Annotated in this window: 51 protein-coding genes and 1 pseudogene (1 of these 52 only partly in view); 23 read left to right on the top strand and 29 right to left on the bottom strand. The window is 71.5% G+C overall.

Features of this window, described 5'->3' with window-relative positions:
- The 6 genes from IH80_RS0108475 to IH80_RS0108450 all read left to right on the top strand — a co-directional run.
- Positions 1–543, top strand: the 3' portion of a protein-coding gene (locus IH80_RS0108475) for a response regulator transcription factor (RefSeq protein ID WP_030653505.1). 117 nt of this gene lie to the left of the window's left edge; the window shows 543 of its 660 coding nt (coding positions 118–660); its start codon lies beyond the left edge, outside the window; the stop codon is at positions 541–543.
- Positions 544–694: 151 nt separating this feature from the next.
- Positions 695–2,638 (top strand): 2-oxoacid:acceptor oxidoreductase subunit alpha, encoded by a 1,944-nt coding sequence (locus IH80_RS0108470; RefSeq protein WP_030958955.1) that lies wholly within the window; start codon positions 695–697, stop codon positions 2,636–2,638.
- On the top strand, positions 2,631–3,710 hold the full coding sequence (locus tag IH80_RS0108465) for a 2-oxoacid:ferredoxin oxidoreductase subunit beta (protein WP_030958953.1): 1,080 nt from the start codon (positions 2,631–2,633) through the stop codon (positions 3,708–3,710). Before IH80_RS0108470 ends, IH80_RS0108465 begins: the two co-directional genes overlap by 8 nt.
- Positions 3,711–3,851: 141 nt before the next feature.
- Positions 3,852–4,706, top strand: coding sequence for an SDR family oxidoreductase (locus IH80_RS0108460; RefSeq protein WP_030958952.1), 855 nt, complete (start codon positions 3,852–3,854; stop codon positions 4,704–4,706).
- A 133-nt stretch (positions 4,707–4,839) separates the two neighbouring features.
- Positions 4,840–5,784 (top strand): EamA family transporter RarD, encoded by a 945-nt coding sequence (gene rarD, locus IH80_RS0108455; protein WP_030958951.1) that lies wholly within the window; start codon positions 4,840–4,842, stop codon positions 5,782–5,784.
- 227 nt (positions 5,785–6,011) lie between these two features.
- On the top strand, positions 6,012–7,328 hold the full coding sequence (locus tag IH80_RS0108450; RefSeq protein WP_030958950.1) for a M28 family metallopeptidase: 1,317 nt from the start codon (positions 6,012–6,014) through the stop codon (positions 7,326–7,328).
- 62 nt (positions 7,329–7,390) lie between these two features.
- Here the strand turns inward: IH80_RS0108450 and IH80_RS0108445 are convergent, their stop codons facing one another.
- The 4 genes from IH80_RS0108445 to IH80_RS0108430 all read right to left on the bottom strand — a co-directional run bounded on the left by IH80_RS0108445 (position 7,391) and on the right by IH80_RS0108430 (position 10,576).
- A complete protein-coding gene (locus IH80_RS0108445; protein ID WP_030958948.1) occupies positions 7,391–7,807 on the bottom strand; it encodes a hypothetical protein in 417 nt (138 codons plus the stop codon).
- A complete protein-coding gene (locus tag IH80_RS0108440; RefSeq protein ID WP_225884906.1) occupies positions 7,804–8,007 on the bottom strand; it encodes a ribbon-helix-helix domain-containing protein in 204 nt (67 codons plus the stop codon). The genes IH80_RS0108445 and IH80_RS0108440 overlap by 4 nt, the downstream gene beginning before the upstream one ends.
- Before the next feature lie 105 nt (positions 8,008–8,112).
- Positions 8,113–9,327 carry a LolA family protein gene (locus tag IH80_RS0108435; RefSeq protein ID WP_030958945.1) on the bottom strand — a complete coding sequence of 405 codons (1,215 nt, stop codon included), beginning with the start codon at positions 9,325–9,327 and terminating at the stop codon, positions 8,113–8,115.
- Positions 9,328–9,565: 238 nt separating this feature from the next.
- Positions 9,566–10,576, bottom strand: coding sequence for a polyprenyl synthetase family protein (locus IH80_RS0108430; protein WP_030831648.1), 1,011 nt, complete (start codon positions 10,574–10,576; stop codon positions 9,566–9,568).
- 636 nt (positions 10,577–11,212) lie between these two features.
- Here IH80_RS0108430 and IH80_RS0108420 point away from each other — a divergent pair.
- Complete coding sequence (locus IH80_RS0108420) at positions 11,213–13,219, top strand: CocE/NonD family hydrolase (protein WP_030958944.1); 2,007 nt, start codon at positions 11,213–11,215, stop codon at positions 13,217–13,219.
- Between the two features lie 63 nt (positions 13,220–13,282).
- Here the strand turns inward: IH80_RS0108420 and IH80_RS0108415 are convergent, their stop codons facing one another.
- Positions 13,283–14,101, bottom strand: a complete 819-nt coding sequence (locus tag IH80_RS0108415; protein WP_030958942.1) for an HAD family hydrolase — start codon at positions 14,099–14,101, stop codon at positions 13,283–13,285.
- Positions 14,102–14,242: 141 nt separating this feature from the next.
- Here IH80_RS0108415 and fahA point away from each other — a divergent pair, with 141 nt between their 5' ends.
- The 8 genes from fahA to IH80_RS0108375 all read left to right on the top strand — a co-directional run bounded on the left by fahA (position 14,243) and on the right by IH80_RS0108375 (position 23,180).
- Positions 14,243–15,466 carry a fumarylacetoacetase gene (gene fahA, locus IH80_RS0108410; RefSeq protein ID WP_030958940.1) on the top strand — a complete coding sequence of 408 codons (1,224 nt, stop codon included), beginning with the start codon at positions 14,243–14,245 and terminating at the stop codon, positions 15,464–15,466.
- A 140-nt stretch (positions 15,467–15,606) separates the two neighbouring features.
- Positions 15,607–16,362, top strand: coding sequence for a GntR family transcriptional regulator (locus tag IH80_RS0108405; protein WP_030958939.1), 756 nt, complete (start codon positions 15,607–15,609; stop codon positions 16,360–16,362).
- A gap of 43 nt (positions 16,363–16,405) precedes the next feature.
- Positions 16,406–16,633 carry a 4Fe-4S dicluster domain-containing protein gene (locus IH80_RS0108400; protein WP_030831630.1) on the top strand — a complete coding sequence of 76 codons (228 nt, stop codon included), beginning with the start codon at positions 16,406–16,408 and terminating at the stop codon, positions 16,631–16,633.
- Between the two features lie 14 nt (positions 16,634–16,647).
- Entirely contained in the window at positions 16,648–17,997 is a 1,350-nt protein-coding gene (locus IH80_RS0108395; protein WP_030958938.1) for an ABC transporter substrate-binding protein, read from the top strand.
- Positions 17,994–18,929, top strand: a complete 936-nt coding sequence (locus tag IH80_RS0108390) for an ABC transporter permease (RefSeq protein WP_051808962.1) — start codon at positions 17,994–17,996, stop codon at positions 18,927–18,929. Before IH80_RS0108395 ends, IH80_RS0108390 begins: the two co-directional genes overlap by 4 nt.
- Entirely contained in the window at positions 18,926–19,690 is a 765-nt protein-coding gene (locus IH80_RS0108385) for an ABC transporter ATP-binding protein (protein WP_030958935.1), read from the top strand. Before IH80_RS0108390 ends, IH80_RS0108385 begins: the two co-directional genes overlap by 4 nt.
- Before the next feature lie 11 nt (positions 19,691–19,701).
- On the top strand, positions 19,702–22,440 hold the full coding sequence (locus IH80_RS0108380; RefSeq protein WP_030958934.1) for a fumarate reductase/succinate dehydrogenase flavoprotein subunit: 2,739 nt from the start codon (positions 19,702–19,704) through the stop codon (positions 22,438–22,440).
- 128 nt (positions 22,441–22,568) lie between these two features.
- Positions 22,569–23,180 carry a hypothetical protein gene (locus IH80_RS0108375; RefSeq protein ID WP_030958932.1) on the top strand — a complete coding sequence of 204 codons (612 nt, stop codon included), beginning with the start codon at positions 22,569–22,571 and terminating at the stop codon, positions 23,178–23,180.
- A 94-nt stretch (positions 23,181–23,274) separates the two neighbouring features.
- On the opposite strand, the gene nuoN is transcribed toward IH80_RS0108375, so the two are convergent.
- Genes nuoN through IH80_RS0108305 form a run of 14 tightly spaced genes read right to left on the bottom strand, consistent with a single transcriptional unit; the run spans position 23,275 to position 39,086 of the window.
- Positions 23,275–24,921, bottom strand: a complete 1,647-nt coding sequence (nuoN, locus tag IH80_RS0108370; RefSeq protein WP_420708768.1) for an NADH-quinone oxidoreductase subunit NuoN — start codon at positions 24,919–24,921, stop codon at positions 23,275–23,277.
- Positions 24,922–24,926: 5 nt separating this feature from the next.
- Entirely contained in the window at positions 24,927–26,519 is a 1,593-nt protein-coding gene (locus IH80_RS0108365; RefSeq protein ID WP_030958929.1) for an NADH-quinone oxidoreductase subunit M, read from the bottom strand.
- Position 26,520: 1 nt separating this feature from the next.
- Positions 26,521–28,416 (bottom strand): NADH-quinone oxidoreductase subunit L, encoded by a 1,896-nt coding sequence (gene nuoL, locus IH80_RS0108360; RefSeq protein WP_030958928.1) that lies wholly within the window; start codon positions 28,414–28,416, stop codon positions 26,521–26,523.
- 9 nt (positions 28,417–28,425) lie between these two features.
- Positions 28,426–28,725, bottom strand: a complete 300-nt coding sequence (gene nuoK, locus IH80_RS0108355; RefSeq protein WP_030958925.1) for an NADH-quinone oxidoreductase subunit NuoK — start codon at positions 28,723–28,725, stop codon at positions 28,426–28,428.
- On the bottom strand, positions 28,722–29,528 hold the full coding sequence (locus tag IH80_RS0108350; RefSeq protein WP_030958923.1) for an NADH-quinone oxidoreductase subunit J: 807 nt from the start codon (positions 29,526–29,528) through the stop codon (positions 28,722–28,724). The genes nuoK and IH80_RS0108350 overlap by 4 nt, the downstream gene beginning before the upstream one ends.
- Positions 29,525–30,127: an NADH-quinone oxidoreductase subunit NuoI gene (nuoI, locus tag IH80_RS0108345; protein ID WP_030958922.1), complete on the bottom strand. Its 603-nt coding sequence runs from the start codon at positions 30,125–30,127 to the stop codon at positions 29,525–29,527. The genes IH80_RS0108350 and nuoI overlap by 4 nt, the downstream gene beginning before the upstream one ends.
- Positions 30,120–31,484 carry an NADH-quinone oxidoreductase subunit NuoH gene (gene nuoH / locus IH80_RS0108340; protein WP_030958921.1) on the bottom strand — a complete coding sequence of 455 codons (1,365 nt, stop codon included), beginning with the start codon at positions 31,482–31,484 and terminating at the stop codon, positions 30,120–30,122. Before nuoH ends, nuoI begins: the two co-directional genes overlap by 8 nt.
- Complete coding sequence (locus IH80_RS0108335) at positions 31,481–33,985, bottom strand: NADH-quinone oxidoreductase subunit G (protein WP_030958919.1); 2,505 nt, start codon at positions 33,983–33,985, stop codon at positions 31,481–31,483. Before IH80_RS0108335 ends, nuoH begins: the two co-directional genes overlap by 4 nt.
- A complete protein-coding gene (gene nuoF, locus IH80_RS0108330) occupies positions 33,982–35,331 on the bottom strand; it encodes an NADH-quinone oxidoreductase subunit NuoF (protein ID WP_030958918.1) in 1,350 nt (449 codons plus the stop codon). Before nuoF ends, IH80_RS0108335 begins: the two co-directional genes overlap by 4 nt.
- Positions 35,331–36,086 carry an NADH-quinone oxidoreductase subunit NuoE gene (gene nuoE / locus IH80_RS0108325; RefSeq protein ID WP_078906386.1) on the bottom strand — a complete coding sequence of 252 codons (756 nt, stop codon included), beginning with the start codon at positions 36,084–36,086 and terminating at the stop codon, positions 35,331–35,333. Before nuoE ends, nuoF begins: the two co-directional genes overlap by 1 nt.
- Complete coding sequence (locus IH80_RS0108320) at positions 36,083–37,423, bottom strand: NADH-quinone oxidoreductase subunit D (protein ID WP_030958914.1); 1,341 nt, start codon at positions 37,421–37,423, stop codon at positions 36,083–36,085. The genes nuoE and IH80_RS0108320 overlap by 4 nt, the downstream gene beginning before the upstream one ends.
- Complete coding sequence (locus IH80_RS0108315) at positions 37,423–38,106, bottom strand: NADH-quinone oxidoreductase subunit C (RefSeq protein WP_030958913.1); 684 nt, start codon at positions 38,104–38,106, stop codon at positions 37,423–37,425. The genes IH80_RS0108320 and IH80_RS0108315 overlap by 1 nt, the downstream gene beginning before the upstream one ends.
- A gap of 50 nt (positions 38,107–38,156) precedes the next feature.
- Complete coding sequence (locus IH80_RS0108310; RefSeq protein WP_030028258.1) at positions 38,157–38,711, bottom strand: NuoB/complex I 20 kDa subunit family protein; 555 nt, start codon at positions 38,709–38,711, stop codon at positions 38,157–38,159.
- Between the two features lie 15 nt (positions 38,712–38,726).
- Positions 38,727–39,086 (bottom strand): NADH-quinone oxidoreductase subunit A, encoded by a 360-nt coding sequence (locus IH80_RS0108305; RefSeq protein ID WP_030010013.1) that lies wholly within the window; start codon positions 39,084–39,086, stop codon positions 38,727–38,729.
- A 799-nt stretch (positions 39,087–39,885) separates the two neighbouring features.
- Between IH80_RS0108305 and IH80_RS0108300 the strand changes: the two genes are divergently transcribed.
- Together IH80_RS0108300 and IH80_RS0108295 are read left to right on the top strand one after the other, a co-directional pair.
- Positions 39,886–40,716 carry a C40 family peptidase gene (locus IH80_RS0108300; protein WP_030958912.1) on the top strand — a complete coding sequence of 277 codons (831 nt, stop codon included), beginning with the start codon at positions 39,886–39,888 and terminating at the stop codon, positions 40,714–40,716.
- Positions 40,717–40,898: 182 nt separating this feature from the next.
- On the top strand, positions 40,899–41,171 hold the full coding sequence (locus IH80_RS0108295; protein ID WP_030958910.1) for a hypothetical protein: 273 nt from the start codon (positions 40,899–40,901) through the stop codon (positions 41,169–41,171).
- 16 nt (positions 41,172–41,187) lie between these two features.
- Here the strand turns inward: IH80_RS0108295 and IH80_RS0108290 are convergent, their stop codons facing one another.
- Complete coding sequence (locus IH80_RS0108290; protein WP_030653424.1) at positions 41,188–42,471, bottom strand: geranylgeranyl reductase family protein; 1,284 nt, start codon at positions 42,469–42,471, stop codon at positions 41,188–41,190.
- A 97-nt stretch (positions 42,472–42,568) separates the two neighbouring features.
- On the opposite strand from IH80_RS0108290, the gene IH80_RS0108285 reads away from it, so the two are divergent.
- Positions 42,569–43,108, top strand: coding sequence for a GNAT family N-acetyltransferase (locus tag IH80_RS0108285; protein WP_030958908.1), 540 nt, complete (start codon positions 42,569–42,571; stop codon positions 43,106–43,108).
- Positions 43,109–43,144: 36 nt separating this feature from the next.
- On the opposite strand, the gene IH80_RS0108280 is transcribed toward IH80_RS0108285, so the two are convergent.
- Positions 43,145–44,062: a glutaminase gene (locus IH80_RS0108280; protein WP_030958906.1), complete on the bottom strand. Its 918-nt coding sequence runs from the start codon at positions 44,060–44,062 to the stop codon at positions 43,145–43,147.
- A 32-nt stretch (positions 44,063–44,094) separates the two neighbouring features.
- The gene (locus IH80_RS0108275; RefSeq protein ID WP_030958905.1) at positions 44,095–44,787 is read right to left on the bottom strand and encodes a demethylmenaquinone methyltransferase; all 693 of its coding nucleotides are present in this window, start codon (positions 44,785–44,787) and stop codon (positions 44,095–44,097) included.
- Between the two features lie 265 nt (positions 44,788–45,052).
- On the opposite strand from IH80_RS0108275, the gene IH80_RS0108270 reads away from it, so the two are divergent.
- Both IH80_RS0108270 and IH80_RS0108265 read left to right on the top strand, forming a co-directional pair.
- The gene (locus IH80_RS0108270) at positions 45,053–45,961 is read left to right on the top strand and encodes a DUF3152 domain-containing protein (RefSeq protein WP_030958904.1); all 909 of its coding nucleotides are present in this window, start codon (positions 45,053–45,055) and stop codon (positions 45,959–45,961) included.
- A gap of 51 nt (positions 45,962–46,012) precedes the next feature.
- Positions 46,013–46,423 (top strand): response regulator transcription factor, encoded by a 411-nt coding sequence (locus tag IH80_RS0108265; RefSeq protein WP_030958903.1) that lies wholly within the window; start codon positions 46,013–46,015, stop codon positions 46,421–46,423.
- Here IH80_RS0108265 and IH80_RS0108260 read toward each other — a convergent pair.
- From IH80_RS0108260 to IH80_RS0108245, 4 genes are all read right to left on the bottom strand, one after another.
- Positions 46,389–47,033, bottom strand: a complete 645-nt coding sequence (locus IH80_RS0108260; protein ID WP_030958901.1) for an imidazolonepropionase-like domain-containing protein — start codon at positions 47,031–47,033, stop codon at positions 46,389–46,391. The two genes, IH80_RS0108265 and IH80_RS0108260, sit on opposite strands and share 35 nt — an antisense overlap.
- A gap of 13 nt (positions 47,034–47,046) precedes the next feature.
- Positions 47,047–48,246: a cyclic dehypoxanthinyl futalosine synthase gene (mqnC, locus tag IH80_RS0108255; RefSeq protein WP_030958899.1), complete on the bottom strand. Its 1,200-nt coding sequence runs from the start codon at positions 48,244–48,246 to the stop codon at positions 47,047–47,049.
- A gap of 78 nt (positions 48,247–48,324) precedes the next feature.
- On the bottom strand, positions 48,325–50,136 hold the full coding sequence (locus IH80_RS0108250; RefSeq protein WP_030958897.1) for a serine/threonine-protein kinase: 1,812 nt from the start codon (positions 50,134–50,136) through the stop codon (positions 48,325–48,327).
- A 216-nt stretch (positions 50,137–50,352) separates the two neighbouring features.
- Positions 50,353–51,216, bottom strand: coding sequence for a menaquinone biosynthetic enzyme MqnA/MqnD family protein (locus tag IH80_RS0108245; RefSeq protein WP_030958895.1), 864 nt, complete (start codon positions 51,214–51,216; stop codon positions 50,353–50,355).
- A gap of 237 nt (positions 51,217–51,453) precedes the next feature.
- Between IH80_RS0108245 and IH80_RS0108240 the strand changes: the two genes are divergently transcribed.
- On the top strand, positions 51,454–51,657 hold the full coding sequence (locus IH80_RS0108240; RefSeq protein WP_030012116.1) for a cold-shock protein: 204 nt from the start codon (positions 51,454–51,456) through the stop codon (positions 51,655–51,657).
- Between the two features lie 183 nt (positions 51,658–51,840).
- Here IH80_RS0108240 and IH80_RS44600 read toward each other — a convergent pair whose 3' ends face one another.
- A complete protein-coding gene (locus tag IH80_RS44600; protein WP_234432165.1) occupies positions 51,841–53,511 on the bottom strand; it encodes a lytic transglycosylase domain-containing protein in 1,671 nt (556 codons plus the stop codon).
- A gap of 447 nt (positions 53,512–53,958) precedes the next feature.
- Here IH80_RS44600 and IH80_RS0108230 point away from each other — a divergent pair, with 447 nt between their 5' ends.
- Together IH80_RS0108230 and IH80_RS0108225 are read left to right on the top strand one after the other, a co-directional pair.
- Positions 53,959–54,555, top strand: coding sequence for a dihydrofolate reductase family protein (locus IH80_RS0108230; RefSeq protein ID WP_030958893.1), 597 nt, complete (start codon positions 53,959–53,961; stop codon positions 54,553–54,555).
- Between the two features lie 217 nt (positions 54,556–54,772).
- Positions 54,773–55,738, top strand: coding sequence for a hypothetical protein (locus IH80_RS0108225; RefSeq protein WP_030958891.1), 966 nt, complete (start codon positions 54,773–54,775; stop codon positions 55,736–55,738).
- A gap of 109 nt (positions 55,739–55,847) precedes the next feature.
- Here the strand turns inward: IH80_RS0108225 and IH80_RS41975 are convergent.
- Positions 55,848–56,425, bottom strand: a pseudogene (locus tag IH80_RS41975) (IS5 family transposase); the annotation flags it as partial.
- 223 nt (positions 56,426–56,648) lie between these two features.
- Positions 56,649–57,197: a hypothetical protein gene (locus IH80_RS0108215; RefSeq protein WP_158943335.1), complete on the bottom strand. Its 549-nt coding sequence runs from the start codon at positions 57,195–57,197 to the stop codon at positions 56,649–56,651.
- Positions 57,198–57,309: the final 112 nt, after the last annotated feature.

Raw genomic sequence — 57,309 nt, 5'->3', positions numbered from 1 at the left:
ACGGTGGCGGACCTCGCCGCCGAGGACGCGTTGCCCGACGTGGTGGTGGCGGACGTGCGGATGCCACCGACGCACACCGACGAGGGGGTGCGGGCCGCCGTGCGGCTGCGGCGCGATCACCCCGGGATAGGCGTGCTCGTGCTGTCGCAGTACGTGGAGGAGCAGTACGCCACCGAGCTCCTGGCCGGTTCCAGTACCGGTGTGGGGTATCTGCTCAAGGACCGGGTGGCCGAGGTCCGGGAGTTCCTGGACGCGGTGGTCCGCGTGGCCCGGGGCGGCACCGCCCTGGACCCCGAGGTCGTCGCCCAGCTGCTCGGGCGGAGCCGGAAGCAGGACGTGCTGGCGGGCCTGACGCCGCGCGAGCGCGAGGTGCTCGGGCTGATGGCCGAAGGACGCACCAATTCCGCCGTGGCGAAGCAGCTGGTCGTGAGCGACGGAGCGGTCGAGAAGCACGTCAGCAACATCTTCATGAAATTGGGCCTGTCGCCGAGTGACGGGGATCACCGGCGCGTACTGGCCGTCCTCACCTACCTGAAATCTTGATCGACTGACACTCTGTCAGATATGGCATACCGGTCGGGCCGTCTCGAAGGGCGGTCCTACGGTCCAGAATGTGGTCGCTCCTGGGGGCCTGATCCCTACCGTCGTAGGGTGGGTTATGGGGGTGCTCACGCCTCGAAGGAGGTCCAGTTCAGTGACCAGCCAGGTCAGCAGCCCAGCCGAACAGGCCGACGGGGCCGGGGGTGCGGTTGTCGGTGGACAGCGCGCTCCGGGGACTCCGGACGGCAAGGAAGTACGACGTCTCGATCGGGTGATCATCCGGTTCGCGGGTGACTCCGGTGACGGTATGCAGCTCACCGGTGACCGGTTCACCTCGGAGACCGCGACGTTCGGGAACGACCTGTCGACGCTGCCGAACTTCCCGGCCGAGATCCGCGCCCCCGCCGGCACCCTGCCGGGCGTCTCCTCCTTCCAGCTCCACTTCGCCGACCACGACATCCTCACGCCGGGCGACGCCCCGAACGTGCTGGTGGCGATGAACCCCGCGGCCCTGAAGGCGAACATCGCCGACGTGCCGCGCGGCGCGGAGATCATCGTCAACACGGACGAGTTCACCAAGCGCCCCATGGCCAAGGTCGGGTACGAGACCTCGCCGCTGGAGGACGGCTCGCTGGCCGCCTACAACCTGCACCCGGTGCCGCTGACCACCCTCACGGTGGAGGCGCTGAAGGATTTCGGGCTCTCCCGCAAGGAGGCCGAGCGCAGCAAGAACATGTTCGCGCTGGGCCTGCTGTCGTGGATGTACCACCGGCCCACCGAGGCCACGGAGAGCTTCCTGCGGCAGAAGTTCGCGAAGAAGCCCGAGATCGCCGAGGCGAACATCGTGGCCTTCCGGGCCGGTTGGAACTTCGGGGAGACGACGGAGGACTTCGCGGTCTCCTACGAGGTCGCGCCCGCGACCCAGGCCTTCCCCACCGGCACCTACCGCAACATCTCCGGGAACCTTGCCCTCTCCTACGGCCTGATCGCCGCGAGCCAGCAGGCCGATCTGCCCCTCTACCTGGGCTCCTACCCGATCACCCCGGCCTCGGACATCCTGCACGAGCTGTCGAAGCACAAGAACTTCGGGGTGCGGACCTTCCAGGCCGAGGACGAGATCGCCGGCATCGGGGCGGCGCTCGGCGCGGCCTTCGGCGGGGCGCTCGGGGTCACCACCACCTCCGGGCCGGGTGTGGCGCTCAAGTCGGAGACGATCGGGCTGGCGGTGTCGCTGGAACTCCCGCTGCTGATCGTGGACATCCAGCGCGGCGGCCCCTCCACCGGCCTGCCGACCAAGACGGAGCAGGCGGACCTGCTGCAGGCCATGTACGGCCGCAACGGCGAGGCGCCCGTCCCGATCGTGGCGCCGAGGACCCCGGCGGACTGCTTCGACGCCGCCCTCGACGCCGCACGCATCGCGCTGACCTACCGGACGCCGGTCTTCCTGCTCTCCGACGGCTATCTCGCCAACGGCTCGGAGCCGTGGCGGATCCCGGACGTCGCGGACCTGCCCGACCTCAAGGTCAAGTTCGCCACGGACCCCAACCACGCCCTCGCCGACGGCACGGAGGTCTTCTGGCCGTACAAGCGGGATCCGGAGACCCTGGCCCGGCCTTGGGCGGTCCCCGGCACCCCCGGCCTCGAACACCGCATCGGCGGCATCGAGAAGCAGGACGGCACGGGCAACATCTCCTACGACCCGGCCAACCACGACCTCATGGTCCGCACCCGCCAGGCCAAGATCGACGGCATCGAGGTGCCCGACCTCGCCGTCGACGACCCGGACGGCGCCTCCACCCTGGTCCTCGGCTGGGGCTCCACCTACGGCCCCATCACCGCGGCGGTCCGCCGGCTCCGGGCCGCCGGGATCCCCGTCGCGCAGGCCCATCTGCGCCATCTCAACCCGTTCCCGAGGAATCTCGGCGAGGCCCTCCGGCGTTACGAGAAGGTAGTGGTGCCGGAGATGAACCTCGGGCAGCTCGCCACCCTGATCCGGGCGAAATACCTGGTGGACGCCCGGTCGTACAACCAGGTCAACGGAATGCCGTTCAAGGCCGAGCAGCTCGCCAAGGTTCTCAAGGAGGCCATCGATGACTGAGGTGACGGAGGCGACCGACGGGGCGCGGACCCTGCTCTCGCTGGTACCCAAGGCCGAGAGCAAGCAGTCGATGAAGGACTTCAAGTCGGACCAGGAGGTCCGCTGGTGCCCGGGCTGCGGCGATTACGCCGTGCTCGCCGCCGTGCAGGGCTTCATGCCGGAGCTCGGACTGGCGAAGGAGAACATCGTCTTCGTCTCCGGCATCGGATGCTCCTCCCGTTTCCCGTACTACATGAACACGTACGGGATGCACTCGATCCACGGGCGGGCCCCCGCGATCGCGACGGGGCTGGCCACCTCCCGCCGCGACCTGTCGGTGTGGGTCGTCACGGGTGACGGCGACGCGCTGTCCATCGGCGGCAACCACCTCATCCACGCCCTGCGCCGCAACGTCAACCTGAAGATCCTGCTCTTCAACAATCGGATCTACGGGCTGACCAAGGGCCAGTACTCGCCCACCTCCGAGGTCGGCAAGATCACCAAGTCGACGCCGATGGGGTCGCTCGACGCGCCCTTCAACCCGGTGTCACTGGCGATCGGCGCGGAGGCCTCCTTCGTCGCCCGCACCGTCGACTCCGACCGCAAGCACCTCACCGAGGTGCTGCGCCAGGCGGCCGACCACCAGGGCACGGCGCTCATCGAGATCTACCAGAACTGCAACATCTTCAACGACGGCGCCTTCGAGGTCCTCAAGGACAAGGACCAGGCCCGCGAGGCGGTGATCAGGCTGGAGCACGGCCGGCCGATCCGGTTCGGCGCGGACGACGAGAAGGGCGTCGTGCGCAACGAGGCCACCGGGGACCTGGAGGTCGTCGACGTGACCCCCGCCAACGAAGGCCGGGTCCTGGTCCACGACGCCCGCACCGCCAGCCCCACCACGGCGTTCGCACTCTCCCGCCTCGCCGACCCGGACACCCTCCACCGGACCCCGATCGGCGTCTTCCGCAGCGTCGAACGGCCCGTCTACGACACGCTCATGGCCGACCAGCTCGACGCGGCCATCGACCGCAGCGGCAAGGGCGACCTCGGGGCGCTGCTGAACGGCAACGACACCTGGACCGTCGTCGGCTGACCCGCACGTACGCCACGGCCACCGGAAGCCCGGGCCCCGCACGGGGCCCGGGCTTCGGCGTTCACTCACCCCACCACAGCGCTTTCAAAAAGTTAGCGCTTACCGTAGGCTGGTGCTGCCGACCAAGAGGGAGAACCAGCCATGAGCATCGTCGTCACCGCAGCCACCGGAGCACTCGGCCGTCTCGTCGTCGGGGAACTGCTGGACCGGGTCCCCGCCGGCCGCGTCGCCGTCGTCGTCCGCGACGCACGGAAGGCCGCCGACCTGGCCGCCCGCGGGGTAGAGGTGCGCGTCGCCGACTACGACGACCCTGCGGCCCTTGAGGGCGCCTTCCGGCCCGGCGACCGGGTGCTGCTGATCTCCGGCAACGAGATCGGGCGGCGCGTCGCACAGCACACCGCCGTGATCGACGCCGCGAAGGCGGCGGGCGTGGCCCAGCTCGCCTACACCGGCATCCTGGGCGGCCCGGAGGCGGACTTCGAGCTGGCCGCCGAGCACACCGCCACCGAGCGGGCCGTCCTCGCCTCCGGGCTCCCGTACACCTTCCTGCGCAACGGCTGGTACCACGAGAACTACACCCGCGAGCTGCCGGCCGTCCTCGGGCACGGGGCGGTCGTGGGCAGCGCGGGCGGGGGCCGGATCGCCTCCGCGGCGCGCGCCGACTACGCGGCAGCGGCGGCCGAGGTGCTGACCGGCGACGGCCACCTGAACCGCGTCTACGAGCTCTCCGGCGACACCGCGTGGAGCCTCGCGGAGTACTCGGCCGAGGTGTCCGCGCGGAGCGGCAGGGAGATCGCGTACACCGAGGTGCCGGCCGGCGAACACCTGCGGATCCTGACGGACGCCGGGGTGCCCGAGGCCTTCGCGGCGATCATCGTCGACGTGGACGCGGCGATCGCGCGCGGCCGGCTGGCGGGCACCAGCGGGGACCTGGCCCGGCTGATCGGGCGGCCGACGACCCCGGTCGCCGAGGCGATCGGCGCCGCGCTGGCCTGACGGCGCCGGCTCCTGACCCGGGCGGACACACGACCCCGGAAGATGTCATGAGTATCTCGCAATGACGGGCATGACATCTGGGCCGCGCGGCGATACCGTCGTGAAGTTGGCTGGAAGTCGCACAGGAGGCCCCGTGAAGGCACAGAACGAGCAGCGCGCGGGTTTGCTCTACGGATTCGGCGCCTACGGGATGTGGGGGCTGGTCCCCCTCTTCTGGCCACTGCTGATGCCCGCCGGGGCGGTCGAGATCCTGGCCCACCGCATGACGTGGTCCCTGGCCGTGGTCGGGCTGGCCCTGCTCGCCGTCCGCCGCTGGGGCTGGATACGGGAGCTGCTGCGCCAACCGCGCAAGCTGGGCCTGACCGCGCTGGCCGCGTCGGTGATCAGCGTGAACTGGGGCCTCTACATCTGGTCGGTCAACAACGGCCACGTCGTCGAGTCCAGCCTCGGGTACTTCATCAACCCGCTGGTCAGCATCGCGATGGGCGTGCTGGTGCTGGGTGAGCGGCTGCGGCGCGCACAGTGGGTGGCCGTCGGCCTCAGCTTCCTCGCCGTCCTCGTGCTCGCCGTCGGCTACGGGCGGCCGCCGTGGATCTCGCTGGTCCTGGCCTGCTCCTTCGCGACGTACGGGCTGATCAAGAAGAAGCTCAACATGGGCGGGCTGGAGTCGCTGGCCGCCGAAACGGCCATGCTGTTCCTGCCGGCCCTCGGCTACCTGCTGTGGCTGGGCGCGCAGGGCCGGTCGAGCTTCGCCTCGCAGGGCGTCGGCCACGCGCTGCTGCTGGCCGCGACCGGCCTGGTCACGGCGATACCGCTGGTGTTCTTCGGGGCGGCCGCCATCCGGGTCCCGCTGTCCACCCTCGGACTGCTCCAGTACATGGCACCGGTGTTCCAGTTCGGGCTCGGCGTCCTGTACTTCCACGAGGCCATGCCGCCCGAGCGCTGGGCCGGCTTCTCCCTGGTCTGGGCGGCCCTGGCGATCCTGACCTGGGACGCCCTGCGGACGGCGCGGCGCTCCCGCGCCCGGCTGGAGGCGGTCCCGGCGGTCGCTCCGGCACCGGCCCGCGAACCCGCGTAACGACCGCTCCGCGGAGCGCGCACCAGCAAACGCCCCGAACCCCACGATCCCCGGTACGGACCCTCCGTACCGGGGATCGTCCGTTTTCCGAACTGCCCTGACCGAATTATGGTCTTGACGGACAGTCATATCCTCGCTGACCATCAGGCTCGCACTGACGCACTAACGCTCACCAGCTCTATCTCGCTCGTTCCGTCATATCCCCAGCGGAATCCCGGAGCCCCCACATGAGCCTGTCCGTCTCCCGGCGCCTCGCTGCCGTGACCGCGTTCGCGGTCGCCGGCCTGTTCGCCTCCGCCGCCCCCGCCGCACTCGCCGCCCCCACGGCGGTCGCCGCGGCGCCGACCCCGCCCGACATCCCGCTGGCCAACGTCAAGGCCCACCTGTCGCAGCTCTCGACGATCGCCGCCAACAACGGCGGCAACCGCGCCCACGGCCGGGCCGGCTACAAGGCCTCGATCGACTACGTGAAGGCCAAGCTCGACGCGGCGGGCTTCACCACGACGCTGCAGACCTTCACCTCCAGCGGCGCCACCGGCTACAACCTGATCGCCGACTGGCCGGGCGGCGACCCGAACTCGGTCCTGATGGCCGGAGCGCACCTCGACTCCGTCACCTCGGGTGCGGGCATCAACGACAACGGCTCCGGCAGCGCTGCCGTCCTGGAGACCGCCCTCGCCGTCTCCCGGGCCGGGCTGCAGCCCACCAAGCACCTGCGCTTCGGCTGGTGGGGCGCGGAGGAGCTGGGCCTGATCGGGTCGAAGTACTACGTCAACAACCTGCCGACGGCCGAGCGGGCCAAGTTCGCCGGGTACCTGAACTTCGACATGATCGGCTCGCCGAACCCGGGCTACTTCGTCTACGACGACGACCCGACGATCGAGCAGACCTTCAAGAACTACTACGCGGGCATCGGCGTCCCGACCGAGATCGAGACCGAGGGCGACGGCCGCTCGGACCACGCCTCCTTCAAGAACGTGGGCATACCGGTCGGCGGCCTGTTCACCGGGGCCAGCAACACCAAGTCCTCGGCGCAGGCGCAGAAGTGGGGCGGCACGGCCGGCCAGTCCTTCGACCGCTGCTACCACTCCTCCTGCGACAACACCGCGAACATCAACGACACCGCCCTGGACCGCAACGCGGACGCCATCGCCTACGCGATCTGGAACCTGGGCGCCTCCACCCCGGTCCCGCCGGGTCCGTCCTTCGAGAACACGACGGACGTGAACATCCCGGACTCCCCCGCCGCCGCGGTCAGCTCGCCGATCACGGTCTCGGGCGTCGCGGGCAACGCGCCGGCCACCACCAAGGTGGACGTGAACATCGTCCACACCTACCGCGGTGACCTGGTGGTCGACCTGGTGGCCCCGGACGGCACGGTCTACAACCTGCACAACCGCTCCGGCGGCAGCGCCGACAACATCGTGGGGTCGTACACCGTCAACGCCTCCAGCGAGGTCGCGAACGGGGTCTGGAACCTCCGGGTGAAGGACTCCGCCGCGCAGGACGTCGGCTACATCAACAGCTGGAAGATCACCTTCTAGGCGACGGCGGTCCGTCCTCCGCTCGGGTCCCCGGCACGGTCCCTCCCGGACCGTGCCGGGGCTCAGCCTTCCTCGGCGCGGCCCTGGGACGAGGTCTCCAGCGGCTCCTTCATCCGGGCCCGCAGTTCCTCGGCCACGGCCGCGACGTCCGCGAGGCCCAGCTTCGCCGCCTCGACCAGATCGCCGAGCTCCTCCGGCGAGGGCAGCTTCGTGGCTCCGGCCACGCGCAGGTACGAACGGGTCGCGGCGGCCGCGTAGAACTCGTTCATCGGTGATTCCAGGGCCGGGCAGACCGCGAGGGTGTGCAGAAACGCGGCGGCCCGCCACGCGGTGTCCGGGGCGGGCTGTTCTGGCACCAGGACCAGGTCGTTCTGGTGCCGGGCGACCGCGGCGGCCACCCCGGAGGGATCCCACACCGCGGGATCTGACGGGAGATGGTGGGCCAGAGCGGTCCAGGCCCACTCCATGGTGATCTTCAATTGCCGAACCGCTCCTGGAAGTAGCCCCAGTGATCGGCGAACTCCTCGATGCCGGAGAGGAAGTTCTTCCGGTCCTCGTCGAGTTCGCGCTCCGTGACCTCTGTGATCAGCGCGGTGACCGTCGTTCCCAGTGCCGCCGCGCGCGCCTTGAGGCGCTCGTGGAACTCTTCGTCCAGGCGGATGGTGACGTGTCTCGACATGCCCAACACCGTACAGCGGACGCGCTGTACAGGCAGCGGTAAAGCCGCAAGGGTGGGCAGGGACACAGTCCCCGCCCACCCGTGCGGCACCCGCCACCGCAGTGGCTACTTGTTGGCGTCGGCCGCCTTCACCAGCGCGTCCTTGGTGACGGCGCCGGCGTAGACCTTGCCGTCGTCGGTGACCAGGACGTTGAACAGGCGGGTCGACATGACCCGGCCCTCGCCGAAGCCGCCCTTGACCTTGTCCCCGAGGGAGTCGAGGAACTGCTGGGCCTCCTTCGGCGTGTTCTTGTCGTTCTCCAGGTCCTTGAGGCCCTTGCCCGCACCCGAGTCGATCCGCGCGATCGTCGCCCAGCCCTCGCCGAGGACCTTCACGTCGCCCTTGCCGCCCGGACCGCCGGCCAGCCCGTCCAGGCCCGGGAAGGACTCCAGCGCCTTGAACGCGCCGTCCTTGTCGCCCTTGCCGTGTCCGTCCGCGCCCTCGGTCACCTTGGCGCCCTTGGGCGGGGTGAAGGCGAAGGTGTCGGCGGCCGGCCTGGCGAAGTCCACCTTGGTGAATCCGGCGTCCACGATCGGCTTGCCGCCCTGGGCCGAGAGCAGCTGCACGCGCAGCGGCACGCCGTTCTTGGCGTCCACCGCGATCTGTACCGATCCGACCGTGGAGCCGGCCTGCTTGGGCTTGAGCACCAGCTGGTAGGCGTCGCGCCCGGCCACCTGCGCGGTCTCGCCGACGCTGACGTCCGTGGTGGGACCGGCGGCCGCGAGGACCTCCTCGGCCAGCTTCTGGGGGGAGGCGTTCAGCCGGTCGCCGGTCCTGTGCTCCTTGCCCGCGCCCTTGCCGGCCGCCTTGTCCGACGGGGACGCCTTCTCGTGGAAGACCTCGTTCGACTTGGAGTCGTAGCCCCACACGTCGTCGCCGTTGTGGATGAGGCTGTACTCGTCCTTGCCGTCCAGGAAGGTGAGCTTCTGGCGGTCCTCGCCGTCGGCCGCGACCCGGAGGGTGTGCGTGCCGTTCGCGAGCTGCGCGACCTTGTCCTCCGGGTTGGCGGAGCCGCCCGTGACCCCACCGCCGCCGAGCAGCCCGGATGCGATCTTCGGCAGGCCCAGGTCGGTGCTGATCTTCGCCGTGCCCGACAGCTGCTCCACGTCCGAGGCCGCGATCTTCTCGATCAGCTGCTGCGCCGTCACCTTGGGCAGGTCGGGTCCGCCGGCGTTGGCGAAGGCCGGGACCATCGCCACGGTCGCCGCGGCAACACCCGCCACCGCCACCGGTACGGCGTACCGGGCGACCTTGCGAGAAGTCTTCGTGTTCGCTGCCATGTCAGTGCCCTGCCCTCTGTGTCGACTGCGGCGATCCGCGTGTCGCCGCGCTCACCCGATCTGGTGGGGTTGATGACTCCATCTGACCAAATCGGCGGCGTCGGGGCGTCAGTCCCCGGAAGCAACTGGACGTACGACCGTGGGATGACACGGAACGGGCCCCCCACCCCCGACCCGTAGGGGTCGGCGGGCGGAGGGCCCGTCCGGTGCCGTCGGGCGCGGCCGCCCGTGGGACGCGTCAGCCGGCGCGGTGCACCACCGCGTCGCACAGCTCCTCCAGAGCCGCCTTCGCAAAACACTCCGGGAGCGGCGCGAGCGTGGCCCGCGCGTCCTCCGCGTACCGGATGGTGTCGCGGCGGGCCTGCTCCAGGGCGGGGTGCGCCCGCAGCCGGGTGAGCACCTCGGCGTGACGGGCGTCGTCCGTCAGGTCGCCGTCCAGCAGCGCGACGAGCTCCAGGTCCTCCGGACGCCCGTCCCGCGCGGCCATCTCGCGCAGGCGCAGGACGGGCAGTGTCGGGATGCCCTCGCGCAGGTCGGTGCCCGGGGTCTTGCCGGACTCGTGTGCGTCGGAGGCGATGTCGAGGACGTCGTCGGCGAGCTGGAAGGCGGTGCCGAGCCGCTCCCCGTACTGGGTCAGGATGTCGACGACGGACTCGTCGGCGCCGGACATCAGCGCGCCGAAGCGGCCGGAGACCGCGATCAGCGAGCCGGTCTTGCCGGCGATGACGTCGAGGTAGTGGGCGACGGGGTCGCGGCCGTCGCGCGGACCGGCCGTCTCCAGGATCTGGCCCGTCACGAGCCGCTCGAAGGCCTCCGCCTGGATGCGTACGGCCTCGGGTCCGAGGTCGGCCAGGATGTGCGAGGCGCGGGCGAAGAGGAAGTCCCCCGTGAGGACGGCCACCGAGTTGCCCCAGCGGGCGTTGGCGCTCTCCACGCCCCGGCGCACGTCCGCCTCGTCCATGACGTCGTCGTGGTAGAGGGTCGCCAGGTGGGTGAGCTCGACCACCACGGCGGACGGGACGATCCCGGGCGCGTAGGGGTCGCCGAAACGGGACGCGAGCATGACCAGCAGCGGCCGGAACCGCTTGCCGCCGGCCCGGACCAGGTGCTGTGCGGCCTCGGTGATGAAGGGGACTTCGCTCTTGGTGGCTTCCAGCAGACCCGCCTCGACGGCGGCCAGTCCGGCCTGGACATCGGTCTCAAGAGCCTGGTCCCGCACGCTCAGTCCGAACGGCCCGACGACGGTCACGAGGGGTACTCCTGTCTGCTGACGATCACGCTGACGATCACATGGATTGTCGATGTGTCGCTGCCATCACTCAAGCCAGCGTATCGGGTCTGTTTTCGATCACCGAGAGGGCCTTCCCGGCCACCTTCCCCACACTGCCCGATGAGCCCCGGTATGTTCGGTAGCAGCCGAAACAACCGGAGAGTATGTTTTGCCCAGAACTGCGACCGAGACGGACGAATCCCGGGATCCGGCGCCGGCCGGCCGCCGCCCCAGGACGACCACGCCTTTCCGCGGCCGTCCGCGCGGCCTCGCCACCCTCTCCGGGCCGGAGGTCCGGGAGTGCTTCTCCGTCCTCGGCATGCAGGCCCTTGCACTCCGCCGAGTACGCCCTCGCACCCGACGCCGGGTTCCGCGCCGGACGGTGGACCACCGGCGGGCTGCTCGCGGCCACCGCGCTCGCCACTCTTCCGGCGGTCGTCGGCTGGTTGACGGTGGACCGCTCTGCGGCCACGTCCCGGACCCCGTGCACTTCGGCGTCGACGGCGCGGTCGCCGGGGCGGCCGGCCTGACCGTGATCGCACGGGCGCCGTGGCTGCGGCGCACGATGCACCCCGTCCACTGAGGCTCCGGCCGAGGCGATTGGTGGCAGAACCGATGATCATCCGCACCGAGTTCCCGTACGGATCCACCCACGAGGATGTCCGGATCCCGCTCCCCGACGGAGTGGAGCTGTACGCCCGGATCTGGCGCCCGGTGACCGACGAGCCCGTCCCGGCCCTGCTGGAGTACCTCCCGTACCGGCTCACCGACTGGACCGCGCCGCGCGACTGGCAGCGCCATCCCTGGTACGCCGGGCACGGCTACGCCTCCGTACGGGTGGACGTGCGCGGGCACGGGTGCAGCGGCGGCCTGCCCGGCGACGAGTACGACGCCCGCGAGCTCGCCGACGGGGTCGCGGTGGTGGAGTGGCTGGCGGCACAGCAGTGGTGCACGGGATCGGTGGGGATGTTCGGGATCTCCTGGGGCGGGTTCAACTCCCTCCAGATCGCCGCCCTCGCCCCCGAACCGCTGAAGGCCGTCGTCACCGTCTGCTCCACGGACGACCGCTACGACAACGACGTGCACTACATGGGCGGCTCGGTGCTCGCCGTGGACATGCACGCCCGGGCCGCGACCATGCTGGCCTTCGCCTCCCGGCCGCCGGACCCGCGGTACGCCGGCGACGGCTGGCGCGCCCAGTGGCTGGACCGGCTGCAGGCGGTGGAACCGCTGATCCACACCTGGCTCTCGCACCAGACCCGCGACGCCTACTGGCGCCACGGCAGCGTCTGCGAGGACTACGGGGCGATCGGCGCGGCCGTGCTCGCCGTCGGCGGCTGGCACGACCCGTACCGGGACACCGTGCTGCGGCTGGTCGAGCACCTGCCGAAGGGCCGCGTACGGGGCCTGATCGGCCCCTGGTCGCACCAGTACCCGGACCGCGGACTGCCGCCGGGACCCGCGATCGGCTTCCTCCAGGAGACCCTGCGCTGGTGGGACCACTGGCTGAAGGGCGCCGACAACGGGGTGATGGACGAGCCGCTGCTCCGCGCCTGGATCAGCGAGGCGCATCCGCCGGCGACCGTGTACGAGGAGCTGCCGGGCCGCTGGGTCGGCGAGAGGGCCTGGCCCTCGCCGTCCGTGATCCCCGTCGCGTACGTGTTCCAGGGCGCGCCGGTGGCCGTCGCCTCCCCGCAGCACACCGGGCTGGACGCGGGCCGCTTCTTCCCCTTCGGCAACGACGCCGACCTGCCGCCCGACCAGCGGGAGGAGGACGCGAAGTCGGCCTGCTTCGAGTTCCCGGTGGGCGGCGGGGAACCGGTGGAGATCCTGGGCCGGCCGTCGGTGACCCTGCGGCTGCGGCTCGACGTGCCGTACGGGCAGGTCGTGGCCCGGCTGTGCGACGTCGCCCCGGACGGGTCCTCGACGCTGGTCACGCGGGGCGCGCTGAACCTCTCCGCCCGCCAGGGGCGCGACCGGGCCGTCCCGTGGCCGGTGGGCTCGTACGAGGACGTCACCTTCGAGCTGAACGGCATCGGCCACGCCTTCCCGCCGGGGCACCGGATCCGCCTCGCGGTGTCCTCCGCGTACTGGCCGTGGATCTGGCCGCGGGCCGGATCGGAGGCCGGCTGGACGCTGGACCCGGCGGGCAGCTCGGTGACCCTGCCGGTGCGGGCTGCCTCCCCGGCCGGGGACGACGGGATCGTCTTCGACGCCCCGGAGCAGTCGGAGCCGCTCGGCGTCTCCTACCCGGCCACCCTGGACGAGCCGCGCCCGGAGCGCCTCGTCGTCCGGGACGTCGCGCGCGGGACCTGGCGGCTGGAGGTGGACCCGCGCTACGGCGGCACCCGCGTCTACCCGGACGGCCTGGAATACGGCGAGGACGCGACGGAGGTGTACGAGATCCAGGACGGGGACCCCTTGTCGGCCCGGACCCGCTCGCAGTGGCGGATCCGGCTCCACCGGCCGGAACTGGGGTGGGACGCGCGGGTGGAGACGCGCTCGGAGATCACCTGCGACGAGGGCGGCTTCATGACGTCGAACGAGGTGGTGTGCCGGGAGGGCGACGAGGTGGTCTTCCACCGCACCTGGGAGCGCCGCCTCCCGCGCGCGGCGGGCTGATCGCGCCGCACCCGCCCCCGGCCCGGCGGACGGCCCCGGGGGAGGCGCCCCCGCGGCCGGCGGTCAGCCGAACAGCCGCTCCAGGACCACCGCGATGCCGTCGGCCGCGTTGGACAGCGTCACCTCGTCGGCCACCGCGACCAGCTCGGGGTGGGAGTTGGCCATGGCCACCCCGTGGGCGGCCCACGCGAACATCGGGATGTCGTTCGGCATGTCCCCGAAGGCGATCGTCGCGGCCGGGGACGCGCCCAGTACGGCCGCGGCCCGGGCGAGGCCGTAGGCCTTGTCGACCCCCAGCGGCTGCAGCTCCACGGTGTACTCACCCGCCATCGTGACGTTCACCAGGTCGCCGACCACCGACCGTGCCACCCGCGTCAGCTCGTCGTCGTCGAGCTCCGGGTGCTGGAGCAGCACCTTGCTGATCGGCGCCGACCACAGACCCGACCGCCGGGCCACCCGCACGGTCGGCAGGTGCGGGTGCCACATCCGGTAGCCCGGCCCCATCAGCATCTCCGCGTCCAGGCCCTCCTGGTTGACCGCCGCGTAGACCTCGCCGACCTCCGCCTCGATCTTGCCGAGGGCGACCTCCGCCAGCTCCCGGTCCATGGAGACGGAGTGCAGCAGTCGGCCGTGCGCCGCGTCGTACACCTGCGCGCCCTGCGCGCACACCGCGAGCCCCGTGTAGCCCAGTCCGGCGAGGACGTGGCGGACCTGGGGGACGGGGCGGCCGGTGACGATGATGTGCCGGGCGCCGGCCGCGCGGGCCGCCGCGAGCGCCGCAGTGGAACGGGCTGAGACGCTGTCCCCGGAACTCAGCAGAGTCCCGTCCAGGTCTGTGGCGATCAAGTCATAAGGGAGGGCCGGAAGCGGCGCGGAAGTCACGGCGCCAAGGATACGGACCCCAGTGGACAAGTCCTACAAATAGAGCGCGAATCCGGCCTCCCACGCGCCCCTTCAGCCACGTAACGTGTCAACCAGCCCCCGGGACACCCCCGGACCGCGTCGAAAGCGAGGCAGTACCCCATGCCCCAGCAGAGCCCCCTCGATGTCCCCGAGGGCGACCCGTTCGGGCCGCACAACCTCCCCTACGGCGTCTTCTCGACCGCCGGTGAGGAACGCCGCCGGATCGGCGTGCGCATCGGCGGGCACGTGCTGGACGCCGGGGCGGCCGCGGTCGCGCTCGGCTCCCCGTACGCCGGGCTGCTCGGCCGGTCCTCCCTCAACCCGCTGCTGGCCGCCGGGCGCACCACCTGGCGCGACGTGCGCCGTGCGCTGACCGCCTGGGTGACCGACCCGGGCCACCGCCCCACGGTCGAGCCGCACCTGCTGCCGCTGGACGAGGTCACGCTGCACCTGCCGTACGAGGTCGCCGACTACGTCGACTTCTACGCGAGCGAGCACCACGCCACCAACGTGGGCAGGATGTTCCGCCCGGACGGTGACGCGCTGACGCCCAACTGGAAGCACCTGCCGATCGGTTACCACGGCCGTTCCGGCACCATCGTGGTCTCCGGGACCGACGTCGTACGCCCCTCCGGGCAGCGCAAGGCGCCCACCGACCCGGCGCCCGTCTTCGGCCCGTCCGTCAAGCTCGACATCGAGGCCGAGGTCGGCTTCGTCGTCGGCGCCCCGTCCGAGCTGGGCCGCCCGGTGCCGCTGGGCGCGTTCGAGGACCACGTCTTCGGACTGTTCCTGCTCAACGACTGGTCTGCGCGGGACATCCAGGCCTGGGAGTACGTGCCGCTCGGCCCCTTCCTCGGCAAGTCCTTCGCAACCTCCGTCTCGGCCTGGGTCACCCCCCTGGAGGCCCTGGACGCCGCCCGCGTCACCCCGCCCGCCCGGGACTTCCCGCTCCTGCCCTACCTGGACGACGCCGCCGTCGACCGCCCCGGCGGCTTCGACCTGCACATCACGGTCTCCATCAACGGCCAGGAGGTGGCGCAGCCGCCGTTCTCGACGATGTACTGGACGGCCGCCCAGCAGCTCGCGCACATGACCGTCAACGGCGCCTCCCTGCGCACCGGCGACGTCTTCGGCTCGGGCACCGTCAGCGGCCCCGAGGTCGGCCAGCGCGGCTCGCTGCTGGAGCTCACCTGGAACGGCCGCGACGCCATCGAGCTCGCCGACGGCAAGCGCACCTTCCTGGAGGACGGGGACACCGTCACCCTCACCGCCTGGGCCCCGGGCCCGGACGGCACGCGCGTCGGCCTCGGCGAGGTCATTGGCCGCATCGTGGGCGCCGCGTAGTCCACCCCTCGGTCGGCGGGGTGGCGGATCTTTCCGCCGCCCCGCCGAAACCGCAGGTCACCGGGGGTGCCCAAAAGTCCCCCAGTGGCGCAATACTGCTGCAACACCACGGCCCGCGGCCCGTCGGTATGTTCCGTGCCATGCCAGCCGAACGCAGCCTCGACCACGCCGCGCGGCGGCGGCGACTGCGCGCGGACCAGGCGCGCCAGCTCGCCGACCTGCTGCGCCACCAGATCCTCTCGGGAGCCTTCCCCACCGGGGTCCTCCCCCTGGAGAACACCCTCGCCGCCGACTACCGGGCCAGCCGCAACACCGTCCGCCAGGCCCTCGACCTGCTGCGCGGCGAACGCCTCGTGGAACGGCAGCCCGGCGTCGGCACCGTCGTCGTCGCCGAGAAGTACCCGCACGGCCTCGACCGCCTGCAGGGGCTCGCCGAGACCCTGCACGAGCACGGCACCGTCACCAACGAGGTCCGCACCGTGGGCCCGGTGCCGGCGCCCGCCCCCGTCGCCCACCGCCTGGGCCTGCCAGAGCACACGGACGTGCTCTACATCGAGCGGCTGCGGCGCCTCGGCGGGCTGCCGCTCTCCCTCGACCTCACCTACATCCCCCTGGACATCGGCTCCGCGCTGCTGGGCTGCGACCTGGAGAACACCGACGTCTTCCGGCTGCTGGAGCAGCAGACCGGGCAGCCCCTCGGCCACGCCGAGATCACCCTCGAAGCCGTCAACGCCGACGCGCACTCCGCCGCCGTCCTCCAGGCCCCGCGGGGGGCCGCCGTCCTGATGCTGGAGCGGCTCACCCATCTGGGCGACGGGCGGCCCGTGGACCTGGAGTTCATCCGCTTCCGCGGCGACCGGATCACCATGAGCGGCCTGCTGCGCCGCTCGCTCTGACCCCCTGCGCAGCCCTCGCGTACCCACCTTCCTGGAGACAGCCATGCCTCTGGTCCCCCAGCGCGGCGACGTGCCCGTGACCATCGACGAGTCCCTGTGCATCGACGGCTGCACCCTCTGCGTCGACATGTGTCCGCTCGACTCGCTCGCGATCCGCGAGGACGACGGCAAGGCCTACATGCACGTGGACGAGTGCTGGTACTGCGGCCCCTGCGCCGCCCGCTGTCCCACCGGCGCGGTCACCGTCAACATGCCCTACCTGCTCCGGTGAAAGGTCCCCCTCCCATGCGTACGAAGGCAGTCGCGCCACTCGCGCTCGCCCTGCTCCTCGCCCCGCTCGTCACGGCCTGCGGCGGCAACGCCGAAGGCGCGTCCGGCCCGAAGACGGTCACCGTGACCGTCGGCTACCAGTCCAAGACCATCAACACCGTCACCGCCGGCACCCTGCTGCGCTCCCTCGGCTACTTCGAGCAGGAGCTCGCGGCGCGGGGCAGGAAGGACGGCGTCACGTACAAGGTGGACTGGCAGGACTACGCCACCGGCGCCCCGATCACCGCGCAGATGACCGCGGGGAAGATAGACATCGGTTCAATGGGCGACTTCCCGCTCCTCATCAACGCCGCCCGCGGCAAGGAGCTGAAGCAGCCCACCAGACTCGTCGCCGTGACCGGCTACAACCTGCGCGGCGGCCTCAACACCGTGGTCACCGCCCCCGGTTCGAAGCTGGAGTCGCTGGCGGACCTGCGCGGGAAGAAGGTGTCGACCAGCGTCGGCTCCGCCGCCGACGGGACGCTCGTACGGGCCCTGCAGCGCGCCGGGATCGACCCGGCGAGCGGCATCGAGAAGCTCAACCAACAGCCCAGCGTGGGCGCTTCGGCGCTCCAGGCGGGCAGCGTGGACGCCCTCTCGCAGTTCGTGGCCTGGCCGGGACAGCTGGCCTACGAGGGCCGGGCGAAGGCCCTGTACGACGGCGCCGAGCTGAACCTGCCGACCTTCCACGGGGTCACGGTCCGGGAGAAGTTCGCCCGGGAGCGGGCCGGGGTGCTGGAGGACTTCCTGCGGGCGCAGCGCAAGGCCACCGACCACCTGCGCACGGAGCCCGTGGCAGCGGCCGAGTCGGTGGCGAAGGAGACGGGGCTGCCCGCGGAGGTGGTGTACCTCTACAACGGGGCGAACGGCATCGCCACCTTCGACCCGGCCCTGCGCCCGGAGCTGATCGACGCGCTGAAGCAGGACGTGCCGGTGCTGAAGGACGCCAAGCTGGTCTCCGACGTCGACGTGGACGCCTTCGTGGACCCGGAGCCCCTCAAGCGGGCTTCGGAGGGTACGCAGCCGTACCCGACGGCGGCGGCCGCCCGCTCCGAGCTGTGGCTGAAGGGCCAGACCCGTACCCAGGGCTTCGACTCCCCGCGCGAGCTGCTGAAGGCGGCGCGCGGCGCGGACGTCCGGGCCGCGTACGTGCCGGACGCGGTGACCGGGACCCTGTGGTTCGCGGACAAGGCCGTGTGGGTGGCCGAGGGGCCGGAGCTGCGGGCCTTCGTCACCCCGGCGGGCGCGAAGGCGTACGTCGACGCCCACAAGGGGTCGGGGGCGCGGATCGTGGACTTCGCCGAGGCCGGGGCCCTGGCGTCATGACGACCGGCCGCTGGGCGCTGCGGGCGGCTTCGCTCGGCGCGGCCCTCCTGGTGTGGCAGGGGCTGACCTCGCTGGACGTGAACCTGTGGCTGCGCTTCGAGCAGTTCCCGACGGTGGACGAGGTGGCCTCGACGTCCTGGCAGCGGGCGCGGGAGGGCGCGTACTGGCAGGACCTCGGGTTCAGCCTGCGCCGGATCGTGTCGGGCTTCGCCCTCGCCGCCGTCCTCGGGATCGCGGGGGGCACGGCGATCGCCCGGTCCCGGATCGCGGAGGACCTGCTGGGCCCACTGCTGGAGGTGCTGCGGCCGATCCCGGCCATCGCGCTGGTACCGGTGGCGATCCTGCTGTTCCCCTCGAACGAGCAGGGGATCGTCTTCATCACCTTCGCCGCCGCGTTCTTCCCGGTGCTGGTCTCGACGCGGCACGCGGTGCGGGCGCTGACGCCGGTGTGGGAGGAGGCCGTCCTGACGATGGGCGGCGGCCGGGGGCGGGTGCTGTTCTCGGTGGTCCTGCCGGGCGCCCTGCCGGGCATCTTCGGCGGGCTGTCGGTCGGCATCGGCGTCTCGTGGATCTGCGTGATCTCGGCGGAGATGATCTCCGGTGAGTACGGGGTCGGCTACCGGACCTGGCAGGACTACACGGTGGTCGACTACCCGGGGGTCTTCGTCGGCATGGTCACCATCGGTGCGCTGGGCTGGCTGACGTCCACGGCGGTGGAGCGGGCCGGCCGCCGCCTGACGCGCTGGCTGCCCTCGCGCGACGCCTCCGGCCCGGTGCCGTCCTCCGCCGCAGCCCGGAGCCGTACGGGGCGGGGCCCGCGGCGCCCGTCCCGTACACCCGACCACGCCGCGCCGGCCGGTGCGGCCGTAGCGGCCGGCCCGGGTTCCGGACCCGAGACCTCCCCCGAGCGGACCCGAGAGGTGACCCGATGAGCCTGACCCAGGCAGATGCCGGCAGCGCAACCGGCGCTGCGGCGCACGCCGCGCCGTCCGGGGCGCGGCTCGCGCTGCGCGGTGTACGGCTCGGGCACCGCGGCAACGCGGTGCTCGACGGGGTCGACCTGACGGTCGAGCCCGGGGAGGTGCTCGCCGTCGTGGGCCCGTCCGGCTGCGGCAAGTCCACGCTGCTGCGCACCCTCGCGGGGCTGCTGCCGCCGCTCGACGGCGCGGTGGAACAGGACGGCGCCCCGGTGCGCGGCCCGGACGCCGACCGGGCGCTGGTCTTCCAGGACGACGCCCTGCTCCCCTGGCGCACGGTCCGGGCCAACGTCGAACTCCCGCTCGCCATCCGCGGGAACGCCCGGGCCGCGCGGCGCCGTGCCGCCGGGGAGTGGCTGGAGCGCGTGGGTCTGGCCGGGCACGCGCACAAGCTCCCGCACCAGCTCTCGGGCGGGCAGCGCCAGCGCGTCCAGCTGGCCCGCGCACTCGCCGCCCGCCCCCGGGCCGTCCTCATGGACGAGCCCTTCGGCGCGCTGGACGCCCAGACCCGCGCGGAGATGCAGGACCTGCTCGTGGAGGTCCTCGCGGGCAGCGGCGCGACCGTCGTCTTCGTCACGCACGACGTGGACGAGGCGCTGTTCCTCGGTGACCGCGTCGCCCTGCTCGGCACCGGCGCGGTGATGCCCGTACCGGCGCCGCGGGACCGCGGCGCCTCGCACGCCGGACTCCGGCAGCAGATCATCAACTCACTCTGAAGGGCCGCACCATGGACATCCCCGCGATCGGCGACGCCGAGGAACTCTCCTGCGACGTCCTCGTCATCGGCGGCGGCACCGCCGGCACGATGGCGGCGCTGACCGCCGCCGAGCGCGGGGCGCGCGTGCTGCTGCTGGAGAAGGCGCACGTCCGCCACTCCGGCGCCCTCGCCATGGGCATGGACGGGGTCAACAACGCGGTCGTCCCCGGCCGCGCCGAGCCCGACGACTACGTCGCCGAGATCACCCGCGCCAACGACGGCGTCGTCGACCAGTCCACGGTGCGGCAGACGGCCACCCGCGGCTTCGCTATGGTGCAGCGCCTGGAGTCGTACGGGGTGAAGTTCGAGAAGGACGAGCACGGCGAGTACGCGGTGCGCCAGGTCCACCGCTCGGGCTCGTACGTGCTGCCCATGCCCGAGGGCAAGGACGTCAAGAAGGTGCTGTACCGGCAGCTGCGGCGCCGGGAGATGCGCGAGCTGATCCGGATCGAGAACCGGGTGATGCCGGTCCGGGTCCTCACCGCGCCAGACGACGGCCGGGCGATCGGCGCGGCCGCCTTCAACACCCGTACCGGTGCGTTCGTGACCGTGCGCGCCGGGGCGGTGGTCCTGGCGACCGGCCCCTGCGGGCGGCTCGGCCTCCCGGCGTCGGGCTACCTGTACGGCACGTACGAGAACCCGACGAACGCCGGTGACGGCTACGCCATGGCGTACCACGCGGGCGCCGCGCTGACCGGGATCGAATGCTTCCAGATCAACCCGCTCATCAAGGACTACAACGGTCCGGCGTGCGCGTACGTCGCGAACCCGTTCGGCGGCTACCAGGTCAACCGGCACGGCGAGCGGTTCGTGGACTCCGACTACTGGTCGGGGCAGATGATGGCGGAGTTCGCGGCCGAACTCGCCTCCGACCGCGGCCCGGTGTTCCTGAAGCTCAGCCACCTGCCGGAGGAGTCGGTGGCCTCCCTCGAATCGATCCTGCACACCACGGAGCGGCCGACCCGCGGCACCTTCCACGCGAACCGCGGCCACGACTACCGCACCCACGACATCGAGATGCACATCTCGGAGATCGGCCTGTGCGGCGGCCACTCGGCCTCGGGCGTCCGCGTCGACGACAACGCCCGCACCACCGTCCCGCGGCTGTACGCGGCCGGTGACCTGGCCTCCGTACCGCACAACTACATGATCGGCGCGTTCGTCTTCGGTGATCTGGCGGGCGCGGACGCCGCCCGGTACTCCCCGTACGAGGGCGAGCTGCCCGCGGGGCAGCTGGCGGCCGCGCACGAGCTGATCTACCGGCCGCTGCGCCATCCGGACGGGCCGCCGCAGCCGCAGGTGGAGTACAAGCTGCGGCGGTTCGTGAACGACTACGTGGCCCCGCCGAAGACGGGCGCGAAGCTGTCCCTCGCCGTGGAGGCCTTCGACCGGATGACCGGCGAGATCGAGGAGATGGGCGCCACCACCGCGCACGAGCTGATGCGGTGCGCGGAGGTGTCCTTCATCCGGGACTGCGCGGAGATGGCCGCCCGGGCATCGCTGGCCCGGACGGAGTCGCGCTGGGGTCTCTACCACGAGCGGACCGACCATCCGCAGCGGGACGACGCGGGCTGGCTGCACCACCTGGACCTGCGCAAGTCGGCTTCGGGGGGGATGGAGTTCACCGCGCGGCCGGTGGAGCCCTACCTGGTGCCGGTGGACGATTTCACCCCGGTGGGCGGTCCCGAACGGCACCTGGGCGAGGTCGAACTGGTGCCGGTGGCAACGGCCGGTCCCCGGCGTACTCCTCCGGCGGCGCGGACGGGCTCGGCACCCGCGGCGACGTCCGCCGGAACCACCGCGGCCGGCACCGCCGGAGCCGCCGGGACTGCCGCCGGCTCCTCGCCGCGGATCCTCGAACTCCTCGCGCTCGCCGAGGAGTCCCCGGACCTCGCCGCCCTCCACCCGTACCTGACCGACGCGGATCCGGCCGTGCGGGGTGCCGCGGTGGCCGCGCTCGGCGAGACCGTGCCGGCCGGGGCCGGACCGGCGCTGGCGGCCCGGCTCGCGGACGGCGACCCCGCGGTACGGGCGGCCGCGGCGGGGGCGCTGCGGGAGCTGCTGGAGGTCCTGCCGGGCGATCCCGGCCTTGCGGCCGGGCTGCGGGCGGCCCTCGCGGTGCCGGACGCGGCGGTGCGCGCGGCCGCGCTGGAGGCGCTGCGGGCGCTGCGGCTGGGAGATGCCGGGCTGTACGCGGCCGCGCTCGCGGACGCCGAGGTGGACGTACGGATCCACGCGGTGCGGGGTCTGGTGTCCGTGGACGCGGCGGCGGAGCTGGCCGCGGCGGCCGGGGACCCGGCCCGTGAGGTCCGGGTGGCGGTCGCCAAGGGCCTGGCCGCGGTGCGCGATCCGGCGCCGGCGCCGCTGGACCCGCTGCTCTCGGACGCCGACCCGCTGGTGCGGGGGGCGGCGCTGGGTGCGCTGGCCTCGGTGGGCTGCCCGGACGGGTACGCCCGTACCGCGGTGGCGGCCCTGGCCGATCCGGCCTGGCAGGTGCGCGCGGGGGCGGCGGCCGGGCTGTCGGCGGCCGTCGCGGAGACGGCCGTACCGGCCCTGGCGAAGGCGCTGGCCGACACCGACGCGGACGTCCGCAAGGCGGCGGTGCTGGCGCTGCTGGCCCACCGGGAATCGGCGGAGGCCCGGGCGGCCCTCGCCACGGCGGTCGGCGACCCCGACGCGGACGTCCGGGCGTACGCGGCCCGCGCCTGACCGGCGGTGTCCGCCGGGGGCCGGGGCCCCCGTTCGGAGGCGCGCCGCGTGCGGCGCGCGGGGCGGGCCGGGATGGTGGACGGACGCGGGAACCCGTACCCCGTACCCCCACCGCGAGGAGCCGCCCCATGACCGTACGCAGCCTGAGGACCCTCGTCACCTGCGCGGCCGCCGTGACGCTCGGCCTGACCGCCGTCGCCCCGGCCCACGGGGTCGAGGGTCCCGCGCCCGACCCGCGCAACACGAAGGCCATGCGGGACATGGCGACGGCGATCGCGGCGACGGCCAAGTACGCGGACGAGCGGGTGGCCATCAGGGACGGGTACGTCCCGAAGGGCGAGGAGTGCATGACGAACCCGTTCGGGGTGGGCGCCATGAACTACCACTACGTCAAGCAGGCCAACTGGGGTTCGAAGGACCCGGCCAGGCCGACGGCGCTCCTCTACAGCCGGGAGAAGGACAAGAACGGCCGCCGTCGGCTGGAGACGGTGGAGTGGATGTCCACCGACCGGGACCAGGACCTGAAGACCTCCGACGACCGGCCGAGCATGTTCGGCCTGCCCTTCGACGGCCCCATGCCGGGCCACTGGGCGGGCATGCCCAAGCACTACGACCTGCACCTGTGGGCGTACAAGGAGAACCCGGCCGGCCGCTTCCACAACTGGAACACGGCCCTGACCTGCCCGAAGAAGGCCCCCACCCCGGGCAAGCCGCCCGCCGCCCACGCGCACGGCCACTAGGCCGTGCCGGCGCGGTAGGGCGCGGGCGCCCCGAGTGATGCCACAGGGCCCGGCCCCCCGAAGGGGCCGGGCCCTGTCGCGTGCGGCAGACCGGTCACCGGACGAAGGTGCTCGCCTGTCCCGCCAGTTCCAGGAAGTACTGCGGCGCCAGGCCCAGCACCAGGGTGACCGCGACGCCCACCGCGATGGTCGTCATCGTCAGCGGCGAGGGGACGGCCACCGTCGGGCCGTCGGCCTTCGGCTCGCTGAAGAACATCAGGACGATCACCCGGATGTAGAAGAACGCGGCGATCGCGGACGACAGGACACCGATCACGACCAGCGCGCCTGCGCCGCCCTCCGCCGCCGCGCTGAAGACGGCGAACTTGCCCGTGAAGCCCGACGTCAGCGGGATGCCCGCGAAGGCCAGCAGGAACACCGCGAAGACGGCCGCCGTCAGCGGTGAACGCCGGCCCAGGCCTGCCCACTTGGACAGGTGCGTCGCCTCCCCGCCCGCGTCGCGCACCAGCGTGACCACCGCGAACGCGCCGATCGTCACGAAGGAGTAGGCGGCCAGGTAGAAGAGGACGGACTGCACGCCCTCCGCCGACGTCGCGATCACACCGGCCAGGATGAAGCCGGCATGCGCCACGGAGGAGTACGCCAGGAGCCGCTTGACGTCCGTCTGGGTCACGGCGATCACCGCACCCGCCAGCATCGTGACGATCGCCACCGCCCACATCACCGGGCGCCAGTCCCAGCGCAGCCCCGGCAGGACCACGTACAGCAGCCGCAGCAGGGCGCCGAACGCGGCCACCTTGGTCGCGGCCGCCATGAAGCCGGTGACCGGGGTCGGGGCGCCCTGGTAGACGTCCGGGGTCCACATGTGGAACGGCACCGCACCGACCTTGAACAGCAGGCCCGTCAGGATCAGCGCACCGCCCATCAGCAGCAGCACGTCATTGCCCATGGTGCCGGCCAGCGCCGGATCGATCTTCGTGATCGTGCCGTCGACCACGTCGGCGATCACCGCGTACGACACCGAGCCCGCGTAGCCGTAGAGCAGCGCGATGCCGAAGAGGAGGAAGGCGGAGGAGAAGGCACCCAGCAGGAAGTACTTCACCGCGGCCTCCTGCGACATCAGCCGCTGGCGGCGGGCGACGGCGCAGAGCAGGTACAGCGGGAGGGAGAAGACCTCCAGGGCGACGAACAGGGTCAGCAGGTCGTTGGCCGCCGGGAAGATCAGCATGCCGGCGATCGCGAACAGGGCCAGCGGGAACACCTCGGTGGTGGTGAACCCGGCCTTGACGGCGGCCTTCTCGCTGTCGCTGCCCGGCACCGACGCCGCCTGCGCGGCGAAGGAGTCCACCCGGTTGCCGTGCGCGGCCGGGTCCAGGCGCCGCTCGGCGAAGGTGAAGACCGCGACGACCGAGGCCAGCAGGATGGTGCCCTGCAGGAAGAGCGCGGGGCCGTCCACGGCGATGGCGCCCATCGCGGCGATGTGGGCCTTGGTCGAGCCGTACCCGCCGGCGGCGAGGCCGACCACCGCGGCGAAGGCCGAGGCCAGCGCGGCGAACGCGAGGAACACCTGTACGTAGTAGCGGAACCTGCGGGGCACGAAGGCCTCCACGAGGATCCCGACGACCGCCGCGCCCACCACGATCAGGGTGGGAGCGAGCTGCGCGTACTCGATGGTCGGCGCCGGGATCCGGTCGGCCGGTGTGTCGGCCGCCAGTGTCCACAGGCTGTGGGCGGAAGTCAGTGTGCTCACTTCGCCTCCTCCCCGTTCTTGGCTTCGACGGCGACCTCGGGCTTCGGGTCCGTCTGCTTCACGTCCGACATGGTGTGTTCCACCGCCGGGTTGACGATGTCGGTGAGGACCTTCGGGTAGACGCCCAGCCCGATCAGCAGCGCGATCAGCGGGGCGACCACGAGCACCTCGCGCAGGCGCAGGTCCGGCATGGTGCGGACCTCCTCCTTCACGGGGCCGGTCATCGTGCGCTGGTAGAGGACGAGCGTGTAGAGCGCGGCCAGCACGATGCCGATGGTGGCGATGATCCCGATGACCGGGTAGCGGGCGAACGTGCCGACCAGGACCAGGAATTCACTGACGAAGGGCGCGAGACCCGGCAGCGAGAGGGTGGCGAGACCGCCGATGAGGAAGGTCCCGGCGAGGACCGGGGCCACCTTCTGGACGCCGCCGTAGTCGGCGATGAGCCGCGAGCCGCGCCGCGAGATCAGGAAGCCGGCCACCAGCATCAGCGCCGCCGTCGACAGGCCGTGGTTGACCATGTAGAGGGTGGCACCGGACTGGCCCTGGGAAGTCATCGCGAAGATGCCCAGGATGATGAAGCCGAAGTGCGAGATGGAGGCGTAGGCCACCAGCCGCTTGATGTCCCGCTGGCCGACGGCCACGAGCGCCCCGTAGACGATGGAGATCAGGGCGAGCACGAGGATCACCGGCGTGGCCCACTTGCTGGCCTCGGGGAAGAGCCCGAGGCAGAAGCGGAGCATCGCGAAGGTGCCGACCTTGTCGACGACCGCGGTGATCAGTACGGCGACCGGGGCGGTGGACTCGCCCATCGCGTTCGGCAGCCAGGTGTGCAGCGGCCACAGCGGGGCCTTCACCGCGAAGGCGAAGAAGAAGCCGAGGAACAGCAGCCGCTCGGTGTTGGTCGCCATGTCGAGGGTGCCCGCGGCCCGGGCGGCGGTGATCTCCTGGAGCGAGAAGTTCCCGGCGACCACGTACAGGCCGATGACGGCGGCCAGCATGATCAGGCCGCCGACCAGGTTGTAGAGGAGGAACTTGACCGCCGCGTAGCTGCGCTGCGCGGCCGCGTTCTCGTCACTGCCCGAGTGCGCCCGGTCCCCGAAGCCGCCGATGAGGAAGTACATCGGGATGAGCATGGCTTCGAAGAAGATGTAGAAGAGGAAGACGTCGGTGGCCTCGAAGGAGATGATCACCATCGCCTCGACCATGAGGATCAGGGCGAAGAAGCCCTGGGTCGGGCGCCAGCGCTTGGAGCTGGTCTCCAGCGGGTCGGCGTCGTGCCAGCCGGCCGCGATCACGAAGGGGATCAGGAGCGCGGTGAGTCCGATGAGGACCACGCCGATCCCGTCCACGCCCAGCTCGTAGCGGACGCCGAAGTCGGCGATCCAGGGCCGGGATTCGGTGAGCTGGTAGCGGTCGCCACCGGGTTCGAAGCGGATGGCGATGAGCACGGCCAGGGCCAGTGTCGCCAGTGAGAAGAACAGCGCGAGCCACTTGGCGGCGGTCCGGCGGGCGGCCGGGACGGCCGCCGTGAGGATCGCGCCGACCGCGGGCACCGCGGCCGTGACCGTCAGAAGCGGGAAGTTCATGTCACACCGCCCTCATCAGCAGGGTCGCGGCGATGAGGATCGCCGTGCCCCCGAACATCGAGACCGCGTAGCTGCGGGCGTAGCCGTTCTGCAGCTTGCGCAGGCGGCCCGAGAGGCCGCCGACCGAGGCGGCCGTCCCGTTGACCACGCCGTCGACCAGGCTGTGGTCGACGTACACGAGGGAGCGGGTCAGGTGCTCCCCGCCGCGCACCAGCACCACATGGTTGAAGTCGTCCTGGTAGAGGTCGCGGCGGGCCGCCCGGGTGAGGAAGGAGCCGCGCGGGGCGAGGACCGGTACGGGCTTGCGCCCGTACATCCCCCAGGCGATGCCGACGCCGACGAGGAGCATCACCATGGTGGCCGCGGTGACCGTCATGGCGCTGACCGGCGGGTTGCCGTGCTCGTAGCCGGTGACGGGCTCCAGCCAGGTCAGGAAGCGCTCGCCGATCTCGAAGAAGGCGCCGGCGAAGACCGAGCCGAAGGCCAGGATGACCATCGGGATCGTCATGGACTTCGGGGACTCGTGCGGGTGCGGCTCGTGCCCTTCCGCGTCCGGCTGCCAGCGCTTCTCACCGAAGAAGGTGAGGAGCATGACGCGGGTCATGTAGAAGGCGGTGATGCCGGCGCCCAGCAGGGTGACCCCGCCGAGGATCCAGCCCTCGGTGCCGCCCTTCGCGAACGCCGCCTCGATGATCATGTCCTTGGAGAAGAAGCCGGACAGCCCCGGGAAGCCGATGATCGCCAGGTAGCCGAGGCCGAAGGTGACGAAGGTGACCGGCATGTACTTCCGCAGGCCCCCGTACTTGCGCATGTCGACCTCGTCGTTCATCCCGTGCATCACGGAACCCGCGCCGAGGAAGAGACCCGCCTTGAAGAAGCCGTGCGTCACCAGGTGCATGATCGCGAAGACGTAGCCGATCGGGCCGAGGCCCGCGGCGAGGATCATGTAGCCGATCTGCGACATCGTCGAGCCCGCCAGGGCCTTCTTGATGTCGTCCTTCGCGCAACCGACGATCGCACCGAAGAGCAGCGTGACCGCGCCCACGACGACCACGACCAGCTGGGCGTCGGGCGCCGCGTTGAAGACGGCGCCGGAGCGGACGATCAGGTAGACGCCGGCGGTCACCATCGTCGCCGCGTGGATCAGGGCCGAGACCGGGGTCGGGCCCTCCATCGCGTCCCCGAGCCAGGACTGCAGCGGCACCTGTGCGGACTTGCCGCAGGCCGCCAGCAGCAGCATCAGACCGATGGCGGTGAGCTGGCCCTCGGAGGCCTCCCCCACCGCGCCGAACACCGATCCGAAGGCGAAGGTCCCGAACGTGGTGAACATCAGCATGATCGCGATCGACAGACCCATGTCGCCGACGCGGTTGACCAGGAAGGCCTTCTTCGCGGCCGTGGCCGCGCTGGGCTTGTGCTGCCAGAAGCCGATCAGCAGGTACGAGGCGAGGCCCACGCCCTCCCAGCCGAAGTACAGCAGCAGGTAGTTGTCGGCGAGGACCAACAGCAGCATGGCCGCGACGAACAGGTTCAGATAGCCGAAGAACCGGCGGCGGCGCTCGTCGTGCTCCATGTACCCGATCGAGTACACGTGGATGAGCGTGCCGACGCCGGAGATCAGCAGGACGAAGGTCATGGACAGCTGGTCCAGCTGGAAGGCCATGTCCGCCTGGAAGCCCTCGACGGGGATCCACGTGTACAGGTTCTGCGTCAGCGTCCGTTCGTCGGCGCTGCGCCCCAGCATGTCGGCGAACAGTGCGACGCCGATGCCGAACGAGACGGCCGCGAGCAGCGTCCCGATCCAGTGGCCGGTCCTGTCGAGGCGACGGCCGCCGCAGAGCAGCACCACCGCTCCGAGCAGGGGCGCCGCGATCAGCAGCGCAATCAGGTTCTCCACAGCGACCCCTTACAGCTTCATCAGGCTGGCGTCGTCGACCGAGGCCGAGTGGCGGGTACGGAACAGCGACACGATGATCGCCAGGCCGACCACGACCTCCGCGGCGGCTACGACCATCGTGAAGAAGGCGATGATCTGGCCGTCGAGGTTGCCGTGCATCCGGGAGAACGCGACGAAGGCGAGGTTGCAGGCGTTGAGCATCAGCTCGATGCACATGAACAGCACGATCGCGTTCTTGCGGATGAGTACGCCGACGGCACCGATGGTGAACAGCAGGGCCGCCAGGTACAGGTAGTTGACCGGATTCACTTCGAGGCCTCCTCACGGCCGAGGCGCTCCGCGGAACGCTGTTCCAGCGCCTTGAGGTCGTCGAGCGCCTCGCCGGAGACGTCGCGGATCTGGCCGCGGGCGCGCAGCGTCTTGCTGACCGTCAGCTCGGACGGTGTGCCGTCCGGCAGCAGACCGGGAACGTCCACCGCGTTGTGCCGGGCGTAGACGCCGGGCGCGGGCAGCGGCGGGAGCTGCACGCCCTCGCGTACGCGGCGCTCGGCCAGTTCGCGCTGGGTCGCGGCCCGTTCGGTGCGCTCCCGGTGGGTGAGCACCATCGCGCCGACGGCCGCGGTGATCAGCAGCGCGCCGGTGATCTCGAAGGCGAAGACGTACTTGGTGAAGATCAGCTGCGCCAGACCCTCGACGTGGCCGCCGGAGTTGATCCGGCCGAGCCCGTTGAAGTGGTTCAGCCCGGCGTGGCCGATGCCGGCGAACAGCAGGATGCCGAAGCCGAGCCCGCACAGGAGGGCCATCCAGCGCTGCCCCTTGATGGTCTCCTTCAGGGAGTCGGCGGCGGTGACGCCGACGAGCATGACCACGAAGAGGAAGAGCATCATGATCGCGCCGGTGTAGACGATGACCTGGACGACGCCCAGGAAGTACGCCCCGTTGGCGAGGTAGAAGACGGCCAGGATGATCATCGTCCCGGCGAGGCTGAGTGCGCTGTGCACGGCCTTCTTCATGAGGATCGTGGCCAGCGCGCCGATGACGGCGACCGTGCCGAGGATCCAGAACTGCACGGCCTCACCGCTGGAGGTGACGGTCGCGGCGACGGCGCTCATGCCCCCACCTCCGCCGCGCTGCCGCCGGCGGCGTCGGCCGGCTCCTCGCCCTTGGAGACCGCCACCTGCCGGACGGTGCCCGGGGCTGCGCCCGTCACCAGCCCGCGGTAGTAGTCCTGCTCGTCGGTGCCGGGGAAGATCGAGTGCGGGGCCTCGACCATGCCCTCGCTCAGACCAGCGAGCAGCTGCTCCTTGGTGTAGATGAGCGACTCACGGCTGGCGTCGGCCAGTTCGAACTCGTTCGTCATCGTCAGCGCACGCGTCGGGCACGCCTCGACGCACAGCCCGCACAGGATGCAGCGGGCGTAGTTGATCTGGTAGACCCGGCCGTAGCGCTCACCCGGGGAGTAGCGCTCCTCCTCGGTGTTGTCCGCGCCCTCCACGTAGATGGCGTCGGCGGGACAGGCCCAGGCGCACAGCTCGCACCCGATGCACTTCTCCAGACCGTCGGGGTGCCGGTTGAGCTGGTGCCGTCCGTGGAAGCGCGGGGCGGTGGTCTTCTGCTGCTCCGGGTACTGCTCGGTGAGGCGCTTCTTGAACATGGCCTTGAAGGTCACGCCGAAGCCGGCCACCGGGTTCTGCCACTTCTCGTCAGACATTCTCAGCACCCTCCTCTCGGTCACTTTCGGTGTTCGCCCCGCCACTGACGATCAGCTCCCGCTCGCTGCGGGGCCGCCTGCGCGGTACGGGTGCCAGGTGCTGGCCGGGCTTGGGCGGTACGGGGAAGCCGCCCGCCAGCGGATCGAAGGGTGCGGTGTCCTGGGCGGCGTCCGCGGCCGCCGCCTTCTCGCGCTTGTCGCGGAAGACGTCGGCGACGAAGGAGAGCAGCAGGATCGCCACGACGGCGCCGCCGACGTAGAGCGCGATGTCCGCGATCTCGTACGACTCGTTGCGCAGGGCCCGGACGGTGGCGACCATCATCAGCCAGACCACGGAGACCGGGATCAGGACCTTCCAGCCGAGCTTCATCAGCTGGTCGTAGCGCACGCGCGGCAGCGTGCCGCGCAGCCAGATGAAGAAGAAGAGGAGCAGCTGGACCTTGAGGACGAACCAGAGCAGCGGCCACCAGCCGTGGTTCGCGCCCTCCCAGAAGGAGCTGATCGGGTACGGGGCCCGCCAGCCGCCCAGGAAGAGGGTGACCGAGACCGCCGAAACGGTGACCATGTTGACGTACTCGGCCAGCATGAACAGCGCGAACTTGATGGACGAGTACTCGGTGTTGAAGCCGCCGACGAGGTCGCCCTCGGACTCCGGCATGTCGAAGGGGGCGCGGTTCGTCTCGCCGACCATCGTGATGACGTAGATGATGAAGGACACCGGCAGCAGCACGATGAACCAGCGGTCCTGCTGGGCCTCCACGATCGCCGAGGTCGACATCGACCCGGAGTAGAGGAAGACCGAGGCGAAGGCCGCGCCCATCGCGATCTCGTAGGAGATCATCTGCGCGCAGGAGCGCAGACCGCCCAGGAGCGGGTACGTGGAACCGGAGGACCAGCCCGCCAGCACGATGCCGTAGATGCCGACCGAGGCCACCGCGAGGATGTAGAGCATCGCGATGGGCAGGTCGGTCAGCTGCATCGAGGTGCGCTGGCCGAAGATGGAGACCTCGTTGCCGGCCGGGCCGAAGGGGATCACCGCGATGGCCATGAAGGCCGGGATCGCCGCGATGATCGGGGCCAGGACGTAGACGACCTTGTCGGCCCGCTTGACGACGATGTCTTCCTTGAGCATCAGCTTCACGCCGTCGGCGAGCGACTGGAGCATGCCCCAGGGGCCGTGCCGGTTGGGGCCGATGCGCAGCTGCATCCAGGCGACGACCTTGCGCTCCCACACGATGGAGAAGAGCACCGTCACCATCAGGAAGGCGAAGCAGAACACCGCCTTGACGACGACGAGCCACCAGACGTCCCGTCCGAAGAGGGACAGGTCCTCGGCAGCGAGTTGAACGGTGTTCACGCACCCACCTCCGCAGTGGTGTCGCCTGCGCCGGCCGGGGTCGCCGGGCCGATGCGTACGAGGGTGCCCGGGCGGGCTCCGGCGTCGGCGAGAACGCCGGAGCCGGTGGAGTTCAGCGGGAGCCAGACGACGCGGTCGGGCATCTCGGTGATCCGCAGCGGGAGTTCCACGGTGCCGGCGGGGCCGGTGACCGCGAGGACGTCGCCGTCCTTGACGCCCGACTCGGCGGCCGTGGCGGCCGACAGCCGGGCGCTCGCCTCGTGGCGGGTGCCGGCCAGGGCCTCGTCGCCCTCCTGGAGCCTGCCCTGGTCGAGGAGGAGCCGGTGGCCCGCGAGGACCGCCTCGCCGACGCCCGGACGGGGCAGCGGCACCGGTTCGGTGGACTGCTCGGCGGCGAGGCCGCCCTCCCAGGGGCCGAGCCGCTCCAGCTCCCGGCGTACGGCGTGCACGTCGGGCAGCGCGATCGGCCGGTCGGCGGCGTCGGCCAGCATGTGCAGCACGCGGGCGTCGGCCGGGGCGAGCCGGCGGGTCATCTGGTCGGGCTTGAGCGCGGCCTCGAACGGCCGGACCCTGCCCTCCCAGTTGATGAACGCGCCCGCCTTCTCGGCGACCGCGGCGACCGGCAGGACCACGTCCGCGTGGTCCGTGACCTCGGAGGGCCGCAGCTCCAGGGAGACCACGAAGGCCTCCTGCAGGGCGGTCCGCGCGCGGGCCGGGTCCGGCAGGTCGGTGACCTCGACGCCGGCGACCAGCAGCGCGGACAGTTCCCGGGTGGCCGCGGCCTCGACGATCTGGCCGGTGTCGCGGCCGTAGCGGTGCGGGAGTTCGTCCAGGCCCCAGGCGGTGGCGACCTCGTCACGGGCCCGCGGGTCGGTGGCCGGACGGCCGCCCGGCAGCAGGGACGGCAGCGCGCCGGCCTCGACGGCCGCCCGCTCCCCGGCCCGGCGCGGGATCCACACCAGCTTCGCCCCGGTCGCGGCGGCCGCCCGGACGGCGGCGGTCAGCGCGCCGGGCACGCCGGCGAGGCGCTCCCCCACGACGATGACGGCGCCCGGCGCGCGCAGCGCCTCGGCGGCTTCGGCGCCGCCCGCCTCCAGGCCGGTCCGTGAGGACAGCGCGTCGAGCCAGTCGGGCTCGGTGCCGGGGGCGGCAGCGAGCAGGGTGCCGCCGGCCTTCTCCAGCCCGCGGGTGGCGAAGGGGGCGAGGGCGAAGGTCCGCTGCTTGAACCTGCGGTGGGCCTTGCGCAGCCGCAGGAAGACGCCCGGGGCCTCCTCCTCGGCCTCGATGCCGGCGAGCAGCACCGCGGGCGCCGCCTCCAGCGAGGTGTAGGTGACACCGTCGCCGTCGAGGTCCTTGCCGGTGCCGGCGACGGTGGCGGCCAGGAAGTCGGCCTCCTCCGCGCTGTGCACGCGCGCTCGGAAGTCGATGTCGTTGGTGTCGAGCACCACCCGGGCGAACTTGGCGTACGCGTAGGCGTCCTCGACGGTGAGCCGCCCGCCGGTGAGCACCCCGGCCCGGCCGCGCGCGGCGGCGAGCCCGCCGGCCGCGGCCTCCAGGGCCTCGGGCCAGCTCGCCGGCTCCAGGACCCCGGCGGCGTTGCGCACCAGCGGGGTGGTCAGCCGGTCCGGGCGCTGCGCGTAGCGGAACCCGAAGCGGCCCTTGTCGCAGATCCACTCCTCGTTGACCTCGGGGTCCTCCGCGGCGAGGCGCCGCAGGACCTTGCCGCGGCGGTGGTCGGTACGGGTCGCGCAGCCGCCCGCGCAGTGCTCGCACACGCTCGGGGAGGAGACGAGGTCGAAGGGGCGGGAGCGGAACCGGTACGCGGCCGAGGTGAGGGCGCCGACCGGGCAGATCTGGATGGTGTTGCCGGAGAAGTACGACTCGAAGGGGTCGTCCTCGCCGGTGCCGACCTGCTGGAGCGCGCCGCGTTCCAGCAGCTCGATCATCGGGTCACCGGCGATCTCGTTGGAGAAGCGGGTGCAGCGGGCGCACAGCACGCACCGCTCCCGGTCCAGGAGGACCTGGGTGGAGATCGGAACGGGCTTCTCGTAGGTCCGCTTGCGGCCCTCGAAGCGGGATTCGGCGTTGCCGTGCGACATCGCCTGGTTCTGCAGCGGGCATTCGCCGCCCTTGTCGCAGACGGGGCAGTCCAGCGGGTGGTTGATGAGCAGCAGCTCCATCACCCCGCGCTGGGCCTTGTCGGCGGCCTCGGAGGTCAGCTGGGTCTTGACGACCATGCCGTCGGTGCAGGTGATGGTGCAGGAGGCCATCGGCTTGCGCTGGCCCTCGACCTCGACGATGCACTGGCGGCAGGCGCCGGCCGGGGGCAGGAGGGGGTGGTCGCAGAACCGGGGGATCTCGATGCCGAGCTGTTCGGCGGCGCGGATGACGAGGGTGCCCTTGGGCACCGAGAGCTCGACCCCGTCGATGGTCAGCGAGACCAGGTCCTCCGGCGGGACGGCCGCTCCTCCCCCGGAGGCGGCCGTAGTGGTGACGGTCATGCGTTCACCTCCGTGTCGGCCCAGAGGGTCGACTTCCTGGGGTCGAAGGGGCAGCCCTTGCCCGTGATGTGCTGCTCGTACTCCTCGCGGAAGTACTTGAGCGAGGAGAAGATCGGGCTGGCCGCGCCGTCGCCGAGCGCGCAGAAGGACTTGCCGTTGATGTTGTCGGCGATGTCGTTCAGCTTGTCGAGGTCGGACATGACGCCCTTGCCGGCCTCGATGTCGCGCAGCAGCTGGACCAGCCAGTAGGTGCCCTCGCGGCAGGGGGTGCACTTGCCGCAGGACTCGTGGGCGTAGAACTCGGTCCACCGGGTGACGGCCCGCACCACGCAGGTGGTCTCGTCGAAGCACTGGAGGGCCTTGGTGCCGAGCATCGAGCCGGCGGCGCCCACGCCCTCGTAGTCCAGGGGGACGTCGAGGTGCTCGTCGGTGAACATCGGGGTGGAGGAGCCGCCGGGGGTCCAGAACTTCAGCCGGTGCCCGGGCCGCATGCCGCCGCTCATGTCGAGGAGCTGGCGCAGGGTGATGCCGAGCGGGGCCTCGTACTGGCCGGGCCCGGCGACGTGCCCGGAGAGCGAGTACAGCGTGAAGCCGGGGGACTTCTCGGTGCCCATCGCCTTGAACCAGTCCTTGCCCTTGTTCAGGATCGCGGGAACCGAGGCGATGGACTCGACGTTGTTGACGACAGTGGGGCACGCGTAGAGCCCCTCGACGGCAGGGAAGGGGGGACGCAGCCGGGGCTGGCCGCGCCGGCCTTCGAGGGAGTCGAGCAGCGCCGTCTCCTCGCCGCAGATGTACGCGCCCGCGCCCGCGTGCACCGTGATGTCGAGGTCGAGCCCGCTGCCGAGGATGTCTTTGCCGAGGTATCCGGCCTCGTACGCCTCGCGCACCGCCTCGTGCAGGCGCCGCAGGACCGGTACGACCTCGCCGCGCAGGTAGATGAAGGCGTGCTGCGAGCGGATCGCGTAGCAGGCGATGATCATTCCCTCGATGAGGGATTGCGGGTTGGCGAAGAGGAGGGGGATGTCCTTGCAGGTCCCCGGCTCCGACTCGTCGGCGTTCACGACGAGGTAGTGCGGCTTCCCGTCGCCCTGCGGGATGAACTGCCACTTCATGCCGGTGGGGAAGCCCGCGCCGCCGCGTCCGCGCAGACCCGAGTCCTTCACGTAGGCGATCACTTCATCCGGCGTCATCGCCAGGGCCTTGCGCAAGCCCTCGTAGCCGCCGTGGCGCCGGTAGGTCTCCAGCGTCCAGGACCGGGGCTCGTCCCAGAAGGCCGACAGGACGGGGGCCAGCAGCTTCTCCGGGCTGGTGCCGTTCTTACTGAGCTCGGTGGACACGCTCATCACTCCCCTCCCTCGGTACGGGTCTCGCCGCGCGGGTGCACGATCGGGGTGTGCGGGGATTCGCCACGGGCGATGCGCAGACCGATCAGGGAGGCGGGTCCGGCGCCGCCGGTGGCCTCGACCGCGCCGGCGCGCTCGTCCGGGAAACCGGCCAGGATCCGGGCGGTCTCCTTGTACGTGCACAGCGGCGCGCCCCGGGTCGGCGCGACCTCGCGGCCGGCCAGCAGGTCGTCGACCATGGCCTTGGCGGACTCGGGGGTCTGGTTGTCGAAGAACTCCCAGTTCACCATCACCACGGGCGCGTAGTCGCAGGCCGCGTTGCACTCGATGTGCTCCAGCGTGACCTTGCCGTCGGCGGTGGTCTCGTTGTTGCCGACCCCGAGGTGCTCCTTGAGCTCCTCGAAGATGGCGTCGCCTCCCATGACCGCGCACAGGGTGTTGGTGCAGACGCCGACCTGGTAGTCGCCCGACGGCTTGCGCCGGTACATCGTGTAGAACGTCGCGACGGCCGTGACCTCGGCGGTGGTCAGCCCCAGCGTCTCGGCGCAGAAGCGGATGCCGGTCTTGGAGACGTAACCCTCCTCCGACTGGCACAGGTGCAGCAGCGGGAGCAGCGCGGAGCGGCTGTCGGGGTAGCGGGCGACGACTTCCTTCGCGTCCGCTTCGAGGCGTGTCCGTACCTCTGCCGGGAAGTCGGGGGCGGGCAGCTGGGGCATGCCCAGCTGGACCCCTCGGTTCTGAGGACTGGCGGTCATCGGTCGACGCCTCCCATCACGGGGTCGATGGAGGCGACGGCGACGATGACGTCGGCGACCTGGCCGCCCTCGCACATCGCTGCCATGGCCTGCAGGTTGGTGAAGGACGGGTCGCGGAAGTGGACCCGGTAGGGGCGGGTGCCGCCGTCGGAGACGACGTGCACGCCGAGCTCGCCCTTGGGCGACTCGACCGCCGCGTACGCCTGCCCGGCCGGCACCCGGAAGCCCTCGGTCACCAGCTTGAAGTGGTGGATGAGGGCCTCCATGGAGGTGCCCATGATGTTCCTGATGTGGTCGAGCGAGTTGCCGAGGCCGTCGGGGCCCATGGCCAGCTGCGCCGGCCAGGCGATCTTCTTGTCGGCGACCATGACCGGGCCGGGCTCCAGCCGCTCCAGGCACTGCTCGACGATCCGCAGCGACTGGCGCATCTCCTCCAGGCGGATCAGGAACCGCCCGTAGGAGTCGCAGGTCTCGGTGGTCGGCACGTCGAACTCGTAGTCCTCGTAGCCGCAGTACGGGTCCGACTTGCGCAGGTCGTGCGGCAGGCCGGCGGAGCGCAGGATCGGGCCGGTGGCGCCGAGGGCCATGCAGCCGGCGAGGTCGAGGTAGCCGACGTCCTGCATGCGGGCCTTGAAGATGGGGTTGCCGGTGGCGAGCTTGTCGTACTCCGGCAGGTTCTTCTTCATGGTCTTCACGAACTCGCGCAGCTGGTCGACGGCGCCCGGGGGCAGGTCCTGCGCGAGGCCGCCGGGGCGGATGAACGCGTGGTTCATGCGCAGACCGGTGATCAGCTCGTAGATGTCGAGGATCAGCTCGCGGTCGCGGAAGCCGTAGATCATGATCGTGGTCGCGCCCAGCTCCATGCCGCCGGTGGCGATGCACACCAGGTGGGAGGAGAGCCGGTTCAGCTCCATCAGCAGGACGCGGATGACGGTGGCGCGGTCCGGGATCTGGTCGGTGATGCCGAGCAGCTTCTCGACGCCGAGGCAGTACGCCGTCTCGTTGAAGAACGGCGTCAGGTAGTCCATGCGCGTGACGAAGGTGGTGCCCTGCGTCCAGTTGCGGAATTCGAGGTTCTTCTCGATTCCGGTGTGGAGGTAGCCGATGCCGCAGCGGGCCTCGGTGACCGTCTCGCCGTCGATCTCCAGGATCAGCCGGAGCACACCGTGGGTGGACGGGTGCTGCGGACCCATGTTGACGACGATCCGCTCGTCGTCGGCCTTGGCCGCCGACTGGACGATCTCGTCCCAGTCGCCGCCGGTGACGGTGTAGACGGTGCCCTCGGTCGTCTCGCGGGCGGAGGAGTGGTTCTCTGCTGCATTCGAGATGGGGGACATCAGCTGTACGACCTCCGCTGGTCGGGAGCCGGGATCTGGGCGCCCTTGTACTCGACGGGGATGCCGCCGAGCGGGTAGTCCTTGCGCTGCGGGAAGCCCTGCCAGTCGTCCGGCATCATGATCCGCGTGAGGGCCGGGTGCCCGTCGAAGACGAGGCCGAAGAAGTCGTACGCCTCGCGCTCGTGCCAGTCGTTGGTCGGGTAGACGGAGACGAGCGAGGGGACGTGCGGGTCGGCGTCCGGGACGGACACCTCCAGGCGCAGGATCCGGCCGTGGGTGAGCGAGCGCAGGTGGTACACGGCGTGCAGCTCGCGGCCCTTGTCCCCGGGGAAGTGGACCCCGGAGACCCCGGTGCAGAGCTCGAAGCGCAGGGCGGGGTCGTCGCGCAGGGTGCGCGCGACGCGTACGAGGTGCTCGCGGGCGATGTGGAAGGTGAGCTCGCCCCGGTCGACCACCGTCTTCTCGATGGCGTTCTCGGGGACGAGGTCCTGTTCCTCCAGGGCGCCTTCGAGTTCGTCGGCGACCTCGTCGAAGTAGGAGCCGTACGGGCGGGCGGTCGCGCCGGGCAGGGCCACGGTGCGGACGAGTCCGCCGTAGCCGCTGGTGTCACCGCCCTCCGCGGCGCCGAACATGCCCTTGCGGACGCCGATGACCTCGGGGCCCTGGGCGCGCGGCGAGGGCAGGCCGCCACCCGCGTCGGTGCCGTTGCCGTGGTCGGGCTCTTGGGTCTCGCTCACCGGAGCAGCCCCTTCATCTCAATGGTGGGGAGGGCCTTGAGGGCCGCCGCCTCCGCCTCGCGGGCCGCTTCCTCCCGGTTCACGCCGAGCTTTCCGCCCTGGATCTTCTGGTGGAGCTTGAGGATGGCGTCCATCAGCATCTCGGGGCGGGGCGGGCAGCCGGGGAGGTAGATGTCCACCGGGACGATGTGGTCGACGCCCTGGACGATCGCGTAGTTGTTGAACATTCCGCCTGAAGATGCACAAACCCCCATGGAGATGACCCATTTGGGAGCGGGCATCTGGTCGTACACCTGGCGCAGCACCGGCGCCATCTTCTGGCTGACCCGTCCGGCCACGATCATCAGGTCGGCCTGGCGCGGGGAGCCGCGGAAGACCTCCATGCCGAAGCGGGCCAGGTCGTACCGGCCCGCTCCGGTCGTCATCATCTCGATGGCGCAGCAGGCGAGGCCGAAGGTCGCCGGGAAGACGGACGACTTGCGCACCCACCCCGCGGCCTGTTCGACGGTGGTCAGCAGAAAGCCGCTCGGCAGCTTCTCTTCCAGTCCCATGGGAAATTCAGCCCCTCAGTCCCATTCCAGGCCGCCGCGGCGCCATACGTAGGCGTAGGCGACGAAGACGGTGAGCACGAAGAGCAGCATCTCGACGAGCCCGAAGATCCCCAGGGAGTCGAAGGTGACGGCCCAGGGGTAGAGGAAGACAACCTCGATGTCGAAGACGATGAAGAGCATCGCCGTCAGGTAGTACTTGATGGGGAAGCGGCCGCCGCCGGCCGGCATCGGTGTCGGCTCGATGCCGCACTCGTAGGCTTCGAGCTTCGCCCGGTTGTACCGCTTTGGACCGATCAGCGTGGCCATGACCACGGAGAAGATCGCAAACCCTGCGCCGAGGGCGCCGAGCACGAGGATGGGCGCGTACGCATTCACGCTCCTCGCTCCTTCCAGTCGTCCTTGACCGTTGGACCGCCGCCGGCCGGAGCCCCTCCCGGTGGGAGCGGGGGCGTGCCCCGCCTCGCGAAGATCGTGCACATGTGAGGCAGTTCACAAGCCGGACTGGTGCGCATCTTATGCCTGCTCGTCTGTGATCTGCGACACGGGTAACAACACCGAGTTTGTGATCTCCACCACCTGACGAACGATCATGAAGTCCGATGAGTGGTGATCTTCATACGCGAAGCATCCGCATGATCACCAAAGGTGACATTCGAGCCCGTTGTCGCAGGTGAACGGCGCACCGCCCTATCAAACGATGGCGACTGCAGGCAAATTGGCCTGGAAGGGTCTGTGATGGTAAGGGGATCCGTGTCGCCCGGTCGGGGGGCCCGCGCGTACGGAGGTGGACGCAGGGCACACGAGGGTGCGGCGGGGCACCGAGTGCGTGCATCCGTTCACGATCTTCCCGGCGGCGCGCGAGGGCCCGCTTCACAGGAAGGTCACGGACCGGCCACAGCGTCCGCATGGCGTGATCCTCCTGTGACCTGCGCCACTCTGAATCAAGCGTTCCGAAAGCGGGCTTGGCCATCTGTGCGGAGGGATGGTAGTCCGTGGATCAATTCGGACTTAATTCTGAAACCCCATGATCACAGCCTTGTGAAGGCGTGTCCGTTTCGCCCGTTACGGCGTCAATAAGAAGCGTGACGCGCCCGGTTCGCGCCCTTCGCGCGCAACTGTGGCGCACCCCACGTTTCTTGAAGGGACCCCTGACGCCCTGATAGCGGTTGTTCTCATGTCCCACACCGCTCACATACCCAGCCACCGGAAGCCCCGCCGCAGCGCCTCGAAGCTCGCGGTCCGCGCCGGAGTTGCCGGTGGCGTCCTCAGCACCCTGGCCATGGCCGGCACCGCGAGCGCGTCCCCGTCCGAGCCCGTGGCCGAGACGACGCTCGAAATGCCGGTCCTGAACCTGGACCTGGCCGCCGAGGTCTCCTCCGCGGTCACCACGGCCGCCGAGAACACCCGTCTGGCCGCCGTGGAAGGCGAACTGACCGCCCAGGAGGAGAGCGCCCGCACCGGCGCCGCCGCCGAGGCGAAGCAGGCCAAGGAGACGGCCCAGAAGGCCGCGGAGAAGAAGGCGAAGGAGGAGGCCGACCGCAAGGCCGAGGCCGAGCGCGCCACCCGCGACTCCGACCGCACCGCGCTGAAGAGCACCTCCACCGCCGCCAAGGCCCCACAGGGCACCGGCACCGTGACGGCCCCGGCCACCGGCTCCGCCGCCGCCATCGTCAACTTCGCCCGCGCGCAGGTCGGCAAGGCCTACGTGATGGGTGGCACCGGCCCGTCCTCCTTCGACTGCTCCGGCCTCGTCCAGGCCGCCTACCGCCAGGCCGGCATCTCCCTGCCGCGCATGTCCCAGGCGCAGTCCACGGCCGGTACGTCCGTCTCCCTGAACGCCCTTCAGCCGGGCGACATCCTCTACTGGGGCTCCAAGGGCAGCGCGTACCACGTCGCCATCTACGTCGGCGGCGGCAAGTTCGTCGGCGCGCAGAACCCCAGCACGGGCATCGTCGAGCGCAACCTGAGCTACGACAAGCCGACGGGCGCCGTCCGCGTCCTCTGAGCCCCCTCCTGAGCCCCGCTCGGACCACGGCAGCAGACACGGCCGCAGGGCCGGTACTCCCCCGCTCGGGGGTGGAGTACCGGCCCTGCGGCCGTTGTCGTGGGCGCCGGTACGCGGCGTTCCGGTCCCTGCGAAGATAGCGGGGCAGGCCCCGAGCGTCAGACCCTGGAGGTGGTGGTCCCGTGGGCACACAGCCGTACGAGCACCACGAGGCCGGCGACCCCACCGCGGTCCGGGCCGCCCTCGGCCTCGGGCTCCTCGCCGTCGGGGGCTGGCTGCTGAACACCACCCGCCCCTGGCAGAAGCCGGGGCACGCCCTCCTCCTCGCGACCGGCTGGACCGTCTCGGGCGCCCTGCTGGTGTGCGGCCTGGTCCTGCTGGCCCGGAGCGTGCGCAGCGTGCACGGCGGCCCCGACCCGGAACACCGGGGTACCGGGGACCGCCGTCCTTCGTGAGCGCCCTGCGCCGGCCTCAGGCCTTCGGGGCCACCTTCGAGAGGCCGTTGATGATGCGGTCCATCGCGTCGCCGCCCGCCGGGTCGGTCAGGTTGGCCAGCATCTTCAGCGTGAACTTCATCAGCAGCGGGTGGGTGAGGCCGCGCTGCGTGGCGACCTTCATGACCTTCGGGTTGCCGATCAGCTTCACGAAGGCGCGGCCCAGCGTGTAGTAGCCGCCGTAGGTCTCCTTGAGCACCTTCGGGTAGTTGTGCAGCGCCAGCTCGCGCTGCGCCGGGGTGGACCGGGCCTGCGCCTGCACGATGACGTCGGCCGCGATCTGGCCCGACTCCATGGCGTACGCGATGCCCTCGCCGTTGAACGGGTTGACGAGACCGCCCGCGTCACCGACCAGCAGCAGGCCCTTGGTGTAGTGCGGCTGCCGGTTGAAGGCCATCGGCAGCGCCGCACCGCGGATCGGCTGCGTCATGTTCTCCGGGGTGTAGCCCCAGTCCTCCGGCATCGAGGCGCACCAGGCCTTGAGGACCTCGCGCCAGTCCAGCTCCTTGAAGGCCGAGGAGGAGTTGAGGATGCCGAGGCCGACGTTGGACGTCCCGTCGCCCATGCCGAAGATCCAGCCGTAGCCGGGCAGCAGCCGGTCCTGCGGACCGCGCCGGTCCCACAGCTCCAGCCAGGACTCCAGGTAGTCGTCGTCGTGCCGCGGCGAGGTGAAGTACGTGCGCACCGCGACGCCCATCGGGCGGTCCTCGCGCCGGTGCAGGCCCATGGCCAGGGACAGCCGCGAGGAGTTGCCGTCGGCCGCGACGACCAGCGGGGCGTGGAAGGTGACCGGGGTCTTCTCCTCGCCCAGCTTCGCCTGCACGCCCGTGATCCGGCCGGTACGGGCGTCGCGGACCGGCTCGCCGACGTTGCAGCGCTCGTACAGCCGGGCGCCGGCCTTCTGCGCCTGGCGGGCCAGGATCTCGTCGAAGTCGTCGCGCTTGCGGACGAGTCCGTACTCCGGGTAGGAGGCGAGTTCCGGCCAGTCCAGCTGGAGCCGCTGCCCGCCGCCGATGATCCTCAGGCCCTTGTTGCGGAGCCAGCCGGCCTCTTCGGAGATGTCGATGCCCATCGCCACCAGCTGCTTGGTGGCGCGCGGGGTCAGGCCGTCGCCGCACACCTTCTCGCGCGGGAACGCCGTCTTCTCCAGCAGCAGGACGTCCAATCCGGCCTTGGCGAGGTAGTAGGCGGTGGTCGAGCCGGCGGGCCCGGCCCCGACGACGATCACGTCCGCGGAGTGTTCGGAGAGGAGCTCGGTCACTGCGGGGTCTCCCGAAGGCTCGATAAAGGGTGCCCAACGGCACCGGACACGTGCAGTCTATGCAGCGAGAGTGATCGCGATCCGAAGGGCTGCCCCGATGACGACTTCGCCGACCCGGCCGCCGCTCCCCGCGGTGCGGCTGCGCGTGCCCACCGACGAGGACGCGCACGCCTGGCACCGCGTCTTCAACGACGCCGATGTCATGGAGTTCCTCGGAGGCCCCGCCGAGCTGTCGGAGTACGAGGAGTTCACCGCGCGCCAGCGCATGCACGACGCACAGCTCGGCCTCTGCCTGTGGACGCTGCTGGACGGCGACGGCGAGGTGATCGGCTTCACCGGGGCGCAGCCGTGGCCGGCGGACAAGGCGTGGGGCCCGGTCGGGGAGATCGAGATCGGCTGGCGGCTCGGGCGGGCGGCCTGGGGCCGCGGCTACGCGTACGCCGCGGCGCTGGCCACCCTGGACCGGGTCCGCGAGGCCGGGATCCCGCGGGTGGTGGCGATGATCCACGCCGGCAACGCCCGCTCCGTGGCCGTGGCGGAGCGGCTGGGCATGACCCTGGCCGAGGAGTTCACCACCCCGGGCGGCAACCCGGCCCGCCGCTACGCGCTCGCCCTCCAGGACGTGTCCGCGGGGTGACCGTGGGGGTGTCCGGCGGGTCAGGGCCGGACACCCCTAGAACACGGAGAGGCCCGTCAGGGTCGTGAAGCGGTCCAGCGCCGCGACGCCCGCGACCGAGTTGCCGCGGGCGTCCAGGCCCGGGCTCCACACCGCGAGCGCGCACCGGCCCGGGACGACGGCGACGATCCCGCCGCCCACCCCGCTCTTGCCGGGCAGCCCGACGCGGTAGGCGAACTCGCCCGCCGCGTCGTACGTCCCGCAGGTCATCATCACCGCGTTGACCTGCTTGGCCTCGCTGCGCGTCAGCAGCCGCGAGCCGTCGGCGCGCAGCCCGTGCCGGGCCAGGAACCGTCCGGCGCGCGCCAGGTCGGCGCAGCTCATCTCGATGGAGCACTGCCAGAAGTAGTGCTCCAGCAGCGCCGGCACCGGGTTGTCGATGTTCCCGTACGAGGCCATGAAGTGGGCCAGGGCCGCGTTGCGGTCCCCGTGGCCCTGCTCGGAGGCGGCCACCTCGGCGTCGAAGCCTATGTCCGGGTTCTGGCTCTCCTGCCGCAGGAACTCCAGCACTTCGCTGCTCGCGTCGCCCGTCAGCGTCTGGAGCCGGTCGGTGACCACGAGGGCCCCCGCGTTGATGAACGGATTGCGCGGAATGCCGTTCTCGTACTCCAGCTGCACGAGCGAGTTGAACGGGTTGCCCGAGGGCTCCCGGCCGACCCGCTCCCACAGGCTGTCGCCCCCCTCGGCCAGCGCCAGCGCGAGCGCGAAGACCTTCGTGATCGACTGGGCGGAGAAGGGCACCTGCCAGTCCCCCACCCCGAAGACGTTGCCGTCGAGATCGGCCACGGCCATCCCGAACTGCCCCGGGTCCACGGCGGCGAGCGCCGGGATGTACTCCGCGGGCGTGCCACTGCCCAGCAGCGGGGCGATGTCGGCGGCGATCCGCTCCAGCAGGGGCTTGTAGTCCGTGGACACGGCGTCGGGCGGCAGGGCGTCGGGCACGGCGGTCAGTCCTTGGTGCCTCTGTGCAGCGCGACGATGCCGCCGCTGAGGTTGCGCCAGGCGACCTTGGACCAGCCTGCCTTCTGCAGCAGGGCGGCCAGCGCAGGCTGGTCGGGCCATGCGCGGATGGACTCGGCCAGGTACACGTACGCGTCGGGGTTGGACGACACCGCGCGGGCGACGGGCGGCAGCGCGCGCATCAGGTACTCGGTGTAGACGGTCCGGAAGGGGGCCCAGGTGGGCTGCGAGAACTCGCAGATCACGACCTGCCCGCCGGGCTTGGTCACCCGGTACAGCTCGCGCAGTGCCGCGTCGGTGTCCTGGACGTTGCGCAGGCCGAAGGAGATCGTCACCGTGTCGAAGACGTCGTCCTTGAACGGCAGCCTCGTCGCGTCGCCGGCGGTCAGCGGAAGCCAGGCGTTCCGCTTCTTGCCCTCCATGAGCATGCCCAGGGAGAAGTCGCACGGGACCACGTACGCGCCGGTCGCCGCGAAGGGCAGCGAGGACGTCGCCGTACCGGCGGCCAGGTCGAGGACCCTCTGTCCGGGGCGCGCGTCGACCGCCTTGGCGACCTCCTTGCGCCACACCCGGTCCTGGCCGAGCGAGAGGACGTCGTTGGTCAGGTCGTAGTTCGCCGCGACCCTGTCGAACATGGAGGCGACTTCGTGCGGCTGCTTGTCCAGGGAGGCCCTTGTCACTGGCGTTCGCCCCTCGTGTTGCGATGCGGATCGGCGGGTACGGCCCCATCCTCTCAGGCCGCACCGGCCCGGGCGGCGCGGGCTCCGCCGTACCCCGCCGTGCTGGACCCGTACCCGAACGTAGAACTGGTCCGAAGGACAGTTACGCTGCGACGTCGCATGCGCGTTGACTGCCAGGGTGCGGCCCGGTGAGGGTCACCCACCGGATCAGAACCGCAACCGTGGGCGGGTCCGGCAGTGGCCGCCACGAACAGGAAGCTTCACGATGCCGGCAGGCCATTCCACCGGTCGTTCCCGCCGTGACGGCCCGCGCGCCAGGCGCCGGGCCGAACGGCGCAGGCGGCTGCGGCGCACGATCCTCATCGGCTCGGCGGCACTCGTCGCCGTCTCGGCGACCGCCTACGCGCTGCTCCCCGAGGACGAGACCACCGCAGCCGCCAAGGGCCGCACCGCCACCCGGACCGACGCACCGGACGGGGAGGGCACCGACGCCGCGGGGAACCCGCTCCCGCAGGGCGGCGCGAAGTCTCCCGAGGCCAAGCCCTCCCCCGCCGCACCCTCGCCGCAGCCCGCCTCGCCCTCGCCGTCCACCGGCGCCCCCGCGACGACGCCGGGCAAGCCCGGCACCTTCGCCGGCTCCACCGCCGCCGGCGGCGTGCAGGGCAAGGGGACGACCCGGCGCTGGCGGCTGGAGGTCGAAGAGGGCAGCGGGATCGACCCGGAGGCGGCCGCCCGCTCCGTGGAGGCGATCCTCGGCGATCCGCGCGGCTGGACCAAGGACCCGCGGTACGGCTTCCAGCTCGTGGGAGCGGGCCAGCCGGTGGACTTCACCGTCAAGATCGCCTCGCCCGGCACCACCGACCTCCTGTGCGACGTGGTCACACCGGAGCTCATCGGCGAGACCAACTGCCGGGTCGGACACACCGTGGTGGTGAACCTCAAGCGCTGGAAGGAGGGTTCGCCCCAGTTCAGCGGTTCGGTGGAGGAGTACCGGGCGCTGATCGTCAACCACGAGGTCGGGCACGAGATCGGCCGCGGCCACGAGGGCTGCCCGGGCCCCGGAAAGCCCGCCCCGGCGATGATGCAGCAGATCAAGGGCCTGGACGGGTGCAAGTCCAATGCCTGGCCGTTCGACGCGAACGGAACCTATCTGTCGGGTCCGTCCGTCCTCTAGGGAAAGGACGGCCGACGGAGGGGCCGCCCGGGGGGATCGAGGAGTGGAACCGTGCGCGTCGTCAGCTTCAGCGTCCCACCGTGGTTCCCCTCGTACGAGGAGCCGGACGGGCCGCCGGCGCAGCACGGGGACCGGTCGTTCGAAGCGATGCTGACCGAGCAGGAATCCGCGGTGTTCCTGTGCCTGGCCACCGGCGCCTCCAACCGGGAACTCGCCGGAGAGCTCCAACTGTCCGTCAGCACGGTCAAGTTCCACGTCGTGAACATACGGGCCAAGCTCGGCGGGATCAGCCGCCTCCAGGCCTGCCTGCTGGCCGCCCTCGCCCGGGAGGGCAGCAGACCGGCCGACCTCCCGCCCCACGAGCAGGCACCCGCCGCCGACGGACTCCGCGACGACGGGCCCGGCGACCGGCTCGGCGACGACCGGCTCAGCGGCGGCGGTGCAGCAGCCGCCCCCCGATGACGGTGGCCACGCACGTGGTCGCGCCCCGCGCCAGCAGCTCGGCCTCGTCCGCCACGGCGAACACCGCGAAGCGCGCCGCCGCGCCCGGCTCCAGCACCCCGTGGAAGGCCTCCGCCGCCGACTCCCGGCCCGCGAACGGATCCAGGGCCGGCCGCCCCTCGTAGGGCGCCGGCGGCAGGATCGTCAGGCCCGAGCGGGACAGCGCCGTGCGCACCGCCGCGACCGTGAAGCGGCCGCACACCGCCACCACCCCGCGGGCCAGCAGCCGCTGCGTGCCGCGCCGTGCGCTGTTGCCCCACCGCGCCTCGGTCATCTTCAGGGCGTCCAGCGCTTCCGCGCCGCTGATCGGGTCCGCGCCGAGCTCCGTGACCTCGTAGGGGTCGTCCGGGTAGTACGTCCGCTCCAGCAGCTCGTCCGCCCCGCGCACCAGCAGCCCGGGGGTGAGCACCCCCGGCCAGCGGCGGACCCGGGCGTGCGAATGGGCCGCGCCGAGCTCCTCGTACGGACCCACCCGGGCGATCCGGTCCCCCTCGACGAGGACCGCACCGCCTTCCAGCGGCGCGGATCCCGGTCCGGTGACGAGGAGTTCGGCGGCGTGCAGCGTCAGCATCGTGTCGGACGCATCAGTTCGCGGAGATGAGCTTCAGCTCGGGATGCGCGGTGCCGCCCTCGATGGCGGTGGAGGAGATGTGCGAGACGACGCGGTCGTCGGCCGGGTCGTTCGCCGGGTCGTCGTGCACCAGGAGGTGCTCGTACGTCGTCGCGCGCTGCGCCGGCGTACGGCCCGCCTTGCGGATCAGGTCGATGATCTCCTGGCGGTTGGAGCGGTGCTTGGCGCCGGCCGAGGAGACGACGTTCTCCTCCAGCATGATCGAGCCGAGGTCGTCCGCGCCGTAGTGCAGCGAGAGCTGGCCCGCCTCCTTGCCGACGGTCAGCCAGGAGCCCTGGATGTGGGCGATGTTGTCGAGGAACAGGCGCGCGATCGCGATCATGCGCAGGTACTCGAAGATCGTCGCCTGGGTCCGGCCCTTGAGGTGGTTGTTCTCGGGCTGGTAGGTGTACGGGATGAAGGCGCGGAAGCCGCCCGTGCGGTCCTGCGTGTCCCTGATCATGGCGATGTGCTCGATGCGCTCGGCGTTGGTCTCGCCGGTGCCCATCAGCATGGTGGAGGTGGACTCCACACCCAGCTTGTGGGCGATCTCCATGATCTCCAGCCAGCGCTCGCCGGACTCCTTGAGCGGGGCGATCGCCTTGCGCGGCCGGGCCGGCAGCAGCTCGGCGCCGGCGCCGGCGAAGGAGTCGAGGCCGGCGGCGTGGATCCGCTGGATGGCCTCCTCGGCGGAGACGCCGGAGATCCGGGCCATGTGCTCGACCTCGGACGCGCCGAGGGAGTGGATGACCAGCTGCGGGAAATCCTTCTTGATCGCCGAGAAGTGGTGTTCGTAGTACTCGACGCCGTAGTCCGGGTGGTGCCCGCCCTGGAACATGATCTGCGTGCCGCCGAGCTCGACGGTCTCCGCGCAACGGCGCAGGATGTCGTCGAGGTCGCGGGACCAGCCCTTCTTCGCGTCCTTGGGGGCCGCGTAGAAGGCGCAGAACTTGCACGCCGTGACGCACACGTTCGTGTAGTTGATGTTCCGCTCGATGATGTACGTCGCGATGTGCTCGGTACCGGCGTAGCGGCGGCGGCGCACCGCGTCGGCCGCCTGCCCCAGCGCGTGCAGCGGCGCGTGGCGGTAGAGGTGGAGTGCCTCTTCCTTGGTGATCCGGCCCCCCTCGGCGGCGCGGTCGAGGACAGACTGGAGAACGGCCTGGTCGGTCACCGGGAGTCACCTTTCGGCGGTGTGTCTGTGTTCAGGGTCCGGACCGATCCAGCCTACGCCAGGGCCCGGCGGCGGATTTCAGGGGCTGCGGGTGAGGTCTCCTTCGGGGTTTCCGGCCGGGGAGTCGCCCGACTTGTAGTGCAGTGTTCCGTTCTCGTTGAGGGTGAAGCGCTCGTTGGCGGAGCCGTTGGAGCACATGCCGGGCGCCGGGTTGGGTCCGGCGGAGGTGTCCAGGACCAGGGAGCGGTCGGTCGCCGAGGCGAGCTTCCAGTCCCCGCTGCAGTCGGTGCCGAGGACGGGGATGATCGACTTGTCGCGGCCGACGACCTCGCCGACCCGGCCCGCCTTGATGGTGATCTCGAACTCGGTGGTCAGGCGCGCTCGGGCTGTGGTGACGGTGCCCTTCCAGGTGCCGATGAGCTCCTTGGGGACGTCGGTGCGGGTCCCGGCCGCGGGCGACGCGGGGCTCGCGTTCGGCGCCGGGTCCGAGGGGGCCGAGGCGCCCGGGGCCGGCGAGGAGGCGGAGGGGCGCGCCCCGGCATCGGCCGAGTCCCGCCGCTCGCCTCCCTCCCCGGGCAGCAGGTCCAGGAAGTAGATCCCGCCGGACAGCACCGCCAGGACGGCCGCAGCGGCCAGCACGACGGTGCAGCTGAACCGGCGCCCGGCGGCACTGACGGTGACCTGCCGCCCGTCGGAGGCGGTCCGCGGCGGCGGCACCGCGCCCGCCCCGGGGGCCGCGCCGACGGCCGGACCTGTGCCGGCGGTCTCGGTGGGACTGCCGTACGGGCCCGCGGCCGGGACGGCGTACGGGGAGCCCGCGCCCTGGCCCCCGTACGAGGGGTCCGGCGCCCCGAAGCCGACGCCCGGGCCCGCGGGGGTGTACGCCCCGGCGGTGAACGGCACCGGGCCGGAGACGGCCTCCGGGACGGCCGGGCCGGCGGCGCCGGCCGAGGCACCCGCTGCGGCTGCGGCCGGGCCGGGGTCCGCGGCGCCCTCGGAGGGGTCGGCGTCCAGGTCGAGCAGGGCCACCGCGGCCCGGCTGGCCGCCTCGACCAGCGGGGCGGGGAGCCAGCCGGGAGCGCCGAGTGCCCCGGCGAGGGCGTCGGCGACCGCCGCGGGGGCGGGCCGGTCGGCGGCCGTCTTGGCCAGGCAGGCCTCGATCAGGTCGCGGAGGTCGCCGGCCGGGAGCTCGCCGAGCTCGGGCGGCTCGTGGACCACCTTGTAGAGGAGGGTGGCCGAGTTGTCCCCGCTGAAGGGCGGCCGGCCGGTCGCCGCGAAGGCCAGCACCGCGCCGAGCGAGAACACGTCCGCGGCCCCGGTGATCCCCTTGCCGAGGATCTGCTCGGGCGACATGTAGCCGGGCGAGCCGACGGACACGCCGGTGGAGGTCAGCGAGGCGGTGCCGTCCGTCGCCCGCGCGATCCCGAAGTCGATCAGCCGCGGCCCGTCGAGGGTGAGGATTACGTTCGACGGTTTCACGTCCCGGTGGACCAGGCCCAGGCCGTGCACGGCCACCAGGGCACGCGCCAGCCCCGCGCCGATGGCCCGTACCGAGGACTCGGGGAGCGGCCCGTGCGCGGCGAGCGCGCGGTCCAGGGAGGGGCCCGCCACGTATCCGGTGGCCACCCACGGCACCGGGGCCTCCGGGTCCGCGTCCAGCACCGGGGCGGTCCACTCCCCGCCGACCCGGCGGGCCGCCTCGACCTCGCGGCGGAAGCGGGTCCGGAACTCCTCGTCGGAGGCGAAATGCGGATGCACGATCTTGACGGCGACGGTCCGGCCGCCCGCACTGCGGCCCAGGTAGACGCGGCCCATGCCGCCCGCGCCGAGCCGGCCGAGCAGCCGGTACGCGCCGATGGTGCGCGGCTCACCGGCTTCGAGCGGATGCATGCCGTCCCCCAATTCCCCGTGATCCCGGGCGCCTTGTGGCACCCCGGCCGGGCAGCAGCCTAGGGGGTGCCTTGCCGATCATGCCGGGGAGAGGGGCGGGGCGTCACCCTTTTGCATTTCCCCGCGCCGGCGGAGGAATGCGGAAAGGACGGGAATTCCCGGGAAACCGGGCATTCGCCTGCCGGGCACCTTGCATCAACCCGGCGGTAAACCCGGTCAGCACTCCTGGGCCACCGCACTGAGCAGCTCCACGGACACATCGGCGGGATACCCCGTCGTCGGTCCGGTTCGGCGGGCGAATTCCCGTACGCCGGCGAGCTGATCGGGCCCGAAGCGGAAGTCGAGCGTCGTGAAGTACCGTTCCAGCAGCTCCGCGTCGAAGGCCTCCCAGCGGGCCGCCTGTTCGGCGACCTTGGTGACCTCTTCGAGGGACAGGTCACGGGAGGCGAGGAAGGCCTCGTGGACCTTCTGCACGACGGCCGGCTCCCGGGCGAGGTAGTCCTTGCGGGCGGCCCAGACGGCGAAGACGAACGGCAGTCCGGTCCACTCCTTCCACATGTGCCCCAGGTCGTGGACGGTCAGTCCGAGCCGGGGCGCGTCGTGGAGGGAGGCCCGCAGTGCGGCGTCGCCGATCAGTACGGCGGCGTCGGCCTCCTGCATCATCACGCCCAGGTCGGGCGGGCAGGTGTAGTAGTCGGGGCGTACGCCGTACTGCTCGGAAAGCAGCAGCTGGGCCAGGCGTACGGACGTACGGGAGGTCGACCCGAGGGCGACGCGGGCTCCGTCGAGCTGCTCCAGCGGAACCTGCGAGACGATCACGCAGGACATCACGGGACCGTCGCAGCCGACCGCGAGATCCGGGAAGGCGACGAGCCGGTCGGCGTTGCGGAGGAATTCGACGAGGGTGATCGGGGCGATGTCCAGCTCCCCCTCGACGAGCCGCTGGCTGAGCTTCTCGGGGGTGTCCTTGGTCAGCTCCAGGTCCAGCAGCGTGCCGGTTCTGGCGAGCCCCCAGTAGAGGGGCAGGCAGTTCAGGAACTGAATGTGGCCGACGCGGGGCCGGCTGCGGTAGACGTCCACATCGCGAGACTAGTCCCACGGTCTGCGTCAGCCTTGCGGCGGGTCTCAAACGTCCGGGTGACGTGATCTTTCCCTCTGGTCTCCGCCGCAGGGTGCGTGCTAGGCTCGACGCAAGTTGCAGTTTGGTTTCCCTTGCAGTACGAGGCCTGCGGAGAATGTGACCCGCGGGCTTTTGTAGTTTTCAGACTTCTTAGCAGGTTCTGGAGCAGGGCGACCCTTTGGCCCATAGGAGGGCTCATGGCTACCGGAACCGTGAAGTGGTTCAACGCTGAAAAGGGCTTCGGCTTCATCGCCCAGGACGGCGGCGGCCCGGATGTCTTCGTCCACTACTCCGCGATCAACGCCTCTGGCTTCCGCTCCCTCGAGGAGAACCAGACGGTGAACTTCGACGTCACGCAGGGTCCGAAGGGCCCGCAGGCGGAGAACGTCACCCCGGCCTAGTCGCCTGGGCCAACCTCAATCGCGGGTTGGAAAAGCAGTACCCAAGGAGCCCCGTCACCTCTGCGCGAGCAGAGCGGCGGGGCTCCTGCCTTTCCCCTCCCGGGCGGGAGGGGCCGAAATGCCTCGGGGCCCGCACCGTGTGCACGGTGCGGGCCCCGAGGCGTCGTCGTTGTACGGCCTGGGTTACTTCGGGGTGGCGGCCGGGACCGGGGCGGTGATCTCGATGTCGATGACCAGGGTCACGTCCTCCGGGGTGACCAGGCGGAGCTGGTAGGTGCCCGGGGCGAGGTCCGCGTCCGTGTGGAGCTCCGGCAGGACGATCCGGCCGTCGGCCGCGGTCGCCGCCAGGGTGAGGCTGAAGACCTTCTTGCCGGCCGCGTCCTTGAAGTACGGGCCCTTCGCGGCCGCCGGGTCGGCCGGCACCCACACGCCGTCCTTCTGCTGGCCGAAGCCGGCGACGACGCCGGACACCGCGACGGCCTTGCCCTTGGCCGTGGCCAGGACCTCGACGCCCTTGATGCTCGTACCGGCCTGCGCCGTCGGGGGCTTCGATCCCGCGGGGCGGGCGAGCAGGTCGGCGGCCGGCGCCGTGACCTTGCCCGCGAAGTTCACCGTGAGCCGGCTCGTGGTGTCGTAGGCCGAGGCGCGCAGGGTGAAGGTGCCCGGCGCGGCGCCCGCCTTCAGGCCGGGGGCGGCGGCGATGCCGTCGGCGCCCGTCTTGACCACCAGGGACTTCGCCGCCCCGAAGAGGGTGCCGGGGGTACCGGTGGCGTCTTCCTCGACCGCGAAGATCACTTCCCGGCCGACGGCGGGCTTGCCGTCGCTGAGGATCAGCTTGACCCGCGGCACCACGGTGAAGGCCGCGCCCGCCTCGGCGGTGAGACCGGGACCGTCGAGCACCGTCAGCTCCGCCAGGTGCGGGGCCGGCTTCTCCGGGGTCGGAGTCGGTGTCGGGGTGGGCGTGGGCGTCGGGGTGGGGGTCGGCTTGGGCGTCGGCGTCGGCTTGGGGGTCGGCGTCGGCGTGATCGAGTTCTGGGGGCGGGGCGTGGGCAGGGTGCCCGGCTGCGCGGGCGGGTAGTTCCCGACCGGCGGGTTGGCCACCTCGGTGGCGCCCTGCTGGTACTGGCGCATGTAGCCGAGCACGGTGTTCACGTACTCGCGGGAGTTGTTGTAGCTGAGGATCGCCTTGTCGAGCTCGGCGGCCACGGACAGGTTCCGGTCGCCGCCGCACAGGTAGAGGCCGGCGCCCAGCGCGGCGTCGTAGATGTTGTTCGGGTCCCGCTTGGCGTCGCCGTTGCCGTCGGCGCCCCAGGTGGCCCAGGTCGAGGGGATGAACTGCATCGGGCCGACGGCGCGGTCGTAGACCACGTCGGCGTCGTACTCGCCCCGGTCGGTGTCGCGGATCTCGGCGAAGCCGTTGCCGTCGAGGCGCGGGCCGCGGATCGGCTTCTCGGTGTAGCCGTCGGCCTTGAGGCCGTAGCCGGAGGCGTGGACGGACTCGACCCGGCCGATGCCCGCGAGCAGCTGCCAGGGCAGCTTGCAGTTGGGCAGCGCGGCGGCCACGGACACCTCGGCGCGGTGGTAGGCGTCGAGGGCGGTCGCGGGTATACCGCTGGCGCCCTCCTGCGTGCCCGTCCCCGCGGCGGGCGGCGGGTCGGCGACGATGTCCGGCAGGTCGAGCCGGGCGTCACCGCGGTCGGTTGCCTGCGGGCTGTCCGGGGTCGGTTCGGACTCTCCCGCATCCGCGGTCGACGGAGTGGACACGACCGCGGCAGTGGTCAGGCTGGCCGCGAGCGCGGCCGTGCACAGGACCTTGCGCGAGGTGTTGACGATGTGGCGGTGAAGCGGCTTCACAGTGCGGCGATCCCCCCAAGGAGCCGTTCAAGGGTATGCGGCCGGTCCGGCCGTGAATATCCACTGTCTATCAGGTATTCCGACCCGACTCGCCGTCCGCCCGGCAGATGTGACGCACCATTCGTCTCGTCTTCACCGGGGTCTGACGACAGAACGGACAACGGTGTCAACTCTCCGTCCGAAATGGCCCGAAGACAACCTGATTCCAGCCAGATCCCGCACGTTCAAGACAACCGAACGCGCGAGCGGTCACGCCGGCCACCGGCACCCGGCCGCCCGGCCACCGTCCACCCGTCCACCCGGCCGCCCGGCCACCGGCGCCTGCCCTCCGTTGGGATGTGACGCGGATCACTTGAGAAGAGCCGGCGGGACCGATGCATTCCGCCGGGCCCGCCGGTCTCAGCTCTGTACACACCGACCGACCCGGACAGAAGAGGAGCGCGTCCCATGCGCATCGTCATCACCGAATTCATCAGCCTCGACGGCATCGTGCAGGCCCCGGGCGGCCAGGGCGAGGACAACGACGGCGACTTCGCCCACGGCGGCTGGACCCAGCCCTTCTTCGACCCGGAGGTCGTCGGCGGCTCCTTCACCGAGGCGCTGGAGAAGGCCGACGCGCTGCTGTACGGGCGCCGGACCTGGCAGAACATGGCCGCGGCGTGGCCCGAGCGGGCCGGCGACCCGTTCGCCGACCGGATGAACGCCCTCCCGAAGTACGTCGTGTCCGACACCCTCGGCGACGACGAGCTCACCTGGAACAACACCACGCGCATCGACGGCGGCAAGGCCGTCGCCCGCATCCGCGAGCTGCGCGACGGCGACGGCGGCGACCTGGTGGTCATGGGGAGCCCCACCCTCGTACGCACCCTGCTGAGCGAGGGCCTCGTCGACGAACTGCGGCTCATGATCATGCCGGTGCTGCTGGGTGGCGGGAAGTCGATCTTCCCGGAGGACGGCGGCCTGCACACCCTCGAACTGACCGCCACGGCCATCAGCCCGGCGGGCGTGCACGTGTGCACCTACCGCCCGGCCGCCCAGGGCTAGGCCGTCTCTTCCGGATCTTGCGACGGCTCGCGCCCCACCGCGTTGTCGGGCCTCCCCCGTACGTCCAGTACGCGGGAAGCCCTCCGCCTTGCAGTGCACGGCACCGGACGACGCGGCCGATCCGTCAAGATCCGAAAACGACGAACAGCCGCACCGGGCCGTGCAGGTGTCCGTACGCACTGCTTGGATATGGGGTGCCGTTCCGAGAGAGGGAAGCATGCCCCGTACCACCCCGCCCCGCCCGCTCGACGTCGCCGCAGTGTTCCCGGAGCTCGTGGGCATGTCCAGGACCGCTACCCGGCTGCACCCCCGGCCCGGCTCGCCCACCGTGCACGAGAGCTCGGTGGGCGGTCCGCTGCTGTGGCCGGCCGGTGAGCCGTGGGCGTCGTGCTCGCAGGAGCACGACGCCCCCTTCGAGTTGAACACGCCCGAGGAGGTGCGCACGCTCCGGCGGATCCGCGCCCTCGACGTCTGGACGGACGAGGACCACGCCGAGGTCTCCCGGATCCACGCCGGTCACGATCCAGCGCTGCTGCCCAAGGGCCCGCACCCGCTGATCCCGGTTGCGCAGCTGTACGCCCGGGACGTGCCCGACCTGCCGTTCCCCGAGGGCACCGACCTGCTCCAGGTGCTGTGGTGCCCGTTCATCGACATCGAAGACCAACCAGGCACGGAATCCGTCCAGCTGCGCTGGCGACGGGCCTGCGACGTGGCGGAGGTCCTGGCCGTCGCGCCGGAGCCTGCGTACGTGGGCACGTACGAGCTGGTGCCGGTCCCGTGCGTACTCCATCCGGAACAGGTCCGCGAGTACCCGGCTGCACACGATCTGGACAGGGAGCTGGCCGAGCGGATCGGCCGCTGGACGGACGGATCCCTCGGCTATCGGGACGACTTGTCCGTCGCAGCGGGATGGAAGGCCGGCGGCTGGGCCGCCCCGTTCACGTTCCGCGACTCGGGCGGTCCGGAAGAGCTGCGCTGCCGAGAGTGCTCGGCCGTCGGGGAGCCGTTGCTCACCCTCGACCACACCGAATGGCAGGGTGAGACTTCCAGCTGGCGTCCCGTCGAGGAACCGCAGGGCGCGTCAGCCGCCCCCACGGACCTGACCGTGGGCCGCGGCTACACCCTGCAGTTCTACGGGTGCCCCACCGATCCCCGGCACCCGCCGGTGACCGTCATGCAGTGACGCGGTGAAGCGCAGAGCGCTCCCCCGGCACCGGGCCGGGAGCGCGCCCCTTCGGTCCTGCTGCTCTGCCGTCCGGTGCCAGGCCGTTCCCTTCGGATGGCCTCGCTGACCAGATGAAGATGGCGGCGAGGCGGAGTCCGGCGAGGCAGATGGTGGCGGTCTTGTCGTAGGGGGTGGCCAGACCGCGCCATTCCTTGAGCTTGTTGATGCAGCGTTCGACGGTGTTCCGTTGCTTGTAGGCCTCGCGGTCGAAGGCCGGGGGTCGGCAGCGGTTGTCGGCGGCCAGGTGGATCTTCGTGGTCAGTCCGCCGCGGGACCGTCCGAGGGCGTGGTCAGCCGGCCCGCCGTCCGGGGCCCCCTTTGACGGGCCCCGGCGGCGTGCTGGTGGGCACGGACGATGGTGGAGTGGACCGCGACGACCCAGTCGAGGTCGCCTTCGGCGTCGGCCTGGGCGAGGAGGGTGGTGAAGACCTTCTCCCAGGTCCCGTCGGCGGCCCACTTCCGCAGCCGGTTGTGGGCGCCCTTCCACGATCCGAAGGACTCGGGCAGGTCCATCCACGGCGTCCCGGTCCGGTACCAGAACGCGATCGCATCGATCACCTGAGGGTGATCACGCCACCGCCCACCCCGCCTCGCCGCCCGATCCGGCAACAACGGCTCGATCCGCGCCCACTGGGCATCAGTCAACGACGCACATCAACCAACGATCAGATGATCCGAAGGAAACGGGCTGGCCGGAGCCGCATCCCGCCGACGGGACCGCCGGCGGGGCGGGGGGCGGTCAACGGGTGTTCGGGGGCGGTCGACGGGTCGGGGGGGGGCGGTCGACGGGTGCGCGCCGCTCGCTGCCGCTCACGGTTGCCCATTGCCGCTCACGGCTGCTCACGGTTGCCCATTGCCGGGTGCTCCGTCAGAACAGGGCGGTTCCGATCCCGACCAGGAGGCCGGCCACAGCCGCCAGCAGGATGGCGCCGAACAGGCCGGCCAGGGAGGCGAGGAAGTAGCCGTCGCCGTTCGCCACGGTGCCGCTGCGGGCACAGGCGAACAGCCAGGCCGCGAACGTCAGGAACGGTACGAGCAGCAGACCGGCGGCCGCGCCGAAGTTGAACACGGCGCTCCCCGACAGCTCGTACGCCCGGCCCCTCGCCGTCCGCACCTCCACCCGGGCGCCGCGCCGGTACTCATCGGCGGCCGTGGCCAGCACGATCTCGCGCGCCGCCTCACCGGACCGGCGCGGGGTGTACCAGCCGGTGCAGTCGATACCGGTCGTGTAGCCCTCCGCGTCGGTGGCCTCGTAGCAGCGGTGGACCCTGACGACCCCGTCGACGGGCCCAAAACCGAGCACGGCGCCCATCTGCGGCCCGGGCAGCACCCACATCAGCCACCCGGCCGCCGCCAACGTGACGACCACCCCGGCCCCGGCCACACCCCGCCCCAACCCCCGCACAACGGCTCGCACACCGGCCCCCTCTCCCGTGCAGCCCGATACCCGCGAGGGGAGGCCGTAACGCACCGGCCGACGCGGGCATCGCTGGGGCTGTCTCTTATACACATCTGACGCTGCCGACGAA

It is taken from the genome of Streptomyces sp. NRRL S-378 (assembly GCF_000720645.1).
Lineage (GTDB): Bacteria > Actinomycetota > Actinomycetes > Streptomycetales > Streptomycetaceae > Streptomyces.
This window is presented reverse-complemented; position numbering and strand designations above follow the sequence as displayed.

Excerpts from the sequence above, each read along its gene's own strand:
- IH80_RS0108395 (WP_030958938.1), top strand. The coding sequence starts at position 16,648 with ATGCGTACGAAGGCAGTCGCGCCACTCGCGCTCGCCCTGCTCCTCGCC.
- IH80_RS0108285 (WP_030958908.1), top strand. The coding sequence starts at position 42,569 with ATGACGACTTCGCCGACCCGGCCGCCGCTCCCCGCGGTGCGGCTGCGC.
- IH80_RS0108225 (WP_030958891.1), top strand. The coding sequence starts at position 54,773 with ATGCCCCGTACCACCCCGCCCCGCCCGCTCGACGTCGCCGCAGTGTTC.
- IH80_RS0108420 (WP_030958944.1), top strand. The coding sequence starts at position 11,213 with ATGATCATCCGCACCGAGTTCCCGTACGGATCCACCCACGAGGATGTC.
- IH80_RS0108385 (WP_030958935.1), top strand. The coding sequence starts at position 18,926 with ATGAGCCTGACCCAGGCAGATGCCGGCAGCGCAACCGGCGCTGCGGCG.
- IH80_RS0108375 (WP_030958932.1), top strand. The coding sequence starts at position 22,569 with ATGACCGTACGCAGCCTGAGGACCCTCGTCACCTGCGCGGCCGCCGTG.
- IH80_RS0108440 (WP_225884906.1), bottom strand. The coding sequence starts at position 8,007 with ATGTCGAGACACGTCACCATCCGCCTGGACGAAGAGTTCCACGAGCGC.
- nuoI (WP_030958922.1), bottom strand. The coding sequence starts at position 30,127 with ATGTCTGACGAGAAGTGGCAGAACCCGGTGGCCGGCTTCGGCGTGACC.
- IH80_RS0108465 (WP_030958953.1), top strand. The coding sequence starts at position 2,631 with ATGACTGAGGTGACGGAGGCGACCGACGGGGCGCGGACCCTGCTCTCG.
- IH80_RS0108405 (WP_030958939.1), top strand. The coding sequence starts at position 15,607 with ATGCCAGCCGAACGCAGCCTCGACCACGCCGCGCGGCGGCGGCGACTG.
- IH80_RS0108335 (WP_030958919.1), bottom strand. The coding sequence starts at position 33,985 with ATGACCGTCACCACTACGGCCGCCTCCGGGGGAGGAGCGGCCGTCCCG.
- fahA (WP_030958940.1), top strand. The coding sequence starts at position 14,243 with ATGCCCCAGCAGAGCCCCCTCGATGTCCCCGAGGGCGACCCGTTCGGG.
- IH80_RS0108365 (WP_030958929.1), bottom strand. The coding sequence starts at position 26,519 with ATGAACTTCCCGCTTCTGACGGTCACGGCCGCGGTGCCCGCGGTCGGC.
- IH80_RS0108310 (WP_030028258.1), bottom strand. The coding sequence starts at position 38,711 with ATGGGACTGGAAGAGAAGCTGCCGAGCGGCTTTCTGCTGACCACCGTC.
- IH80_RS0108270 (WP_030958904.1), top strand. The coding sequence starts at position 45,053 with ATGCCGGCAGGCCATTCCACCGGTCGTTCCCGCCGTGACGGCCCGCGC.
- IH80_RS0108435 (WP_030958945.1), bottom strand. The coding sequence starts at position 9,327 with ATGGCAGCGAACACGAAGACTTCTCGCAAGGTCGCCCGGTACGCCGTA.
- nuoE (WP_078906386.1), bottom strand. The coding sequence starts at position 36,086 with ATGACCGCCAGTCCTCAGAACCGAGGGGTCCAGCTGGGCATGCCCCAG.
- IH80_RS0108320 (WP_030958914.1), bottom strand. The coding sequence starts at position 37,423 with ATGTCCCCCATCTCGAATGCAGCAGAGAACCACTCCTCCGCCCGCGAG.
- IH80_RS0108230 (WP_030958893.1), top strand. The coding sequence starts at position 53,959 with ATGCGCATCGTCATCACCGAATTCATCAGCCTCGACGGCATCGTGCAG.
- IH80_RS0108350 (WP_030958923.1), bottom strand. The coding sequence starts at position 29,528 with ATGAGCGCCGTCGCCGCGACCGTCACCTCCAGCGGTGAGGCCGTGCAG.
- nuoF (WP_030958918.1), bottom strand. The coding sequence starts at position 35,331 with ATGAGCGTGTCCACCGAGCTCAGTAAGAACGGCACCAGCCCGGAGAAG.
- IH80_RS0108380 (WP_030958934.1), top strand. The coding sequence starts at position 19,702 with ATGGACATCCCCGCGATCGGCGACGCCGAGGAACTCTCCTGCGACGTC.
- IH80_RS0108450 (WP_030958950.1), top strand. The coding sequence starts at position 6,012 with ATGAGCCTGTCCGTCTCCCGGCGCCTCGCTGCCGTGACCGCGTTCGCG.
- IH80_RS0108400 (WP_030831630.1), top strand. The coding sequence starts at position 16,406 with ATGCCTCTGGTCCCCCAGCGCGGCGACGTGCCCGTGACCATCGACGAG.
- IH80_RS0108260 (WP_030958901.1), bottom strand. The coding sequence starts at position 47,033 with ATGCTGACGCTGCACGCCGCCGAACTCCTCGTCACCGGACCGGGATCC.
- IH80_RS0108300 (WP_030958912.1), top strand. The coding sequence starts at position 39,886 with ATGTCCCACACCGCTCACATACCCAGCCACCGGAAGCCCCGCCGCAGC.
- IH80_RS0108460 (WP_030958952.1), top strand. The coding sequence starts at position 3,852 with ATGAGCATCGTCGTCACCGCAGCCACCGGAGCACTCGGCCGTCTCGTC.
- IH80_RS0108250 (WP_030958897.1), bottom strand. The coding sequence starts at position 50,136 with ATGCATCCGCTCGAAGCCGGTGAGCCGCGCACCATCGGCGCGTACCGG.
- IH80_RS0108390 (WP_051808962.1), top strand. The coding sequence starts at position 17,994 with ATGACGACCGGCCGCTGGGCGCTGCGGGCGGCTTCGCTCGGCGCGGCC.
- IH80_RS0108240 (WP_030012116.1), top strand. The coding sequence starts at position 51,454 with ATGGCTACCGGAACCGTGAAGTGGTTCAACGCTGAAAAGGGCTTCGGC.